The sequence below is a fragment of the Hydrogenophaga sp. genome (assembly GCF_026125825.1).
Lineage (GTDB): Bacteria > Pseudomonadota > Gammaproteobacteria > Burkholderiales > Burkholderiaceae_C > Hydrogenophaga.
The window spans coordinates 112,869-154,214 of sequence record NZ_JAHCKK010000003.1; the positions used below are offsets into that span (position 1 = coordinate 112,869).

Consider the following 41,346-nt stretch of genomic DNA (forward strand, 5'->3'; position numbering starts at 1 on the left):
GACTTCGCGATCCTGGCTTCGTGGAAGCGGCGAATGAGGGCGGGAATGACGTGGGAGTTCTCCGGGTGATAGTTGTCGCCCGGGCCATACAAGTTCGTGGGCATCACGCTGCGGTAGTCAATGCCGTGGCTTTGCCCGTACTGCCGGTTGTAGCTCTCGCACAGTTTGATGCCCGCGATCTTTGCGATCGCGTACGGTTCGTTGGTGGGTTCCAAAGGCCCTGTGAGCAAGGCTTCCTCCGCCATGGGCTGCGGCGCCATCCGGGGATAGATGCAGCTCGATCCGAGGAAAAGAAGCCTCTTGACGCCATGGCGGAAAGCTGCTTCGACAACGTTGACCTGCATCGTCAGGTTGTCGTAGATGAAATCGGCCGGGTAAGTGTTGTTGGCATGAATTCCCCCCACCCGGGCTGCCGCCAAGTACACCTGTTCGGGTTGTTCTTCGGCGAAGAAGCTGCGCACCGCCAGTTGGTCGGTCAGATCCAGATCGGCGTGGGTGCGCGTGACGATGTGGCTCTGCGGATGTCCCGCCGCCAACAACTGGCGCACGATGGCCGAGCCCACCATGCCGCGATGTCCCGCCACATAGATTTTTGTTGCCGGTGTGTTGCTCATGTCATTGGGAAAAATTCAGGAAGACCTCTGCGTCGGACAAGCGCTTGCCGGTCAGGTCTTTTGTCGACAGAAGGGGTTCGATGTCCAGCTTTGGCCAAGCGATCTGGATTTCCGGATCGTTCCAGGCGATGCATCGCTCGTGTTGGGGCGCGTAGTAGTCGGTGGTTTTATAGAGAAAATCGGCCGACTCGCTGAGCACCAGGAAACCATGGGCAAAGCCAGGTGGGACCCAGAGTTGGTGATGGTTGTCCTCACTGAGCACCGATCCCACCCACTGACCAAAGGTTGGCGAGGCTCTGCGGATGTCAACGGCCACATCAAAGACCGAGCCGCGCACGACGCGCACCAGTTTTCCTTGGGGCTGCTGCACTTGGTAGTGCAGCCCGCGCAGCACACCGTAAGCGCTGCGGCTGTGGTTGTCCTGGACGAAATTCAGGTCCAGGCCAGTGACATCGCGGAAAGCCTTCTGATTGAAGCTCTCGAAGAAGAAGCCGCGCGCGTCGCCGAACACCTTGGGTTCGATCAGCAGCACGTCGGGGATGGCGGTAGGTGTGACCTTCATTCGGGCCTCGGGTCATTGAGAAGACGCAGCAAGTATTGTCCATAGCCGTTCTTGCTCAGTGGTTGCGCCAGCGCTTCGAGGGCCGCGCTGTCGATCCAGCCATGCCGCCAGGCGATCTCTTCCGGGCAGGCGATCTTCAAGCCTTGCCGGTGCTCCAGCGTGGCAATGAATTGTCCGGCCTGCAGCAGGCTGTCGTGCGTGCCGGTGTCGAGCCAGGCATAGCCGCGTTGCATGATCTGCACGTTCAACTGGCCGCGCTCAAGGTACGCCTGATTGACGGCCGTGATCTCCAACTCCCCACGCGCACTGGGCTTCACGGCACGGGCGATGTCGATCACCTGCGCGTCATAGAAGTACAGCCCCGTCACGGCGTAGTTGCTCTTGGGTTGGGCCGGCTTCTCTTCGATGCTGCGGGCCGTTCCCTGGGCGTCGAAGGCGACCACGCCATAGCGTTGTGGATCGGTCACGTGGTAGGCAAAAACGGTAGCGCCGCTGGCCTGTTTGTCGGCGTTAGCGAGCAGGCTCGCGAAGTCGTGGCCGTAGTAAATGTTGTCGCCGAGCACCAGGGCGCTCGGGCTGTCGCCCACGAAGTCAGCTCCGATGACGAAGGCCTGCGCCAGGCCGTCCGGGCTGGGTTGCACCGCGTATTGCAGGTTCATGCCCCAGGCACTGCCGTCGCCCAGCAACTGCTGGAAGCGCGGCGTATCTTGCGGTGTGCTGATCACCAGCACCTCGCGGATGCCGGCGAGCATGAGCGTGGTCAGCGGGTAATAGATCATCGGCTTGTCGTACACCGGCAGCAATTGCTTGCTGATGGCGAGCGTGGCCGGGTGCAGGCGGGTGCCCGAGCCGCCTGCGAGGATGATGCCTTTGCGTTGCGTCATGCGGATGTGCCCCTTGGGTCAGAGGATTTCGGCAAGCATACGCCGCACGCCGACTTGCCACGAGGGCAAAGCCAGCCCGAATGTCTGGCGCAGGTGCTGGGTGTCCAGCCGCGAGTTCAGCGGACGCCGGGCGGGGGTGGGGTAGGCGCTGGTGGGCACGGGCGCTACTTCGTGTGCCTTGATGGCGAGGTCGGGTTTCAGCGCGCGCGCGGTGTCGAGGACGAAGCGGGCATAGCCGTTCCAGCTGGTTTCGCCGTCCGCGGCCAGGTGGTAGGTGCCAGCGCACGCGGGATCGTGCATCGTATGCCGTATGGCGTGGGCCGTGACGTCGGCGATGAGCTCGGCGCCGGTGGGTGCGCCCCATTGGTCGTCGATGACGGTGAGGCGCTCACGTTCCTGTGCCAGGCGCAGCATGGTGCGCGCGAAATTGCCGCCGCGCGCGGCATAGACCCAGCTGGTGCGCAGGATCAGGTGCCGCGCTCCGCTGGCACGCACCAAGTCCTCACCGTCGCGCTTGGTCATGCCATAAACACTCAGGGGCGCAGAGGGGGCATCCTCGCGCCAGGGAAGGTGGCCGCTGCCGTCGAACACGTAGTCGGTGGAGTAGTGCACCAGCATCGCGTCCACTTGGCGCGCGGCGTCGGCCAGCGCCCCGGGCGCCTCGGTGTTGACGGTGCGCGCCAGCGCGGGCTCGCTCTCGGCTCGGTCCACGGCCGTGTGGGCGGCGGCATTGACGATCACGTCGGGGCGCAGTCGGTGCACGGTCTCGTGCAACGCATCGGGCCGGGTAAGGTCGCCGCAGCCGCCATCGGCTGGGCTGCTATGTCGATCCAGGGCGACGAGTTCGCCCAGCGGCGCGAGACTGCGCTGCAGCTCCCAGCCGACTTGTCCATTTTTGCCGAGCAGCAGGATTTTCATGCGGCTGCCGCTGCTCCGTATTGCGCCTTGACCCATTGCCGGTATTCGCCGCTCTGCACGTGCGCGACCCATTCGGGGTGGTCCAGGTACCACAGCACGGTTTTGCGGATGCCAGTTTCAAAGGTCTCGACCGGCTTCCAACCGAGGTCTGCTTCGAGCTTGCGGGCATCGATGGCATAGCGGCGGTCGTGGCCGGGGCGGTCCTTCACATGGGTGATCTGGGTCGCGTACGACGCGCCGTCCGCGCGTGGGCGCAACTCGTCGAGCAGCGCGCAGATGGTGCGCACGATCTCGACGTTGGGTTTTTCGTTCCAGCCCCCCACGTTGTAGGTCTCTCCCACCGCGCCGGCTTCCAGCACACGGCGGATCGCGCTGCAATGGTCTTTCACATACAACCAATCGCGCACCTGCATGCCATCACCGTACACCGGCAGGGGCTTGCCCGCCAGCGCGTTGACGATCATGAGCGGGATCAATTTCTCGGGGAAATGGTAGGGGCCGTAGTTGTTGCTGCAGTTGGTGGTGACCACGGGCAGGCCGTGCGTGTGGTGCCAGGCACGCACCAGGTGGTCGCTCGCGGCTTTGCTGGCTGAGTACGGGCTGTTGGGTTCGTAGGCGTGCTTCTCTGTGAAGGCCGGCGCATCGGGCGCCAGGCTGCCATACACCTCGTCCGTGCTGACGTGCAGGAAGCGGAAGGCGGCCTTGTCGGTGTCGGGCAGTCTGCTCCAGTGAGTGCGCACTGCTTCAAGGAGGCGGAAGGTGCCGACCACATTGGTCTGGATGAAGTCCTCCGCGCCATGGATGGAGCGGTCCACATGGCTCTCAGCGGCGAAATGCACCACCGCGCGCGGCAGGTGTTCGGTGAGCAGGCCTGCTACCAGTGCGGTGTCGCCGATGTCCCCTTGGACGAACCTGTGGCGCGCGTCACCGCGCAGGCTGTCCAGGGTCTCCAGATTGCCGGCATAAGTGAGCTTATCGAGGTTGATGACCGGCTCGTCGTGCAGCGCGAGCCAGTCGAGCACAAAGTTGGCGCCGATGAAGCCGGCGCCACCAGTGACGAGAATCATCGGTTATCCCTTGGGTGTTGGTCTGTAGGCACCATTCAGGTGCACTCTGCCCACCGCATTATCTTCGGTCTGCCAGGGCTTCCGGGCGACCGACCTGTTCCATTAGTGACCGGGTGAAACGGTTTCGCCCGCTTTCAGGCGGTACACGGTGCCGCAGTACGGGCATTTCGCCTCGCCCGTGACGGCCACGTCCAGGTAGACCTTGGGGTGGCTGTTCCACAGCTTCATGTCGGCCAGGGGGCTGGGACAGAACACGCCACCATGGGCGTTGAGGTCGGAGGCCTTGAGTTCAACGGTTGCTTTGCTCATGGCGTGTTCCTCAGACCTTGGCCAGCCAGTGGGCGTACTTGGGGTTGCGGCCGTTGACGATGTCGAAGAACGCGCTTTGAATCTTCTCGGTGACCGGGCCGCGGCTGCCCACGTAGTCGCCTTTGCCCAGCTCGATGCGGTCGAGCTCGCGGATCGGGGTGACTTCAGCCGCCGTGCCGGTGAAGAAGGCCTCGTCGGCGATGTAGACCTCGTCGCGGGTGATGCGCTTCTGCACGATTTCCAGGCCCAGGTCCTTGGCGATGTGGAACACGGTGTTGCGGGTGATGCCGTTGAGCGCACCGGCCGAGAGATCGGGGGTGTAGATCACGCCGTTCTTGACCACGAAGATGTTCTCGCCCGCGCCTTCGCTCACGAAGCCGCTGGAATCCAGCAGCAGCGCCTCGTCGTAGCCATCGTCGGTGGCCTCCATGTTGGCCAGGATGGAGTTGCTGTAATTGCTCACCGCCTTGGCCTGCGTCATCGTGATGTTGACGTGGTGGCGGGTGTAGCTGCTGGTTTTCACCCGGATGCCGCGCTTGAGCCCCTCTTCGCCCAGGTAAGCGCCCCAGGCCCAGGCAGCGACCATCAGGTGGATGGTGTTCCCTTTGGGCGACACGCCCAGCTTCTTGTCGCCGATCCACGTCAGCGGGCGCAGGTAGCAGCTCTCGAGCTTGTTCTCTCGCACCACGGCTTTCTGCGCCTCATTCACCTCGTCCTGCGTGAAGGGAATCTTCATGCGCAGGATCTTCGCGCTGTTGAACAGGCGCTCGGTGTGTTCCTCGAGCCGGAAGATCGCCGTGCCGCCCTGGGTGTTGTAAGCGCGCACGCCCTCGAAGGCGCCGCAGCCATAGTGCAGGGTGTGGGTCAGCACGTGGATTTTGGCGTCGCGCCAATCCACCATCTGGCCGTCCATCCAGATCTTGCCGTCGCGGTCGGACATCGAGGGAACGATGGGGCTCATGTGGGGTCCTTGGGTTGTTCGTGGGGCAGTGCGGCTGCCAAACCCATGATTTTACGGTGTCGAACTGCCGGACCCCGCCGCCTCATCCGGGGAGGGGCGGTGCAGCTTCCAGCCCTGCAATTTGCCGTTCAGGAATTCTGCTGTCACGGTCGAGTCTCCGTTGTCGCGCCAGCGGTAGACCTCGGGTTGCACACTTTCTTCGGACAGCCGCTCGCCCAGCGAACGGGTCATGGCCATCACATGCATCAGCGTGACACCGGGCTTGAGCTTGGCGTTGAGCATCACCGCGCTGTCCACGTAGCCGATGGGTCGGTCGGACGCGCGCTTGAGCACGGTCATGAGGCGGGTGAAGTGCAGCAGCAGCCACATGGTCAGGCCGCCGCCGACGGCGGCCACGCCGGGCCAGCCGTAGGTGCGGTGGGACAGGTACAGGAGGCCCAGGCCGGCCGCGAGGTAAAGCAGTTTCTGGAATCGCATGGAAGGGATTGTCGTTGCTCCCCGGGGCGGGCCGTTTGCGGCAAGTACGGATGCCCCGGCTCAGGCCAGGCTGCGCGCCAGTTCCATGGCCTCTTCGATCCGGTCGACGCCGTGCACCGTGAGGCCCTCGAAGGCTTTGTCGTTTTTGCGCGGCAGGTTGGCCTTGGGCACCACGGCCACACTGAAACCGAGCTTCGCGGCTTCCTTGAGCCGGTCCTGACCGCGTGGCGCGGGGCGCACCTCGCCCGCCAGACCCACCTCGCCGAAGGCCAGAAAGCCCTTGGGCAGTGGCTTGCCGCGAAGGCTGGAGGTGATGGCCAGCATCACCGCCAGGTCGGCCGCCGGCTCACTGATGCGCACGCCGCCCACGGCGTTGACGAACACGTCCTGGTCCATGCATGCCACCCCCGCGTGGCGGTGCAGAACCGCCAACAGCATGGCCAGGCGGTCCCGGTCCAGGCCGACCGAGAGGCGTCGAGGGCTGGGGCCGCCGCTGTCCACCAGCGCCTGGATTTCCACCAGCATGGGCCGCGTGCCCTCCAGCGTCACCATCACGCAGCTACCGGGCACGGGCTCCGAATGCTGCGAAAGGAAGATCGCGCTCGGGTTGCTCACACCCTTGAGGCCCTTCTCCGTCATCGCGAACACGCCGATCTCGTTGACCGCGCCGAAGCGGTTCTTGATCGCGCGGATCAAGCGGAAGCTGCTGTGGGTGTCGCCTTCGAAATACAGCACCGTGTCCACCATGTGTTCCAGCACGCGCGGGCCGGCCAGAGCGCCTTCCTTGGTCACGTGTCCCACCAGCACGATGGCCGTGCCGCTGGCCTTGGCCGCGCGCGTGAGGTGTGCCGCGCACTCGCGCACCTGGGCCACCGAGCCCGGGGCTGAGGTGAGCTGCTCGGAGTAGACGGTCTGGATCGAGTCGATCACCGCGATCGCGGGCCGTGTGGCGTCCAGCGTGGCGAGGATCTTCTCGAGCTGGATTTCCGCCAGCACGCTGACCTGCGAGCCGTCCAGCCCGAGGCGGCGCGAACGCAGGGCCACCTGGGCGCCGCTTTCCTCGCCGGTCACGTAAAGCGTCTTCAGGCCAGCGCGCTGCAGCGAGTCCAGTGCCTGCAGCAACAGCGTGGACTTGCCGATGCCAGGGTCGCCGCCGATCAACACCACGCCGCCCTCCACAATGCCGCCGCCCAGCACGCGGTCCAACTCGTCGTGCCCGGTGGGCGTGCGTTGCACGTCGGTGGCCTCGATGTCGGCCAGGGTGGTGACCTCGGCCGTCTTGGCCAGCGAGGCAAAGCGGTTCCTGGCCGGTGCGGTTGATTCCGCGACCGATTCGACCAGGGTGTTCCAAGCATTGCAGTGAGGGCACTTGCCCAGCCATTTGGGGCTGGTGCCGCCGCATTCGTTGCAGATGTATTGTGTTTTGTCTTTGGCCATGCTGCTGGGCAATATAGTCGAGACACCATGTCCGCCCCCCGTCCCGCCGCCGCTCTTCAAGTCATGCCGCCTGGCGCGCAGGCGCTCTCGGCCGCCGCGCGCGCCTACAACCTGCAACTCACCCGCATCGACAAGCTCAAGAGCCAGCTGGCCGAGATGGAGACCCTCGCGCAGCAGCACCGCCAGGAACGGCACCGCGCGGTCGATCCACTGCGCCGGCAACTGGCCCAGGACCAGCGGGCGCTGGCCCTGGCGCTGGACGGACACCTGCAGGGCAAGTTGCTCAGCCGTGTGCAAGCCGACACGGCCCGCCTGCTGCTGTGCCGCTTGGCGCGGGGCCTGGCCGAAGCGGGCGACGCCGCGATGCGCGAACTGCATGACCGCCACAGCCCACGGACCCTGGCCCAACTCAAACAGGAATCGGCGGATGCGCTGCGCCAGCGGCTGGAAGCGGTGCTGGGCGAGGCGCTGGAAGACGAGGGCGAGCATCTCAGTGCCGAACAGCTCCTGCGCGCCGGCATGGAGCGGTTGCGCCGCGCGCAGGAAGACCTCCAGCAGGAGCGCCGCGACGCTGCGCACGCCCGGCGCGAGCGCAAAAAGCCCGGCGCCGCAGCCCGGCAGACCGGGCAGCACGATGCCGACACCTTGTTGCGCCGCCTGTTCCGCCAGCTCGCCAGCGCTTTGCACCCCGACCGCGAAACCGATGCACAGGCGCGGCTGCGCAAGACGGCTTTGATGAGCGAAGCGAACGCCGCCTACGAAAGGCGTGACCTCGTCGCGTTGCTGCAGATCCAGGTTCGCGCCGAGCTCGCCGACCCTGCCGCTGTGCAGCAACTGTCCGACGATCGCCTGGCGTCGCTCACACTCCTGCTCAAGGCCCAGGTGGCGGCGCTGGAACGCGAGCGCGCGGCAAGGCAGAGCGCGCTGGCCGATGAGTTCGATCTGCCCGAACGCGTGTCACTGAACGCCAACACCTTGCTGCAGAGCCGGATCAATGAAAGCCGTGCGCTGGAAAGCGCGCTTGCTCAACTGGCGCGCGACCTGGAGCAGGCGAGCGATCCGTCGCAGCTCAAGCGCTGGCTCAACGGGCAGCAGGTGCCCTCATGAATTGACAGCCTGAGTGAGGATGTCGATCACACGAGCCTGCTGCTCTGGGGTGATGCCTACCCAAAGTGGCAGACGCACGAGGCGGCTCGATTGCGAATCGGTGAATTCCATCGAGCCATGGACCCGACCATACCTTTGCCCCCCAGGCGAGGAATGGAGGGGCACATAGTGGAACACCGAAGAAATGCCTGCGCCTTTCAGTGCAGACAGTACCGATTGGCGATCGATCTCGGGCGAGAGCAGCACGTAGTACATGTGGGCGTTGTGCTGGCAGGTGTCCGGCACCACAGGGCGGCGAAGAATGCCCTGGGCTTCGAGCTGTGCCAGGCTGGCGTGATAGCGCTCCCAGCTGGCCATCCGGTTGTCGGTAATCGACTGCGCTTCTTCCAGTTGCGCCCATAGGAATGCCGCGATCAGTTCGCCCGGCAAGAAGGACGAGCCCACTTCCTGCCAAGTGTATTTGTCCACTTCACCGCGAAAGAAGCGGCTGCGATCGGTCCCTTTCTCTCGGATGATTTCAGCTCGCAGGGCCTGCGCGGGGTCGTTGACCAACAGGGCACCACCTTCGCCTGAGATCACGTTCTTGGTTTCGTGAAAACTGAATGCCCCGAAGTCGCCCAGGCTGCCCAGCGCACGACCCTTGTAGCTGGACATCACGCCCTGAGCGGCATCCTCGACCACCTTCAAGCCGTGACGGGAGGCGACCTCCAAAATGGCGTCCATCTCGCATGCGACGCCAGCGTAGTGGACCGGTGCGATGGCCCGGGTGCGCGGCGTGATCGCTGCCTCGATAAGACGTTCATCCAAGTTCAGTGTGTCTTCCCGAATGTCCACGAATACGGGCACGCCACCCCGCAACACAAAGGCGTTGGCCGTCGACACGAAGGTGAAGGAGGGCATGATCACCTCGTCACCCGGCTGGATGTCGAGCATCAGCGCCGCCATTTCCAGGGCGGCGGTGCAGGAATGCGTCAACAAGGCCTTGCTGCAGCCAGTGCGCGTCTCAATCCAGTTGTGACAGCGTTTGGTGAAAGGGCCATCGCCGGCCAGGCGCCCATTGAAATGTGACTCCGCGATGTAGTACAGCTCCTTGCCCGTCATGTGGGGCCAGTTGAAGGGAATCGTTGGGTTGGCAGTCTTGTTCATGCGGACGGGATTTTTTTCAGCACCACGAGCCGCGAGCCTCCGATGGGCAGTGAGACACCTGACTTGATGATCAGACGCTCCATGCGCATGACGGCGTCCAGCACGCGATCGACGATGGGGTTGAGTTGGAGCGCCTCGCTGCCGCCAGAGGTGCCCGAGCGGCGAGCCGCTAGCCGGGAGGCCAACATCAGCGGCAGCAGAAGCGTGACGAATGACGTGCTCCGAACGATCTGGAAACCGGCTGCCTGCACCTTCACATGCAGTTCCCGGGCTGAGTACCGGCGTTGGTGGCACGCGTCCTCGTCCACGGGGCTCCACAGCCATTGGTGTTGCGGGACCGTGATCAGGCAACTCCCGCCGGGCTTGATGGCTCGGTGGAAGTTTTGCAGCACCAGTTCGTCTTCCAGGATGTGCTCGATGACATCGAAGGCGGTCACGACGTCAAATTCCTCCACGTAGGGAAGCCTTCGTGCATCCATCTGAAGAAGTTCGACGCAGGGCAGGCGCTGAGCGGCAAATGCAAGTCCTGTTGTATAGATCTCGCTACCAGCAATCTTCGCCTGGGGAAACGCTTGCGAGATGCCAGAGAGCACGAAGCCCGTTCCACATCCCACTTCCAGCAAAGATTGGAAGTCAGGAAAATACTTGCGAAGCGCCCACACAATGATGGCGTTTCGCGCTCGGAACCAGAAGTTCCCCGCTTCGACGCGGGCTAAGCCTTCAAAACTCTCCTTGTGGAATCCGTCGTTCTGCTTTGCCAGTTCGGGCGCCCAGGCCAGGAAGCCGTCGACCCGCGCGGGCGTGAAGCCGCATTCGCCGCAGCCCTTTCCAGACTGGATGCTGTCAGAGTTGCAGGAGGGGCAAACAATCATACGAACGGAGACGGCGTGGTCGATTGACGAAGGTGAATTGGCTGAACAGCGGATGGTTGCTCTACATTGGATCGGGTCGCAATGACAGGAGGCGAGTTAGTATGGCTCGGATTGGCGCGATGCAAATACGAATATCCGTAACATGACAAAAAGAAAAATTGCGACAATGACCATTGCTGCTGCTTGAACGATCTGATGTGCGACGCCTAACCAATCAACAAAAATCAAAAGTAGAGTCAAATTTAGAAGATAGCCCAACAACTGCGCCAGAATGTAGCGGGCACCAGCCGTACCCATATGCCCTTTGTGACGGAAGCTAAAGTGTCGGTTGGCAAAGAAACCGAATGTCGCTCCTCCAACATACAGCAGGGTCATCGCTGTTTTTGGAGTGCCCCATAAATGAGCAAGGAATAGATAGATCGTGTATCCCGCAACATTGGTGAGTAAACCGATCAAAAGGTAGCTGAGCAATTGCCTCAAAGTCTTTCGATTCACTTTTGACGGAGGGTGCACTATTCTTCCCAGACATTCAAGCTAAAGTATATCTTTTTTCCTGATTCCTCGTCGACCACATAAGCATTGTTTGAGTTTTCAAAAAAAGTCAGTCCGCGAATCAGGGAGAAAAAATCAGCGCCACTGCGCTGTTGGGTCAAATCTATTCTGCGCACCGCCTCGAATTTGGCTCTGGAATAGTACTCGCTTTTCTCATTTGACGTCTTGGAGGGAGCTTTGGCGAGGGTTGTCAAATTTTGCGTTAGCAGTCTATTTATTAGCGCATCAAAATGAGTGCACACCTCATCATCGATTCGCAATTGCAGTGACCTGGCTGTGTCACTTGGGCGTATGGAAACTTCGGCTTGCATGAATATTTCACCGTCATCAATGTTGTCGTTGACAAAATGGTAGGTGAATCCAGTCACACGTTTGCCGTTGATGATGGCCCAGTTAACTGGATAAACTCCACGAAATTCGGGAAGCAGGCTGTAATGAAGATTCAGCACGCCATGCTTTGGGCGTTGAATTAAACGGAGTGGAATAATGTGCTTCCAGCTTAGGAGTAAAAACCAATCGGGCTGCTGATCTAAAAAGTCAGCCGAAAAGGAATTTTCATACAAATACAACGGGATGTTTGCCTGCCTGCAAAGTTCATCGACGCTTGGCCACCATGAATCCATATTCTCGGGTGTCGTGACGACGGCGGGGATTTCCAGGCGTCCCTTGGCGGCATGGGCAAGAAGTTGTTGCAAAAGTCGATAGCCAATCTCGTGATCGACGAAGGGGACAATTCGCTGCATCGTTCATTCCTTCGTTATTAGAATGGTAAATTCGTACAGTCCGTAATCATGAAGCAAGGCTACTTGTCGTGAATAGCGTCGCTTGCAAAGATCGAATAACTGGCACGGATCAGCGTAGTACAGGTAGCTTTGTTTCTTGTCTTCGTCGGAGTAGGATGTGAGACAGTTGAATGAGAATCCCAAGCGACTGGTGCGATCGAGTTGGTCTAACGTGCCTTGAATATATTCATGCCAGTCAGCATTGGTTCTGCCAAGTCGCACATTAAATATGCCACTTGCTACGCCATAGTCACTGATGATGTCAGGTTCTGACGAGGTAATAAATCGAGCATTGGGAGATGCTGCGTTGCGCAACTGAGCAGCCATGATCATTTCCGCTGAAACGTCGACTCCCAAATAAGAGCATTGCGGGTACTTGTCTGACAAGAAGTTGAAAAGAGCGCCGTAACCACACCCCAGGTCGTTGAGGGAAAAATCGGAAGATTTTGGGCGAATGACTTTGCACAACTGTGCAAACCGGATCGTCTGGCTTTCTTCTCCATTCCAGTCAACCCCACGCGGCGTGTCTCCATGTTTCGCGAGTTTTTCAGCATAGTAAGCTGCAACCTCGTCAAGCAGTTCATTCTTGCGATTGTCCATAGATTTGCCTCACAATGGTATATGGGCGCCGCTTGGTTTCCGAGAATATCTTAGACAAATATATTCCAACTACGCCGATAAAAGAGATGATCATTCCTCCAAGCAGCCAAATGGAGGCCATCACGGAGGTCCATCCGCTCAATGGCTTTGTGAAAAAAATCCATTGTGTGATCAAGTAAGCAAGATACGTTACTGCGAATAATGAGATAGAAACGCCTATATAGAAAATGCTCACCAACGGTGTGTTACTAAAAGACGTCACCGAATTGACGAGCAAGGACATTTTTCGACGAAAGGTGTATGTGGTTGCACTGGTACTGTGCTTCTTAATGACATGGGACCGTTGGTCAAACCCAGTGATGTGCCACAAGCCGGCCATGAATACCTCGCGCTCCTTGTGGCGCAACAACGCATCCACATATCGACGCGTCATAAGGCGTGCGGTAACAACGTTTTCTGGCAGTGCAAGGCCGGTAAGCGCCTTGAAGAGGCGATAGAACCACTGCCCACTCCAGCGCTCGAACCAGCTTCCTTTTCTGCGTTCCTGGATTCCATGCACTACGTCGCAGTTTTCCAGATCCATCTGCTGTGCAAACGCTTCAAGCCACTCCGGCTCCTCTTCGAGGTCGCTGTCGATCAAAAAGACTTGCCTGCCCTTGGCATGCGCTAACCCCGTCATCATTGCCTTGTGGTGACCGAAGTTGCGAGAGAGATCTACGACGGTGACGTGCCGATCAAGCCGTGTCAGTTCGATGGCGATGTCCAAGCTGTTGTCGGGTGAGCCGTCGTTCACCAGAACGATTTCATAGTCATCGCCTGCGAACGACCGTGCCGCTTGACTCGCGCGCGCGTGAAACTCCCGCAGATGTGGTGCGGATCTGTAGAGAGTGGCAACGACGGACAGCTTCATGGCTGGACGAATCTCATGTGGTGACGGGCCTCGCGACCGCAGTTGAAGAGCAGGTCCAGGATGGTCACGTGGTGGGTGAAGGGCCCCCACAACTGGGGATACTCGCCGTAGCCCGTGTAGTCGAACCACGACACACCCATGCCCATTTGCTGGAACACCGTTTCGTCCATGTATTCCCTGGCTGAAGGCCCAGAGACGTAGACCTGGGCACCGGCCTGCTGGCAAATACCTGCCAAACGCTCGGTTTTTCCTTCGTTCAGATAAAACTCGGATGAACTCCGGATCCGGGTGCCGATTTTGAGAAAGTGACAGATGGCTTCGATGAACTGCAGATTGAGCGCTGAAATGTGCGTCTGGTGGGTGTTCAGATAAAGAGGTTCAAGCCACGATGCGACTTCGTCGAAATGAGGCGCACGCCTGTAGTTCTGAGACAGCGTTTTCCAGTGGGCCTGCGCCCAAGACGTTCCATCAATTTCCGTTTCCCGAATTTTCTGGTGGTACTTGCCCTTCACCACGACTGGCACGGTCAACCACTGGACGCCTTGGGGCGTCTTGATCTGATTGCGGTTGCGCCAGTCGCGTCGCGTGTACTGCATGTCGTCATAGAGGACGAACTCATCCACCGAGGCGATGAGATCGAAGTATCCCTTCCACGGAATGTAGTTGGACTGGAGGATAGCGATCTTTTTCAATGGGTTTCTCCAGCCTGTCTCGCTCGCTCACAAGCTTCGGTGGCTTGGCCTCTGGTGCGCGTGGGTTTCAGGAGGGTTTGCACCTGGGAGCGATGGCCACCGGCGCCTTCGGAGGTGGTCCAGCGCCCTGCTTCCTGATAATCATGTGTCAAATCGCCTCCGAAGTGCACCATCAGATCCGGGGAGATTCGGCTGAGGCCTTGTTCTTCCTGTAGTACCCAGGCGATCGCGACCTTTTCACACGGCACCCGGCGCAGGGCCGCGATCGCCAGATTCAGGCTGCCTGGATACCCTCCCATGGTCCATGCCTGTCCAATGTTCTCCGCGTTCAGCAAGTACAGAATGCCGGGCGATCTGCCGGTCAGGTCGATCATTGGTGCGCCGGCTTCGAGGCCCGCGTTGCGAGCCAATGTCATCGCTTGCGAGAGGAAGCGGCCAGTGGGCTCGGCCAGAAGCACGCCCGAGCCAGGATGCCCAGCTTCAATCTTGAATGTATTGATCCTCAGCGGCTGTGTCTGTCGGTACGGCCGCTCGATGCCAGACTGCACAAGCACGACCGTGATCGCTTGTACGAACAGCAAAATGGGCGCGAGAACAAGCGCGCTGTTCTTTTGACGAACCAACGGACCCATGCAGGGCAGCGCGGCTGCAAGCCAGAAGATGCCGGCAAAACCTCCGACCCACCAGTAATTCCCATTGGATCCGAAGGCATAGATGTAGGGCATCGCAAGCAAGGCCATCGCCGTCAGTGGTTCCTGGAATCCGCGAAATCCGGACGCAGAGGACCAGACATGGATCACGTAAAACGCCAGGGCGGAAAAGAAGGCGGCCCACATCACCAAATTCTGGAAATAACCCAGGCCCCCATGCAGTTGCACTCTGCCGGATGTCACTGCAAGAAGCACCATGAAAGGGATCACGGCCGAAGTGACTCCCAGAATCTGCCAGAGGCGGCGGGGGGACAACAGCAGATAGGTCGAGAAAACAATGCAGAAGGGCAGGTAGCGCAGAAGCGCCTGTTCCATGGCGGTGAGACTGAATTCATCTACCCGAAAGATCTCTGCCAACGAATGCCCGCTGTCCAGATGACTGCCCAGTTCAAGGCCGTCGCGAATTCGCTGCGCGAAGCCGTTCAGGCTACCATCGATCAGCAAGGCGCTGAGCACGAGCATTGCGAGCGTGACGGGAAGGGCCTGCGTCAATAGCTTTGGCCCCAGCTTCCTTGTCAAAGCCAGGTAGAGCAGGACGCAGGCGGCGAGTGCCGCGGCACTGCTGGGCTTGGCCATGAAAGAGAGCCATCCGCCGACGCCGATCAAGACCCATCCAACGGTGCTGGCCACCGATGGGGTTCGGCTCGCATGGACTATTCCGATGGCCGTGATCAGCAGGGCCTGCAAGTTCAGGCTGTTGTAGCTGGGGGTGGTCAGCCATAGGCTGAATGCCATCATGGACGAAGTGGCAAAGCCCGCCGACAGGATCAGTCTGAAAGCCCTGGCCGTGGTGACTCCATGCAGCGTTTTCGCCAGCACCACATCGATCAATGCCCACGAAAGAAGAAACGTGATCAGGATGTTGGCTTGCCTCAAGCGAACCAAATTGCCACCCAGCATCTCATACAGCGGGTGGTAAATGAAGCCGAACTGTGTGACCGAAGCGTCGTAGATGAGCGGATTGGATATCCAGACCAAGTAAGAGCTTTCATCAGTCAAGTCCAGTCCAAAGTGGGCATAGCCCAGGACCCACCCCAGAATGCAGAGAGTGCCGATCAACGACAAACCTGAGAACACATGGTCCAGTCGAATCGCGGTTCTTGACGCGGTAGGGCTCAGCGGTGGGGGATGCACGGTGTGTTTTTGATGAAAGGCTGAGCGTGATCAAGCACTCACGACGGTGTGACGGTGTCCATGACTCATCACGAAGTCAGTGAAGCTTTTCTCTCCGTCGGGTGGCCGATTATGTCTTTAAGGCATGGGGCGCTGACGCGCGTTTGTGAGTCTCCTGCCACGGAGCCACAGAGCCACCGACCTGCCGCTGTCAGGAATGGGCGGCAAGTCCTCGAACCAGTTCGCCCACCAGTTCTGCCGCCGGGACCTCTCGGCAGCCACTGGCGTTCTGGCCTGACCACAGCGGTGAGAAGTCGCCGCTGCCCTTGGCCTCCCAATGGGCGCGCAGCGGCGCCATGGCCGCCGTGGCCAGCGGGAAGGCCGGCGCGACCGGGTTCATGGGGCCAAGCTCTCGCATCACGCGGTTAACGATGCCGCGCGCCGGGCGCCCTGTGAACAGATGGGTGAGGGCGGTGTGGTGCGCCGCCTCGCTCTGCAACGCCGCGCGGTGCAACGCGCTGGTGGTGGCTTCGGTGCAGCAGAGAAAGGCCGTGCCCACCTGCACGCCCGAGGCGCCCAGCGCCATGGCTGCGGCAACGCCCGCCGCATCGGCAATGCCGCCGGCTGCGATCACAGGCACGCCCACGGCCGCGACGATCTGCGGCAAGAGCGCGAAAGTGCCGGCCTGCGTGGTGAGGTCGTCCGTGAGGAACATGCCCCGGTGGCCACCGGCCTCGACGCCCTGGGCGATGATGGCGTCTGCGCCAAAGGCCTCCAGCCAGCGCGCCTCCTCCACTGTGGTGGCCGACGACAGCACCACGCTGCCCCAGCCCTTGACCCGGTCCAGCAGGTCCAGGTCGGGCAGGCCGAAGTGGAAGCTCACCACCTTCGGCCGGAAGCGCTCGAGGAGATCGGCCGCCGCTCGGTTGAACGGCACACGGCCCGGGCCAGTTGGCACGGCATCGATGTCCAGCCCCGCCTCCCGGTAGTACGTGCTCAGCCATGCACGCCACGCTGCTTCGCGCGCTTCGTCGGCCTCGGGCGGCGCATGGCAGAAGAAGTTGACGTTGAACGGCCGTTGGGTGCCCGCGGCCAGTGCCGCCAGCTCGCGGTCCATGACCTCGGGCGAAAGCATGGCGCAGGGCAAAGAGCCCAGCGCACCCGCGTTGCTCACCGCCACGGCCAGGGCCGCGCCTTGCACGCCGGCCATGGGCGCCTGGATCAAGGGGTATTGCGTACCGAGCAGGGTGGTGAGTGCGTTCATGCGCGCATTCTCACCGCGTCGCCGTTCCGGGTAAACCCTTGATTTGTTTCCAGAATAATCATTTAATATATTAAATAAATGGACGACACCACCCCTTTCACTCACCGCAACCTGCCGCGCCTGCTGCTCGAAGCGCGCGAGGCCGTGATGCTGCATACCCGGCCCAGCCTGCGCGAGCATGGCCTGTCCGATCAGCAGTGGCGCGTGCTGCGCGTGCTGGGCGAACACGCGCAACTGCCCGGTGGGGTGGAAACGGGCCGCGTGGCGCGCGAGGCGTTTCTGCTCGGCCCCAGCCTTACCGGCGTGCTTACCCGCATGGAGCGCGACGGCCTGATCGCGCGCAGCCGCTGCCCGCAGGACGCCCGGCGCACCGTGGTGCGTGCCACACCGGCCGGGCTCAAGCTGGTGAAGGGCCTGTCCAGCACCATCGAAGCGCACTACGCGTGGATGGAGCAGCGCCTGGGCAAGGCCCGGCTGGAGCAGCTGTACGCATTGCTCGACGAGGTGATCGCGCTCGAACAACCCCTGAATACCGATGAGGCCGACGGCCTGGAGGAAGACGCCGCATGAACCCCCTACCCTGGATGCCGGCCGGCACGGTCTACGGCACCCTGCTCAATTTTCAGCGCGAGCACGCGCTCTGGGCGCCGCGCATGAGCGAAGTCCCGTACAAGGCAGCGCCGAAAGCGCCGGTGCTCTACATCAAGACCGCCAACACCTTCACGCCCCATGGGCAGTCCATCGCGCTGCCTGCCGGCGCGGCGGTGCAGGTGTCGGCTTCGCTCGGCGTGGTGATGGGCGACGACGGCGTGCTCGGCGCGGTGCTGTTCAACGACGTGGCCATTGCGCACGAGAGCTACTACCGCCCGCCGGTCAAGGCGCGCTGCGTCGACGGCTTCCTTGGCGTAGGGGCCGAGTGCGTGCCGATTGCGCGTTTCGGCGGCCTTGCCGGGTTGGCGGATCTGCAGATCGAACTGCACATCAATGGCGTGCACCGCCAGACCACCGTTCTGACCGAGTTGCTGCGCGATGCCGCCACACTGCTGGCCGACGTGAGCGAATTCATGACCCTGCGCCCGGGCGACGTGCTGATGCTGGGCACCGACTGCCTGGCCGATGGCGCCCGCCCGCTGGTGCACCCCGGTGACACGGTGGAGATCACTGCCCCGGGCTTTGCGCCCACCCTGCACAGCTTCACACAGGAGGTGGCCGCATGAAGCGCGCCCGCATCGCCTGGGCCGGCGCGGTCCACGACGCCATCGAGGCCGACGGCCAACTCGAACTGCTCACGCCAGCCTTGCAAGGCCGCCGCGTGTCCTTTGACGACGTGGTCTGGCTGCCCCCGCTGCAGCCTCTGCCGCCGCAGCGCCCGCGCACCGTGCTCGCGCTGGGCCTCAATTACGCCGACCACGCCAAGGAGCTCGCCTTCAAGGCACCCGAGGAGCCGCTGGCCTTTGTGAAGGGAGAAGCGTCGCTCACCGGCCACCGCGGCTTCACGCGGCGCCCACCTGGCGTGGATTTCATGCACTACGAGTGCGAGCTCGCCGTGGTGATCGGGCGCACCGCCAAACGCGTGAAGAAGGCCGACGCGCTGGCTTTCGTGGGTGGCTACACGGTGGCGAACGACTATGTGATCCGCGACGTGCTGGAGAACTGGTACCGACCCAACCTGCGTGCCAAGAACCGCGACACCTGCACGCCCATCGGCCCCTGGCTTGTGGACGCGGCCGACGTGCCCGACCCCATGAACCTCTCGTTGCGCACCACGGTCAATGGCGAGGTGACGCAGCAGGGCAGCACGCGCGACATGATCTTCGACGTTCCCACGCTCATCGAGTACTTCAGCGCCTTCATGACGCTGCAGCCCGGCGACCTGATCCTCACCGGCACGCCCGACGGCGTGGTCGACTGCCGGCCGGGCGACGTGATCGTCACGTCCATCGAAGGCATCGGAGACCTTGTCAACACCATCACCCAACATCCCTGAACCGCAGCATGACGACGATCCAGCACCTCATCAACGGCAAGGCCGTGGCCAGCGCCGCGAGCTTTGAGACCATCAACCCCGCCACACAGGACGTGCTGGCCGAGGTCAGCGCCGGCGGCGTGGCAGACATCAACGCCGCGGTGCAGGCCGCGAAGGACGCGTTCCCGAAATGGGCCGGGCTGCCCGCGACCGAGCGCGCGAAGCTCATGCGCAAACTCGGCGAGCTGATCGCCGCCCACGTGCCCGAGATCGCCCAGACCGAGACCAACGACAGCGGCCAGGTGATTGCCCAGACCGGCAAGCAGCTGGTGCCGCGCGCGGCCGACAACTTCCACTATTTCGCCGAGATGTGCACGCGCGTGGACGGCCACACCTACCCCACGCCCACGCACCTGAACTACACGCTGTTCCACCCCGTGGGCGTGTGCGCGCTCATCAGCCCGTGGAACGTGCCCTTCATGACAGCGACCTGGAAGGTCGCGCCCTGCCTGGCGTTTGGCAACACGGCGGTGCTGAAGATGAGCGAGCTGTCGCCCTTGACGGCCGCGCGCCTGGGCGAGCTGGCGCTGGAGGCGGGCATCCCGGCGGGGGTGCTCAACCTCGTGCATGGCTACGGCAAAGACGCTGGCGAGCCGCTGTGCGCGCATCCGGACGTGCGCGCGATCTCTTTCACCGGCTCCACCGCCACGGGCAACCGCATCGTGCAAAGCGCCGGGCTGAAAAAGTTCAGCATGGAGTTGGGCGGCAAGAGCCCGTTCGTGATCTTCGACGACGCGGACCTGGATCGCGCGCTGGACGCGGCGGTGTTCATGATCTTCAGCAACAACGGCGAGCGCTGCACGGCGGGCAGCCGCATCCTGGTGCAACAGCGCATCTACGCCGACTTCGTGGCGAAGTTCGTGGAGCGCGCCAAGCGCATCACGGTGGGCGATCCGCTGGACGAGAAAACCATCATCGGCCCCATGATCAGCCAGGCGCATCTGGCCAAGGTGCGCGGCTACATCGAACTGGGTGCGAAGGAGGGTGCCACCATGCTGTGCGGCGGGCTGGACCGGCCGTCGTACGCCGCGGAACTGCCCTCGCGCGTGGCCAAGGGCAACTACGTGTGGCCGACGGTGTTCGCGGACGTGGACAACCGCATGCGCATCGCACAGGAGGAGATCTTCGGTCCGGTGGCGTGCCTGATTCCGTTTCGCGACGAGGCGCATGCGATCGAGCTGGCAAACGACATCCAGTACGGGCTCTCCAGCTATGTGTGGACGGAGAACCTGGGCCGCGCCCACCGCGTGGCGGCTGCCGTGGAGGCGGGCATGTGTTTCGTCAACTCGCAGAACGTGCGGGATCTGCGCCAGCCGTTCGGCGGCACCAAGGCGAGTGGCACGGGGCGCGAGGGTGGCACCTGGAGTTACGAGGCGTTCCTGGAGCCCAAGAACGTCGCTGTGTCCCTGGGTTCTCACCACATTCCTCACTGGGGTGTTTGAAGTGCTTTCACGCCAACAGGTCAGCGGGATCGCACCGCCCATCCACGGAGCGAACTCCACCATCACCAAGGGAAAGACCCCATGGGAAAACTAGCACTTGTCGCAAAGATCACCCACGTCCCGTCGATGTACCTGAGCGAACTCGACGGCCCGAGGAAGGGCACGAGGCAGGATGCCATTGACGGCCACCAGGAAATCAGCCGCCGCTGCCGCGAACTCGGTGTCGACACCATCGTCGTCTTCGACACCCACTGGCTTGTCAACGCCAGCTACCACCTCAACTGCGCCCCCCATTTCCAGGGCACTTACACCAGCAACGAGCTGCCCCATTTCATCAGCAACATGCCGTTCGAGATTCCGGGCAACCCCGAACTCGGCCAACTGCTTGCCAAGGTGTGCAACGAGTACGGTGTCGAAACCCTTTCCCACGACGCCACCACGCTGGGGCCTGAGTACGGCACGCTCGTGCCCATGCGCTACATGAACGCCGACCAGCACTTCAAGGCCATCTCGGTCTCGGCGCTCTGTCAGTCCCACTACCTCAATGACAGCGCGCGCCTGGGCTGGGCCATGCGCAAGGCCGTCGAGGACCACTACGACGGCACCGTCGCCTTCTTCGCCAGCGGATCGCTCAGCCACCGTTTCGCGCAAAACGGACTGGCCCCGGACTATGCCTTCAAGATCTGGAGCCCCTTCCTTGAAACCCTGGACCGCCGCGTGGTCGAGATGTGGGAGCAGGGCGAGTGGAAAGCCTTCTGCGAGATGCTCCCCGAGTACGCCGCCAAAGGCCACGGCGAAGGCTTCATGCACGACACCGCCATGATGCTCGGCGCCCTTGGCTGGAGCGACTACGACGGGCGGGCCGAAATCATCACCCCTTACTTCGGCGCTTCCGGCACCGGCCAGATCAACGCCGTCTTCCCCGTCACCCCGCAGACCGGCGCGGCCATTCCCGCCGCGCAGGCCTCGTCGGCCCGGGGCTACCAGGCCGTATCCCGCCTCTGACAAGGCCTCCCATGCCGCACCTCGTCATCCTCTACACCCCCAACCTCGACAAGCCCGCCAGCGAAGGCGGCGCCGACATGGGCGCGCTCTGTCGAGAGCTGTGCGACGCCATGCTCGCGGTGCGCGATGAGGCCGGCAAACAGGTCTTCCCCACCGGTGGCACCCGCGTGCTGGCTTACCCCGCGGCGCACAGCGCCATCTCGGACGGCGGCGCGGCAGGCATCGCCGCTGGCCTGGGCGGCGACTACGCCTTCGTCTACATGAATCTGCGCATGGCCACGGGCCGAAGCGCCGCCACGCACCAGCGCGTGGGCGAGGCGCTGCAGGCCGTGGTGAAGGCGCACTTTGCCGTGCAACTCGCCACGCGGGCCATCGGCATCACCATGCAGGTGGACGAGGGCCACGAAGTGTTCGATGCCAAGACGAGTTCCCTGCACCCGCTGTTCAACCGGAGCTGACCCCATGCTCGACGACACCCTCATCCATCAGCTCGCGGCCGAGCTCGACCTCTCCCAGCGCAGCCGCGTGCCGCTGGAGCACTTCTCCAAGCGCTTTCCCGGCATGACGATCGAGGACGGCTACCGCATCGGCCGGGCCTGGGTCGCCTTGCAGGTCGCCGCCGGCAGACAGGTGATCGGCCACAAGATCGGCCTGACCAGCCGCGCCATGCAGATCTCCAGCCAGATCGACGAGCCCGACTACGGCACCTTGCTCGACAGCATGCGCTTCACCGCCACGGCGGGCGAGGTGCTGCAGATCCCCACGGCACGCTTCATCGCGCCGCGCGTGGAGGTGGAGCTCGCCTTCGTGCTCAAGTCGCCCTTGCAAGGCGTGGACGTGACGGTGGAGGATGTGCTGGCCGCGACCGAGTACGTCACGCCTGCCATCGAGATCATCGACGCGCGCATCGAGCAGTTCGACCGCCATACCAAGGCAATGCGCAAGGTGTTCGACACCATCAGCGACAACGCAGCCAATGCCGGCATCGTGATCGGCGAGGGCGACCTGCGCTACCGCGCCGACCCCTTCGCCCTGGACCTGCCCTGGTGCGGCGCCATCCTGCGGCAGAACGGCGCTGTCGAGGAAACCGGGCTGGCCGCCGGTGTGCAGGGCCACCCTGCCGTCGGCATCGCCTGGCTCGCGCACAAGCTCGCGCCCTGGGGCGAGTCGCTCCAGCCCGGCCAGATCGTGCTGGCTGGCTCGTTCACGCGGCCGGTCGTGGCCCGCCAGGGCGACCAGTTCGAGGCCGACTACGGCCCGCTTGGCAGCCTTCGGTTCCAGTTCGTCTGACGACTTCCCCTATGCAAACCCCTGTCAACCCTTTCAAACAAGCGCTCGCCGAGCGCCGCGCGCAAATCGGCTTCTGGCTTGGCCTGGCCAACCCCTACAGCGCGGAAATCTGCGCCGGTGCCGGCTTCGACTGGCTGCTGATCGATGGCGAACACTCGCCCAACGGCCTGCAGGACCTGCTGGCCCAGGCCCAGGCCATCGCCGCCTACCCGGGTTCTCACGCCATCGCGCGCGTGCCCGTGGGCGACACCGCACTCATCAAGCAGTACCTCGACATTGGTCTGCAGACCCTGCTGGTCCCCATGGTGGACACGCCCGAGCAGGCTGCCCAGTGGGTGCGCGCCTGCCGCTACCCGCAGGACGACGGTCAGGGCGGCGTGCGCGGCATGGCCGGTGCCCGGGCCTCGCGCTGGGGCCGCTACCCCAACTACGCGAAAGAGGCCAACGCCCAGGTCTGCCTGCTGGTGCAGGCCGAGACGCGCGAGGCGCTGCAACAGCTCGATGCCATCGCGGCCACGCCCGGCGTCGACGGGGTCTTCATTGGCCCGGCCGACCTCTCCGCCTCGCTCGGCCACGTGGGCAACCCGGGCCACCCCGACGTGCAGGCCGCGATCGAGGACGCCATCGCGCGCATCCTGCGCGCCGGCAAGGCGCCCGGCATTCTGACCACCGACGAAGCCCAGGCGCGTCACTACCTCGCGCTGGGGGCCGTCTTCGTCGCCGTGGGGCTGGACACCCAGATCCTCGCGCGCCAGACCAGCGCCCTGGCCGCGCGCTTCAAGACCGATGCATCCCCTGTGCCCACCCAGGCCAAGGGCAGCGTGTACTAGGAGACCCCCATGAACGCCGCCATGCAAGCCACTGCCTCCACCCCTGCGGGCATGCACCCGGACGAATGGGCCGCGCGTGTCGAGCTCGCCGCCTGCTACCGCGTCTTCGCCATGCTGGGCTGGACCGAGATGATCTACAACCACATCACACTGCGCCTGCCTGCGAGCGTCTGCGGTGAGGACAAGCAGTTTCTGATCAACCCTTTCGGCCTGCACTACAGCGAGGTCACAGCGCGCAACCTGGTGAAGATCAACCTGCAGGGCGAGGTGCTCGACGGCTCGCCGCACCCGGTCAATCCGGCCGGCTTCACGGTGCACGCTGCCATTCACGACGGCATCGAAGGTGCGCACTGCGTGATGCACACCCACACCACCGCCGGGGTGGCCGTGGCCTGTCTCAAGGACGGCCTGCAGCAGACCAACTTCTACACCGCGCAGTTGCACGGCATGGTGGCCTACCACACCTTCGAGGGCATCACCATCCACGCCGACGAAGCGCCGCGCCTGCTCCAGAGCATTGGCGAGCGGCCGGCGGTGATCCTTCGCAACCATGGCCTGCTGGCCTGGGGTGCGACCCTGCCTCAGACCTTTGCCATTCTCTGGACGCTGCAGCGAGCTTGCGAAATCCAGATGGCCACGTTCTCGATGGGGGGCGCGCAGGCGGCCCTGCCGGTGCCCGAAGCCATCGCGCAAAGATGCACGCGCGACGCGCTGCAGTTCAACCCCCATCATGGCGCCGGCCGTGACGTGTTCGACGCGCTGGTCCGGCAGGTCAACCGCCTTGACCGCAGTTACCTGGAGTGAGCCTTGACCTCTTCCCCTGACTTTCAGCGCGTGGCCATCGTCGGCGCGGGCGCCATCGGCGGCTGGCTCGGGGTGCGACTCTCGCACACCGGTTGCATCGTGAGCGCGCTGGCGCGCGGCGAGACGCTGGCGGCCCTCCAGCGCGATGGGCTGCAACTGCACCAAGACGGCCAGTTGCAGGGCGCGCCCGTGCAGGCCGCCGCCAGCGCTGTGACCCTGGGTGTGCAGGACCTCGTCATCGTCGCCGTGAAAGCGCCCTCGCTGCCCGGCCTCGCGCGCGGCATCGCGCCGCTGATCGGTCGGCACACCGTGGTGCTCACGGCCATGAACGGCGTGCCGTGGTGGTTCTTCAACGGCTTTGGCGGCGAGCTCGCCGGCACGCGCCTGAAGGCGGTGGACCCGGACGGGGAGATCGAGCGCGGCATCCCGGCGCGCCATGTCATCGGTGGCGTGGTGCATGCCAGTTGTTCCGTGGACGCGCCCGGCGTGATCCGTCACCACTTCGGCAACGGATTCATCCTCGGTGAACCTTCTGGCGGCTCCAGTGAGCGCGTGACGGCCCTGGCCGAGCTGCTGCGGCGCGCCGGGCTTCATGCCACGGTGTCGCCGCAGATCCAGAAAGACGTCTGGTACAAGCTCTGGGGCAACATGACAGTGAACCCGGTGAGTGCGCTCACCGGCGCCACCACCGACCGCATCCTGGGCGATCCACTGGTGCGCGACTTCATCAGCCGCGTGATGCTCGAAGCCAAGGACATCGGCTCGCGCATCGGCCTTCCGATCGACCAGCAGCCTGAGGACCGCCATGCCGTCACGCTCAAACTCGGCGCGTTCAAGACCTCAATGCTGCAGGACGTGCAGGCCCACAAGCCCGTGGAGCTTGACGCCCTGGTGACCGCGGTGCGCGAACTCGGCCAGCTCACCGGCGTGCCCACGCCGTTCACCGACGCGCTGCTGGGCCTCTCGCGCCTGCAGGCACAGACGCTGGGGCTGTACTAAAGAGGGCGTGCCCCCTGGGCCACAGCGGGGGGCGCCTCAGCCCAGCAATGCCGGGAACAGCTTCACCAGACCCGTCGCCATCACCTCGACGGACAGCGCGGCCAGGATCAGGCCCATCAGCCGCGTCATCACGTTGATGCCGGTCTGGCCCAGGAAGCGCGCGATCGGCTCGGCCAGGGTGAAGCAGATGGCGGTGGCCAGAGCGATCACCACGCCATAGCCGATCAGCGCAGCGTGCTGGAAGAAGGTCTTGGCCTGGTCGGCATAGATCACCACGGTGGACATGGTCGCCGGCCCGGTGAGCAGCGGGATGGTGAGTGGCACCACCGCGATGGAGGTGCGCGCCGAGGTGTCGCTCAAGTCGTTGTCGGTGGCCTTGGCCTCGGCCGGGCGCGCGTTGAGCATGGACAGTGCCGAGGTCAGCAGCAGCATGCCGCCCCCCACCTGGAAGCTGGCCAGCGAGATGCTGAAGAACGCCAGGATCTGCAGGCCGACGAGGGCGCAGGTGGCGATAACTGCAAAGGCGCTGAAGGCCGAGATCATTACCGTGCGCCGCCGCTGCTGGCGTGAGAAGCCCTGCGTGTAGTGGATGAAGAACGGCACGATCGCCAGCGGGTTGACGATGGCCAGCAGGGTGATGAGCGGCTTGAAATCCATACCGGATTGTGACCCACCCCCGCCGCGCTGCGCGCGTGCCCTGGATGCGGCCCATCGCGCCGCAGAAGGTCGGGGGGGCTACGAGGCCTTGCCCGGCTCGCGCCGCCGGAACATCCCGTAGCCCTCCATGTAGAGCACCTTGTCGCCATGCTGGTTGAACATCTCCCAGGTGGTGCGCACCAGGCCCACGTCCAGGCGCTTGCTCATGGGCCGTTTTTCCAGGATGGTGTGCTGCAGCCGCAACGTGTCGTTCGGGAACACCGGTTTGAGCCACTTCACGCTCTCCAGGCCCGGCGAGCCCAGGCTGGAGCTCTCGCTGAGGAAGTTGATCACCATCAGCCGCATCGCCATGGCGCAGGTGTGCCAGCCGCTGGCGCTGAGCGCGCCGAAGACCGAGGCCTTGGCGGCCTCGGCATCGAGGTGGAACGGCTGCGGGTCGAACTGGCGCGCGAAAGCCACCGTTTCCTCTTCGGTCGGCGTGATCGTGCCCAGGTCGCGCGTCTCGCCCACCTGCAGGTCTTCCCACCAATACTTGATGTGGGTCGTGTTCGTGGGTGTCGTGGTCACGTCAGCGTCCTCCGGAAACGTCCATCAGGGTCATGGTGGTGTAGCTCGCCGCATCCGACAGCAGCCAGACGATGGCCTGTGCCACCTCGTCGGCCCGGCCGCCGCGCTGCATCGGCACCTGGTGCTTGAGGTCGCGCACCCGGTCGGGCAGGCCGCCCGAGGCGTGGATCTCGGTCTCGATCAGCCCTGGCCGCACGGCGTTGACGCGGACGCCTTCGCCGCCCACCTCCCGCGCCAGGCCGATGGTGAAGGCATCGATCGCCCCCTTGGCCGCCGCGTAGTCCACGTACTGGCCAGCCGAGCCCAGGCGCGAGGCCGCGCTGGAGAGGTTCACGATGGAGCCCCCCTCGCCACCGTGCTTCGTGCTCATGCGGCGCACCGCCTCGCGCGCGCACAGCATCGAGCCGATCACATTGATGTCGAACATACGACGCCAGCGCGCCACGCTCATCTCATCCACGCGGGCCGTCACGTCAACCACGCCTGCGTTGTTCACCAGGCCGTGCAGGCGGCCGAGCTTGGCGTCGATCTTCGCGAACATCGCGAGCACCTGGGCCTCGTCGGCCACGTCGGCCTGCGCGCTGATCGCCGTGCCCCCCTCGGCGCGAATCGCGCGCACCACCTCGTCGGCCGCGAGCGAGTTCGCCGTGTAGTTCACAGCCACCGCCCAGCCCTGCCGCGCGGCCAGTCTGGCGGTGGCCGCACCGATGCCGCGTCCGCCGCCGGTGACCAGCAGTGCTCGGCCTGTCATTTCAGCCATAACCCGTCTCCTGCAGAAAGTGGTGGCATCGCGTACAACAGGGGCCTGCCACCGAGCTTGCCATTACAACAGCGACAGGAGACCGCTATGCGTCGCACAGTCGACTACTACTTCGTTCCGCAAAGCCCCTGGACCTACCTGGGCCACGCGCGCTTCGCTGACTTGCTGCGCGAGACCGGCACCGCCGTGCGCGTGCGCCCCATGGATCTGGGCAAGATTTTCCCGATCTCCGGCGGGTTGCCCTTGCAGAAGCGCGCGCCGCAGCGCCAGGCCTACCGCCTGCTCGAACTGCGACGCTTCAGCCAGGCGCTGGACATCCCTCTCCATCCCGAGCCGCGCTTTTTCCCCGTGGCGGGCGATCCTGCCGCCAGGCTGATCACAGCCGTGGCCCAGCACGATGGCGACGAGGCAGCGATGCGCTTGACGGGGGCCGTTCTGGCCGCCGTCTGGGCCCAGGAGCGCGACATCGCCGACGATGGCACGCTGGCGGCCTTGTTGGCCGAGAGCGGCCTGGGTGCCGAGCGGCTGGCGCAGTCCCGGCAACCCGAGGTGCAGGCGCGCTACGACGAGCACACGCAGGCCGCCATCGACCTCAACGTGTTCGGCGCGCCCAGCTATGTCATTGATGGCGAACTGTTCTGGGGACAGGACCGCCTCGACTTCGTGGCGCGCCGGCTGCGCGCCTGATTTTTCAACCGACGACAGGAGAAACACCATGGGTCAGACGATCGAACTCACATCCGCCGACGGCTTCACCTTCCCGGCCTACGTGGCCCAGCCCAGCGCAAAGGCCAAGGGCGGCCTGGTGCTGCTGCAGGAGATTTTTGGCGTGAACTCGCACATCCGTGCGGTGGCCGACGGCTACGCGGCCGATGGCTACTTCGTGGTGGCACCCGCCACCTTCCACCGCGTCAAGCCTGGGGTGGAGCTGGGCTACACCGAAGCCGACATGAAGGCCGGCATGGAACTCAAGGCCGCTGTCGAAGGGCTGCCCGCGCCGGGCGTGATGCCCGACATCCAGGCCGCGATCGACCACGCGGCGCAGGCCGGCAAGGTGGGCATCGTCGGGTACTGCTGGGGTGGTCTGCTGACCTGGCGCGCTGCCTGCGCGCTCAAGGGTTTGGCCGCAGCAGCGCCTTACTACGGCGGCGGCATGACGGTGGGCGAGGACGCTCAGCGCCGCCCGACCGTGCCTGTGATGGTGCATTTCGGCGCGCAGGACCACTGGATCCCGCTGGAGTCGGTGGAGGCCTTCAAGAAAGCCCAGCCCGGCGTGACGGTGCATGTGTACGACGCCAACCACGGCTTCAACTGCGACCAGCGAGGCTCGTACAACGAGGCAGCGGCCAAGCTGGCGCGTGAGCGCACGCTGGCCTTTTTTGCGCAGCACCTGGGCTGAACCATGTGGCGCGCCGTGACGTCGCTGGGGCTGCTTGCCGGGGCTTTTGCCAGTGCGGCCGCGGCCGACTACACGGGCCCGCTGTTCGACGCGCACCTGCACTACAACAACGAGGCCTGCACGCACGACATGCCGGCCCCGGGTTGCCCGCACCCCATGACCGACGTGCTCGAGCGCATGCAGCGCAACGGCGTGCGCGCCATCGTGGCCAACTCGCGGCCCAACGATGGCACCAAGGCGCTGGCCAGCGCCCGCGAACAGACGCGCCAGGCGGGCGTCACGGTCGTGCCCTTCGTGCGCCTGTACCGCGACCGCGCCGACTACAACAATTGGTTCAGGGACCCGACCATTGTTGAGATGGTCAACGCCGAACTCCAGCGCGGCACGCCCGCCGGCCCGTACCGCGGCCTGGGCGAGTTCCACCTGTACGACAGCGCCAATGCCAATGGGCCGGTGGCCAAGCAACTGATGGCCCTGGCCGAAGAAAAGGGCCTTGCCATCCTCGCGCACGTGGACGATGCCGCGATCGACCTGCTGATGGCGAACACACCGTCCAAGGGGCGGAAGTCGCTTTTGATCTGGGCCCACACGGGTATCGGGGGTACGCCGGTCGCGCGCGTGGACGAACTCTTCGCCCGCTACCCGCTGCTGGTCGGCGAGCTGTCCTACCGCCCGGGCCTGACCTGTGCCGACGGCCAGCTTTGCCCCGAATGGCGCTCGCTGCTGCTCAAGTACCCCGACCGTTTTCTCATCGGCTCGGACACCTGGATCAACCAGCGCTGGCAGTACTACGACGATCTCATGAGAGGCTACCGCACCTGGCTCGGTGGCCTGCCAGGCGACGTGGCCAGGCGCATTGCCTGGGACAACGGCGCGAGGCTCTTTGGCGTCGCTTCACCCAACCCTTGAGCTCCATGATCCAGCTGTACTTCGCCCCCAGCACCGCGTCCATGGTGCCGCACATCCTGCTCGAGGAGATCGGCCTGCCCTACGAGCGCGTGCTGGTCGACAAACAGAACCGCGGGCACAAGGCGCCGGGCTACCTTGCGCTCAATCCGAACGGCCTGATCCCGGTGCTGGTCGATGGGGACCTGGTGCTGTACGAAACAGCCGCGATCTGCCTGCACCTGAGCGACACGCATCCGCAGGCCGCGCTGATGCCGCCGATGGACACGCGCGACCGGGCACATGCCTACAAGTGGCTCATGTGGCTGACCAACACCCTGCAGGCCACGCTCATCGTGTATTTCTATCCCGAGCGCTGGGCCGACACCGGGCACGCCGAGGTGGCCGCGGAGGTGCAGCGCAACGCGCAGGCCCGCGTGGGGCCGCTGCTCGACCAACTCGATACCGAGATCGAGCGCCGGTGCGGCCCGTGGTTCATGGGGACGCAGTTCACGCTGCTTGATGCCTACGTGTTCACGCTGTGCCGCTGGACGCGCCATTTCCCCAGCGCGCCAGCGCGGGACCGCAAGCACCTGGGCCCGTACCTGCGGCGGATGTTGGCTCGCCCTTCGGTGCAGCGGGTGCTGGCCAACGAAGGCCTGAGCGAACCCTACGTATAAGTTGATGCCGGTGCGCGATTCAGCACCGCAAGAGCTGTTTCTCGGCTATCTGCTCGTGCGCACCAGATAGCGCTTGCGCCAGAACAGCACGCCCAGGACCACGGCAATCGCGACCATCGAGCCGATGGCCCACCAGAAGCCGGTCTGCTGATGCAGGAGGGGGATGAACTGGAAGTTCATGCCGAAGATGCCAGCGATCAAGTTCAGTGGCAGGAAGATCGCGGTGAGCGCGGTGAGCGTGCGCATGATGTCGTTGGTGCGGTTGCTCTGCGCCGAGAAGTGCATCTGCACGGCGGTCTCCGCGTTTTGCTCCAGTCGACGCACGTGGTGCACCACGCGTTCAATGTGTTCGAGCACGTCGCGCGAGCGCACCTTGAGCAGTTCCAGGCCGCGTTGCCCCCCGATCGAGTCGTTGGGCTCCCAGGTCGCGAGGTTCTCATTCCAGTCCTGGATGGCCGAACGCTGGTCCTCGCAGATTTCGTCGAGCTGGTGCAGCGAGATGCGCGCATCCAGCAACGAGCCCCAATTGCTGAAGCGCGCCTTGGGCATGAGCAGTTCGGTCTGCCAATGGTCGAGCTGGCGGGTGAGCTCGCGGCGCAGCGCGAGGTACCCATCGACCATCTGGTTCACGATGCGCAGCATCAGGTCAGCCGGGCTGGGCGGCAGGTGCACACCGGCCGCGCGCGAGGCCGCGGTGGCCGCCGAGAGCAGCCGCGTGGCGTACTGCTCCAGCGCCTGGCAGCCGACGGGATGCACCGTCAGGAGCACGCGATCGAACACCGCGAAACCGACCGGGCTGGTGTCGATGCGCCGCAACACCGGTGGGCCACCACGTTTGACGGACTGGGTGAGCACCTCCCCCGGGTGGGCGAGGTCGGTTTCGCTGTGGCCGGCTGCCAGGCGGCGGAACACCAGGATGTCGTACTGCGATGTGTAGTCGTAGTGCGAGGGCAACTGGTTGTTGAGCAGGTCGGAAATGTGCAGGTCCACCAGGGTCATGCCACACAGCACCTGCAGGGTGGACTGCACCGCGCCCTGCTCCAGCTCGAACTCGCGCCGCCCACAGGCGATCCAGATGTACCCCTTCTGCGGCAGCACCATGGGCAGGGCGCCGGATTCGTTCACCGAGCCCGGCAGGATGTGGAAGATGCGCATGGTGGGTGGGTTGCCGGATTTCAGCCGCGCAGCAGGCGCGCCGCGTCCCGGGCGAAGTAGGTGAGCACGCCGTCGGCACCCGCGCGTTTGAAAGCCAGCAGGCTCTCCATCATCACCGCGTCATGGTCCAGCCAGCCGTTGAGGGCGGCGGCCTTGAGCATGGCGTACTCACCGCTGACCTGGTAGGCGAAGGTGGGCACACCGAATTCATCCTTGACCCGGCGCACGATGTCCAGGTAGGGCATGCCGGGCTTGACCATCACCATGTCGGCGCCTTCGGCCAGGTCCAGCGCGACCTCGCGCAAGGCCTCGTTGGAATTGCCCGGGTCCATCTGGTAGACCTTCTTGTCCGCCTTGCCCAGGTTGGCGGCCGAGCCCACCGCGTCGCGAAACGGGCCGTAGAACGCGCTGGCGTACTTGGCGCTGTAGGCCATGATGCGTGTGTGCACGAGGCCGTGGGTCTCCAGCGCAGTGCGGATGGCGCCGATGCGCCCGTCCATCATGTCGCTGGGTGCGACCATGTCCACGCCCGCCTGCGCCTGCGTCAGGGCCTGTTTGACCAGGATTTCCACCGTGGGGTCGTTCAGGATGTAGTTGTGCTCATCGAGCACGCCGTCCTGCCCGTGGCTGGTGTACGGGTCCAGCGCCACATCGGTCATCACGCCGAGCTGCGGGAAACGCTTCTTCAGTTCACGCACCACGCGCGGCACCAGCCCGTCGGGGTTGAGTGCCTCCTGGCCGTCCGGCGTCTTGAGCGACTGGTCGATCACCGGGAACAGCGCCATGGCAGGGATGCCCAGCGCCACGCAGTCCTCGGCCACCGGAAGCAACAGGTCCAGGCTCACGCGCTCCACGCCCGGCATCGACGCCACCGCCTCGCGCCGGTTTTGCCCATCGAGCACGAATACCGGGTAGATCAGGTCCGCCGCGCTCAGGCGATGCTCACGCACCAGGTCGCGGGAAAAGGCATCCCGGCGCAGGCGGCGGGGGCGGCTGTGAGGGTAGGGGGCAGGGACGTGCATGCGCGTATTGTGGCAAACGCCCCCTCGGGACGTGTGACGGTGGCTTCTGGCAATCCTTCGCAAGGCGCCACTGGCAAAGTTGACAGGGTGCGAGCGCCGGAAAAAGCGCTGCAGGTGTGGCGAACTCCACGGTAAGAAGAAAATACTGGTCTCTGGCAGGTCACCATCCGGCGTGTCAGCCGCTATTCTTCAGTCAACACATCTTGTTACTGATCCGCGGGAGCCCCTGCGCACCACGAGTCCGCCCATGTTGACCACCAAGAAGCCCTCCTCAAACAGCTTTGCCAACACCAAGCCCGGTGCCAGTGAGCCCGAGTCGTGGTCGTTGGACGAACATTGGCCCACCCTGTTGTCCGGCCTGGCTGATCAGGTCACGGAGGGAGTGAGCGCGCTGCAGAACACCATCGATCTGCTGCTGAGCAAGGGCACCATCAGCCGGCAGGAGCACCGGGCCTTGAGCATCCCCGCCGAACGCATCAAGCAGTCGGGTGTCAGTGCGCAGCAGATCCATCGTTTTTACGGCGGACGCATCCGGCAATCGCATGAAAAGGTGGGCATGGCCGACCTGGTGGAGGGCGTGCTGCAGGAGCGCAAGAAGGAATTCGCCGTGCTGGGTATCGAGATGCGGCGCAAGCTCAAGCCTGTCGAGGTGCTGGTGGACCCGACCGTGGCCCACACCTTCGTCAACGCCGTGCTGGACTGGGGCTTGCCGTTCGGCAGCCGCATGGACGTTCGCATGGACATCAATGCCTGGCCGCGGCACGCGCGGCTGCAGTTGCGTGTCTCCAACGATGGTGCGCCGCCATCCAGCCATGCGTCGACGGACAGCCTGAGTTGGCTGCTGGTGCGGCAGATCGCGTTGGCGGCCGGAGGCATCGAGATCGAGCGCCAGGTGACCGACGACGGCGTGAACTTCACCGCCTTGTTCAGCCGGACGGTGCAGGCGGTGGACGGCATTTCAGCCGTGGACCTCTCGGACGACCACTCCTCGATGTTCAAGTCGTTGTCAGGCGTCTATGTGTTGACCATCTCGCCCACGCTGCAGATCCGGGCCGATGTGCGCGATGCCTTGCGCGAGATCGGCATCGGTTCGGACAGCGTGGTCGACTTCCGGCAGGCGCGGGAGGCCATTCTTTCTCGCATGCCCAACCTGATCGTGGTGGACTCCGCGATCAAGGACGAGGGATTCGACTTGTTCCGCCGCGAGTTGCTGCGCGAAGTGTTCGAGTTTCCCTTCGTCGAGATCTCGCCGGACGACAGTTCGTTCGACATGTCTGGATTTGGCGAGTTCTCCATGGCCAAGGTGGGGCGGGGTAACATCCGCGAAGCCCTGGGCACGGCGGTGATGTTTGAGCTCGCCAAAATGATGTGATCTGTTCTTCCTACAACAAAAATTTGACTAGAACAATGTCAGAACTGACAGGTTTTCTTGGTTTTCGCCTCATCTTGGTGTAATATTTCTGTCGAGCTGCCGAAAGGCCGCTCCCCGCTTTTCCTCCCTGAGCGGGTGCCTTAGTGTGTGACAGCAAAAAGGCTTCCTGACCCGGCCCTCAAGGCCGGGTTTTTTTTGCCCTGTCACTTTTTGGCATTGGCCCTCTTCTTCGTGGGTCGCCGCAGCCCCGGGGCTACACTGCCCGGATGCTCTGGGTCAAGTCCTTCCACATCGTCTTCGTGGCCAGCTGGTTCGCCGGCTTGTTCTACCTGCCGCGCATCTTCGTGAACCTGGCCATGGTGCCGCCCGAGAGCGCCGCCGAGCGTGAGCGCCTGCTTCTGATGGCGCAAAAGCTGATGCGCTTCACCACCTTCCTGGCGGTGCCGGCCCTGGGCCTTGGGCTTTGGCTGTGGCTGGGCTATGGCATCGGCCGGGGAGCGGGCAATGGCTGGATGCACGCCAAGCTGGCCGCAGTCGTTCTCATCCTTGGCTATCACCACGCCTGTGCGCGGATGCTGCGCCGGTTTGTGCAAGGCCGTGAGCGCCGCCACCACGTCTGGTACCGCTGGTTCAACGAAGTGCCTGTCATTCTGCTGGTGGCCGTGGTGGTGCTGGTGGTCGTCAAGCCTTTCTGACGCCTTGAAAACCCGCTCTTCCGCCTGGCCGTTGGCGCTGCTGTTTGCCGCCATGGTGGTGTACGCCAGTCTGTACCCTTTCACCGGCTGGCGCGTGCAAGGGGTCTCTCCTTTGGCGTTTCTGTGGGCGCCGCTGCCCCAGTATTGGACCGGTTTCGATGTCGCGTCCAACCTGCTGGGCTATGCGCCTCTGGGCTTTCTGTTGAGCCTGGCCATGCTGCGATCGGACTGGGGGCGATGGTCCTCGTGGCTGGCGTTTGGGGTGCCCACCTTGTTGTCGCTCGGGGTGGAGACGCTGCAGAACTATCTGCCCATGCGGGTGCCGTCAAACGTTGACTTCGTTCTCAACAGCGCCGGCGCCGCCTTCGGCGCGGTGTGCGCCTGGGCGTTGGAGCGCATGGGGATGTTGCGCCACTGGAGCCAGTTTCGCGCCAACTGGTTTGAACCCTCCGCCCACGGCAGCCTCGTGCTGCTGGCGCTCTGGCCTTTTGCGCTTCTCTACCCGCTCTCGGTTCCATTTGGTCTGGGCCAGGTCTGGGACCGGCTGGAGGCCGGCCTGGTGCTGCTGCTGGAGGAAACCCCTTTCCTGACCTGGGTGCCTGTGCGCCTCGAGGTGCCCGACCCCCTCAGCCCGTTGGCCGAAGCGTTCTGCATCGCCCTGTGTCTGCTGTCGCCCCTGCTCATGGGCTTTGCCGAAATGCGTTCGCTGCTGCGCCGCGCCTTGTTCCTGCTGATGCTTTTCCTGGCCGCGGCCTGCGCGGCCGGCCTGTCCGCCGCGCTCACTTACGGGCCGTCCCATGCATGGGCGTGGGTCAGCCCGCAAGCCACCATGGGCCTGGTCATGGCAGTGCTGCTGGGCCTGGCGATGCTGGGGCTCCCGCGTCGGCTGTGCAATGTGGTGATGCTTCTGACGCTGGCGGTGTCGCTGACGCTCCTTAACCTCGCGCCCGACAGTCCCTATTTCGCGCAATCGCTGGAAGTCTGGGAGCAGGGGCGCTTTATCCGCTTTCACGGCATTTCGCAATGGCTGGGCTGGTTGTGGCCCTTTGCGGCGTTGATCTTCGGTCTGCGGGCGGTGGCGCGCGCACCGACGGTTCTGGAGCTGCCCACTAAAATTCCGCCATGACCGAAAACAAGTCCTATTACGAGCGGCACATCTTTTTCTGCCTCAATCAGCGGGAAGGTGGCGAAGCATCGTGCGCCCAGCACCGGGCGCAGGCGGCATTCGATCGGTGCAAGTCCCAGGCCAAGGCGCTGGGTCTTTCCGGAGTGGGCAAAGTGCGCGTCAACAAGGCGGGCTGCCTGGACCGCTGTGCGGGTGGTCCGATCGCCGTCGTGTACCCCGAAGCGGTCTGGTACAGCTATGTCGATGAGCACGATATCGATGAGATCGTTCAGTCACATCTGCGCGACGGTGTGGTGGTGCAGCGACTGCTGACGCCGCCGGATGTGGGGCGCTGAAGCCCGATGAATGCACAAACCGAGTTCCTTTCGATCGCCGGACCTGCCGGCCGGTTGGAGCTGGCCATCGACCGACCCGTGGCCGAAGCGCAGGGCGTGGCCGTGATTGCCCACCCCCATCCGTTGCATGGTGGGACCTTGACCAACAAGGTGGTGCAGACGCTGGCACGGGCCTGTGTGCAGAGCGGCTGGACCGCCGTGCGCTTCAACTTTCGCGGCGTCGGTCAGAGCGAGGGTGCTTACGACGAAGGGCGTGGTGAGCTTGACGATCTTCTGGCGGTGATCGAGACCCAGGCGCCAGGCGGGCCACTGTGCCTTGCCGGCTTTTCGTTCGGCTCCTTTGTGACCAGCCATGCCGCCGCGAGGCTGCATGGCGCGCGCGACATTCGGCATCTGGTGCTCATCGGCACGGCGGCCAGCCGTTTCGAGGTGGCGCCCGTGGCGACGGAACTTCACGAGCGCACGCTGGTCGTTCATGGCGAGCAGGACGACACGGTGCCCTTGTCGTCAGTCATGGACTGGGCGCGTCCCCAGTCGCTGCCGGTGCTGGTGGTGCCCGGTGGCGGCCATTTCTTCCACGGCCAGCTCCCGCTTTTGCGGACGCTGGTGCTGCGTCACCTGCGTGCCTGACGGCTCGCAGGTTCTCTTGTATTCCCTTTGAAGGACCGGATTTTGTTGCGTCGTCTCTTTTCCCGTTTTCTGCTGTGTCTGTCGCTTGGTGTGATGGGGCCCGCGCTGGCGCAGATGCCAGCCCCGCCGGAGGTGGCCGCGCGCGCCTACCTCCTCCTGGATGCCACCTCGGGCCAGGTGCTTGCGTCCAAGGACCCGGATCAGGCCGTTGAGCCCGCTTCGCTCACCAAGCTCATGACCGCTTATCTGGTCTTTGACGCGCTCAAAGCCGGCAAGATCAGCCTCACCCAGACCTTTGGCGTGAGCGAGCGCGCCTGGAAAATGCCTGGTTCACGCATGTTCATCGACCCCAAGATGCAGGTCCCGGTGGAGGATCTGATCAAGGGCATGATCGTGCAGTCGGGCAACGATGCCACGGTGGCGCTGGCCGAGGGCGTGGCCGGCTCGGTCGAGCGCTTCGTGCAGCTCATGAACGAACAGGCCAAGGTGCTGGGCATGGCCTCCACCAGCTACCGCAATGTGGAAGGTCTCACCGAGGCTGGGCACACCACCACCGCGCGCGACCTGGCCACGCTGGCCACCCGCCTGATGGCCGACTTCCCCCAGTACGTGCCGTACTACGCCATCCAGCGCTACCGCTACCCGGGCACGCCCGCCGCCAACGACACCAACCGAAACTTGCTGCTGTTCCGCGACCCAAGTGTGGACGGTCTGAAGACCGGCCACACCAGCGCAGCCGGCTATTGCCTGGTCGCCACGGCGCGCCGGCAGGTGCCTGGCCTGGGTGAAGGCGCCCAAGGTCAGCGGCGCCTGATCAGCGTGTTGCTCGGCGCGACCAGTGAAAACGCCCGCGCAGCCGAAAGCCAGAAGCTGCTCAACTGGGGCTATACCGCTTTTGACGCCGTGCGCCTGATCCCTGTCGGCCAGCCCGTGGCGACACCGCGAATCTGGAAGGGCAAGGCCGATCAGGTCCGCCTGGGCCGGGCCGAAGGCGTGGTGGTGTCGGTGCCCGCTGGCGAGGGTGCCAAGCTCAAGTCCGAGGTGGTCCGCCCCGATCCGCTGGTGGCGCCCCTGTTGAAGGGGCAGTCGGTCGGCACCCTTCGTGTGACCACTGCCAGCGGCGCTGCGGTGGCCGAAATCCCGTTGACCGTGTTGGAGACGGTCGAGGAAAGCGGCATTTTCGGCCGCGCCTGGGACGCGATCCGTCTCTGGATCCAGTGAGGCCGCCCGCCCCGTGAGGGCCCGGCATTGTCAGGAAATTGACCGCGTGCTACAGTAGAGGGCTTTTCGGAATCTTCCGAGGAGTTTTCGTTTTCGCTTTTTTCAAACGTTTAGGGACGTTTTAATGCCAACCATCAATCAACTCGTGCGCCACGGCCGGGAGGTCGAAAAGACCAAATCCAAGAGCCCGGCCATGGAAAACTCTCCGCAGCGTCGCGGTGTGTGCACCCGTGTGTACACCACGACCCCCAAGAAGCCCAACTCCGCTCTGCGCAAGGTTGCCAAGGTGCGCCTGACCAACGGTTTTGAGGTCATCTCCTACATCGGTGGTGAAGGTCACAACCTCCAGGAGCACAGCGTCGTGCTGGTCCGCGGTGGTCGTGTCAAGGACTTGCCCGGTGTGCGTTACCACATCGTGCGCGGTTCGCTCGATTTGCAAGGCGTGAAAGATCGCAAGCAGTCGCGCTCCAAGTACGGTGCCAAGCGCCCCAAGAAGGCCTGATCGTTTGAATTTTCCGGTGTTTGTTCCGCCTGGCAGGTGGTTCAAGCGCAGTGGCCCACAACACGGAATGGTCCGTGCGGGTCGAGTAAGTGAGAGTTTTTGCATGGCTCTCGCGGCCCCTGAATAGGTGCCAACTGAAGCAATATGAGGTGAAAAAATGCCACGTCGTCGCGAAGTCCCTAAACGTGAAATCCTGCCGGATCCCAAGTTCGGCAATGTCGAGCTTTCCAAGTTCATGAACGTGATCATGGAAGGTGGCAAGAAAGCTGTTGCCGAGCGCATCATCTACGGTGCGCTGGAGCAGATCGAGAAGAAGAGCGGCAAAGACCCGGTCGAAATCTTCTCGGTCGCCATCAACAACGTCAAGCCCATGGTGGAAGTGAAGTCCCGCCGCGTGGGTGGTGCCAACTACCAGGTGCCGGTTGAAGTCCGGCCCGTGCGTCGTCTGGCCCTGTCCATGCGCTGGATCAAAGAGGCTGCCCGCAAGCGCAGCGAGAAGTCCATGGCCCTTCGCCTGGCCAACGAGTTGATCGAGGCCACCGAAGGCCGTGGCGGCGCCATGAAGCGGCGCGATGAAGTGCACCGCATGGCCGAAGCCAACAAGGCTTTCAGTCACTTCCGCTTCTGATCCGGGCTACCGCCCAGTAGAGCATCCAGAACCGAGAGCCCGCATTCCCTAAATCAGGGGAGCGGGCTCGTCCCCTTTTCGGAGTATTTCCATGTCCCGCACCACGCCCCTTGAGCGTTATCGCAACATCGGTATTTCCGCGCACATTGATGCCGGCAAGACCACCACCACCGAACGCATCCTGTTCTACACCGGTGTGAACCACAAGATCGGCGAAGTTCACGATGGCGCTGCCACCATGGACTGGATGGAGCAGGAGCAAGAGCGTGGCATCACGATCACCTCAGCTGCCACCACCTGCTTCTGGAAGGGCATGGACCTGTCCTACCCCGAGCACCGCTTCAACATCATCGATACCCCCGGCCACGTGGACTTCACCATCGAGGTGGAGCGTTCGATGCGCGTGCTTGACGGCGCCTGCATGGTGTATTGCGCCGTGGGTGGCGTGCAGCCGCAGTCCGAGACCGTCTGGCGTCAGGCCAACAAGTACAAGGTGCCGCGCCTGGCGTTCGTCAACAAGATGGACCGCACTGGCGCCAACTTCTTCAAGGTGTACGACCAGATGAGGTTGCGCCTGAAGGCCAACCCGGTGCCGATCGTGATCCCGATTGGCGCTGAAGACAACTTCAAGGGCGTGGTCGACCTCATCAAGATGAAGGCGATCATCTGGGACGAAGCTTCCCAGGGCATGAAGTTCGAGTTCCAGGACATCCCGGCCGAGCTGCAAGCTCAAGCCGAAGAATGGCGCGAGAAGATGATCGAGGCTGCCGCTGAATCCAGCGAAGAGCTGATGAACAAGTACCTTGAGGAAGGCAACCTGACGGAAGCCGAAATCAAGCAAGGCATCCGTGCGCGCACGCTGGCCACCGAGATCCAGCCGATGCTGTGCGGCACCGCCTTCAAGAACAAGGGCGTGCAGCGCATGCTCGACGCGGTGATCGACTTCCTGCCCTCGCCGGTGGACATTCCTCCCGTGGGCGGCACCGACGACAACGAGGAGCCCACCTCGCGCAAGGCGTCCGACGACGAGAAGCTGTCCGCCCTGGCGTTCAAGCTGATGACCGACCCCTATGTGGGCCAGCTCACGTTCGTGCGTGTGTATTCCGGCGTGCTCAAGAAGGGCGACTCGGTCTACAACCCGGTCAAGGGCAAGAAGGAGCGCATCGGCCGCATCGTGCAGATGCACGCCAACAACCGGCTGGAAGTGGAAGAAATCCGCGCAGGCGACATCGCTGCCTGCGTGGGCCTCAAGGATGTGACCACCGGCGAGACGCTGTGCGATCCGGATGCCATCATCATGCTCGAGCGCATGGTCTTCCCCGAGCCTGTGATTGCTCAGGCCGTGGAACCCAAGACCAAGGCCGACCAGGAAAAGATGGGCATTGCATTGCAACGCCTGGCCTCTGAAGATCCTTCGTTCCGCGTCAAGACCGACGAAGAGTCCGGCCAGACCATCATCTCCGGCATGGGCGAGCTGCACCTGGAAATCATCGTCGACCGCATGAAGCGCGAATTCGGCGTTGAAGCCAACGTCGGCAAGCCCCAGGTGGCCTACCGCGAAACCATCCGCAAGAGCGTGGACGAAGCCGAAGGCAAGTTTGTGCGCCAGTCGGGCGGTAAGGGCCAGTATGGCCACGTGGTGTTCAAGATCGAACCCAACGAAGCCGGCAAGGGCTTCGAGTTCGTTGACGCCATCAAGGGCGGCGTGGTGCCGCGCGAGTACATCCCGGCCGTGGAGAAGGGCGTGATCGAAGCCCTCAACGCCGGCGTGCTGGCAGGCTTCCCTGTCGTGGACGTCAAGGTCACGCTGCACTTCGGTTCGTACCACGACGTGGACTCGTCCGAAATGGCGTTCAAGATGGCCGCCATCTTCGGCTTCAAGGAAGGTTGCAAGAAGGCCAGCCCGGTCATTCTGGAACCCATGATGGCCGTGGAAGTGGAAACGCCTGAAGACTACGCCGGCAACGTGATGGGCGACCTGTCCAGCCGTCGCGGCATGGTGCAGGGCATGGAAGACATGGTGGGTGGCGGCAAGGCCATCAAGGCCGAAGTGCCCCTGTCTGAAATGTTCGGCTACTCGACCACGTTGCGCTCGATGTCGCAAGGCCGTGCCACGTACACGATGGAGTTCAAGCACTACTCCGAAGCGCCGCGCAACGTGTCCGAAGCCATCGTGGCTGCACGCGCGAAATAATGATTCTGGAGGCGGGTCGCCCTGGTGGCCTGTCTCCAAAGGATCCAAGCCGGTCTGCGACCATGCGCCGCCCTGTTCCCGTGCGGGGCGATCCAGCAGTGTGGTGCAGACCTTAAACCGTGACACGGGTTTGTTCTTTAGGAAT

The 41,346-nt window shown here is 63.7% G+C and carries 47 protein-coding genes (1 of these 47 cut by a window edge); 24 read left to right on the top strand and 23 right to left on the bottom strand.

The window, feature by feature from the left end; translation table 11 throughout:
• The 9 genes from KIT86_RS02885 to radA all read right to left on the bottom strand — a co-directional run.
• Nucleotides 1–614, bottom strand: the 5' portion of a protein-coding gene (locus KIT86_RS02885) for a GDP-L-fucose synthase (RefSeq protein WP_297394902.1). It extends 376 nt beyond the left edge of the window; only the first 614 of its 990 coding nucleotides appear in the window; the start codon lies at nt 612–614; its stop codon lies off the left edge, out of view.
• A gap of 1 nt (nt 615) precedes the next feature.
• Complete coding sequence (rfbC, locus tag KIT86_RS02890; RefSeq protein ID WP_297394904.1) at nt 616–1,176, bottom strand: dTDP-4-dehydrorhamnose 3,5-epimerase; 561 nt, start codon at nt 1,174–1,176, stop codon at nt 616–618.
• A complete protein-coding gene (gene rfbA / locus KIT86_RS02895) occupies nt 1,173–2,060 on the bottom strand; it encodes a glucose-1-phosphate thymidylyltransferase RfbA (RefSeq protein ID WP_297394906.1) in 888 nt (295 codons plus the stop codon). The genes rfbC and rfbA overlap by 4 nt, the downstream gene beginning before the upstream one ends.
• 18 nt (nt 2,061–2,078) lie before the next feature.
• Nucleotides 2,079–2,978: a dTDP-4-dehydrorhamnose reductase gene (gene rfbD / locus KIT86_RS02900; protein ID WP_297394908.1), complete on the bottom strand. Its 900-nt coding sequence runs from the start codon at nt 2,976–2,978 to the stop codon at nt 2,079–2,081.
• The gene (gene rfbB / locus KIT86_RS02905; RefSeq protein ID WP_297394910.1) at nt 2,975–4,045 is read right to left on the bottom strand and encodes a dTDP-glucose 4,6-dehydratase; all 1,071 of its coding nucleotides are present in this window, start codon (nt 4,043–4,045) and stop codon (nt 2,975–2,977) included. The genes rfbD and rfbB overlap by 4 nt, the downstream gene beginning before the upstream one ends.
• Before the next feature lie 102 nt (nt 4,046–4,147).
• Nucleotides 4,148–4,354 carry a zinc-finger domain-containing protein gene (locus tag KIT86_RS02910; protein ID WP_297394911.1) on the bottom strand — a complete coding sequence of 69 codons (207 nt, stop codon included), beginning with the start codon at nt 4,352–4,354 and terminating at the stop codon, nt 4,148–4,150.
• A 10-nt stretch (nt 4,355–4,364) separates the two neighbouring features.
• Complete coding sequence (locus tag KIT86_RS02915) at nt 4,365–5,315, bottom strand: branched-chain amino acid transaminase (RefSeq protein WP_297394912.1); 951 nt, start codon at nt 5,313–5,315, stop codon at nt 4,365–4,367.
• A 51-nt stretch (nt 5,316–5,366) separates the two neighbouring features.
• A complete protein-coding gene (locus KIT86_RS02920; protein ID WP_297394914.1) occupies nt 5,367–5,792 on the bottom strand; it encodes a glycerate kinase in 426 nt (141 codons plus the stop codon).
• A gap of 60 nt (nt 5,793–5,852) precedes the next feature.
• Nucleotides 5,853–7,229, bottom strand: a complete 1,377-nt coding sequence (radA, locus tag KIT86_RS02925) for a DNA repair protein RadA (protein WP_297394915.1) — start codon at nt 7,227–7,229, stop codon at nt 5,853–5,855.
• Between the two features lie 27 nt (nt 7,230–7,256).
• On the opposite strand from radA, the gene KIT86_RS02930 reads away from it, so the two are divergent.
• On the top strand, nt 7,257–8,336 hold the full coding sequence (locus KIT86_RS02930; protein ID WP_297394917.1) for a hypothetical protein: 1,080 nt from the start codon (nt 7,257–7,259) through the stop codon (nt 8,334–8,336).
• Here KIT86_RS02930 and rffA read toward each other — a convergent pair.
• From rffA to KIT86_RS02975, 9 genes are all read right to left on the bottom strand, one after another.
• On the bottom strand, nt 8,331–9,482 hold the full coding sequence (gene rffA, locus KIT86_RS02935) for a dTDP-4-amino-4,6-dideoxygalactose transaminase (protein WP_297394919.1): 1,152 nt from the start codon (nt 9,480–9,482) through the stop codon (nt 8,331–8,333). The two genes, KIT86_RS02930 and rffA, sit on opposite strands and share 6 nt — an antisense overlap.
• Complete coding sequence (locus KIT86_RS02940; RefSeq protein ID WP_297394922.1) at nt 9,479–10,354, bottom strand: bifunctional 2-polyprenyl-6-hydroxyphenol methylase/3-demethylubiquinol 3-O-methyltransferase UbiG; 876 nt, start codon at nt 10,352–10,354, stop codon at nt 9,479–9,481. The genes rffA and KIT86_RS02940 overlap by 4 nt, the downstream gene beginning before the upstream one ends.
• 96 nt (nt 10,355–10,450) lie before the next feature.
• Nucleotides 10,451–10,825 carry a GtrA family protein gene (locus KIT86_RS02945; protein ID WP_297394924.1) on the bottom strand — a complete coding sequence of 125 codons (375 nt, stop codon included), beginning with the start codon at nt 10,823–10,825 and terminating at the stop codon, nt 10,451–10,453.
• A gap of 41 nt (nt 10,826–10,866) precedes the next feature.
• Nucleotides 10,867–11,649 carry a formyltransferase family protein gene (locus tag KIT86_RS02950; RefSeq protein WP_297394926.1) on the bottom strand — a complete coding sequence of 261 codons (783 nt, stop codon included), beginning with the start codon at nt 11,647–11,649 and terminating at the stop codon, nt 10,867–10,869.
• Nucleotides 11,650–11,652: 3 nt separating this feature from the next.
• Nucleotides 11,653–12,288 (bottom strand): class I SAM-dependent methyltransferase, encoded by a 636-nt coding sequence (locus KIT86_RS02955; RefSeq protein ID WP_297394927.1) that lies wholly within the window; start codon nt 12,286–12,288, stop codon nt 11,653–11,655.
• Nucleotides 12,269–13,198, bottom strand: coding sequence for a glycosyltransferase family 2 protein (locus KIT86_RS02960; protein ID WP_297394928.1), 930 nt, complete (start codon nt 13,196–13,198; stop codon nt 12,269–12,271). The genes KIT86_RS02955 and KIT86_RS02960 overlap by 20 nt, the downstream gene beginning before the upstream one ends.
• Nucleotides 13,195–13,890, bottom strand: a complete 696-nt coding sequence (locus KIT86_RS02965; RefSeq protein WP_297394930.1) for a WbqC family protein — start codon at nt 13,888–13,890, stop codon at nt 13,195–13,197. The genes KIT86_RS02960 and KIT86_RS02965 overlap by 4 nt, the downstream gene beginning before the upstream one ends.
• A complete protein-coding gene (locus KIT86_RS02970; protein ID WP_297394932.1) occupies nt 13,887–15,599 on the bottom strand; it encodes a hypothetical protein in 1,713 nt (570 codons plus the stop codon). The genes KIT86_RS02965 and KIT86_RS02970 overlap by 4 nt, the downstream gene beginning before the upstream one ends.
• 325 nt (nt 15,600–15,924) lie before the next feature.
• Nucleotides 15,925–16,977, bottom strand: a complete 1,053-nt coding sequence (locus KIT86_RS02975; RefSeq protein ID WP_297394934.1) for a nitronate monooxygenase — start codon at nt 16,975–16,977, stop codon at nt 15,925–15,927.
• Nucleotides 16,978–17,055: 78 nt separating this feature from the next.
• Here KIT86_RS02975 and hpaR point away from each other — a divergent pair, with 78 nt between their 5' ends.
• The 10 genes from hpaR (at nt 17,056) to KIT86_RS03025 (ending at nt 25,373) form a co-directional block, all read left to right on the top strand.
• Nucleotides 17,056–17,547, top strand: a complete 492-nt coding sequence (hpaR, locus tag KIT86_RS02980) for a homoprotocatechuate degradation operon regulator HpaR (RefSeq protein ID WP_297394936.1) — start codon at nt 17,056–17,058, stop codon at nt 17,545–17,547.
• The gene (locus tag KIT86_RS02985) at nt 17,544–18,194 is read left to right on the top strand and encodes a fumarylacetoacetate hydrolase family protein (RefSeq protein ID WP_297394937.1); all 651 of its coding nucleotides are present in this window, start codon (nt 17,544–17,546) and stop codon (nt 18,192–18,194) included. The genes hpaR and KIT86_RS02985 overlap by 4 nt, the downstream gene beginning before the upstream one ends.
• Nucleotides 18,191–18,964, top strand: coding sequence for a fumarylacetoacetate hydrolase family protein (locus KIT86_RS02990; protein WP_297394938.1), 774 nt, complete (start codon nt 18,191–18,193; stop codon nt 18,962–18,964). The genes KIT86_RS02985 and KIT86_RS02990 overlap by 4 nt, the downstream gene beginning before the upstream one ends.
• A gap of 8 nt (nt 18,965–18,972) precedes the next feature.
• The gene (gene hpaE, locus KIT86_RS02995; RefSeq protein WP_297394939.1) at nt 18,973–20,445 is read left to right on the top strand and encodes a 5-carboxymethyl-2-hydroxymuconate semialdehyde dehydrogenase; all 1,473 of its coding nucleotides are present in this window, start codon (nt 18,973–18,975) and stop codon (nt 20,443–20,445) included.
• Nucleotides 20,446–20,526: 81 nt separating this feature from the next.
• On the top strand, nt 20,527–21,450 hold the full coding sequence (gene hpaD, locus KIT86_RS03000) for a 3,4-dihydroxyphenylacetate 2,3-dioxygenase (protein ID WP_297394941.1): 924 nt from the start codon (nt 20,527–20,529) through the stop codon (nt 21,448–21,450).
• 11 nt (nt 21,451–21,461) lie between these two features.
• Nucleotides 21,462–21,908: a 5-carboxymethyl-2-hydroxymuconate isomerase gene (locus KIT86_RS03005; RefSeq protein ID WP_297394943.1), complete on the top strand. Its 447-nt coding sequence runs from the start codon at nt 21,462–21,464 to the stop codon at nt 21,906–21,908.
• A gap of 4 nt (nt 21,909–21,912) precedes the next feature.
• Nucleotides 21,913–22,740, top strand: a complete 828-nt coding sequence (hpaH, locus tag KIT86_RS03010; protein ID WP_297394945.1) for a 2-oxo-hept-4-ene-1,7-dioate hydratase — start codon at nt 21,913–21,915, stop codon at nt 22,738–22,740.
• Between the two features lie 11 nt (nt 22,741–22,751).
• Nucleotides 22,752–23,570, top strand: coding sequence for an aldolase/citrate lyase family protein (locus KIT86_RS03015; RefSeq protein ID WP_297394946.1), 819 nt, complete (start codon nt 22,752–22,754; stop codon nt 23,568–23,570).
• A gap of 9 nt (nt 23,571–23,579) precedes the next feature.
• Complete coding sequence (locus KIT86_RS03020; protein WP_297394948.1) at nt 23,580–24,374, top strand: class II aldolase/adducin family protein; 795 nt, start codon at nt 23,580–23,582, stop codon at nt 24,372–24,374.
• A gap of 3 nt (nt 24,375–24,377) precedes the next feature.
• Nucleotides 24,378–25,373 (top strand): 2-dehydropantoate 2-reductase, encoded by a 996-nt coding sequence (locus tag KIT86_RS03025; RefSeq protein WP_297394949.1) that lies wholly within the window; start codon nt 24,378–24,380, stop codon nt 25,371–25,373.
• 36 nt (nt 25,374–25,409) lie between these two features.
• On the opposite strand, the gene KIT86_RS03030 is transcribed toward KIT86_RS03025, so the two are convergent.
• The 3 genes from KIT86_RS03030 to KIT86_RS03040 form a co-directional block, all read right to left on the bottom strand.
• The gene (locus KIT86_RS03030; protein WP_297394950.1) at nt 25,410–26,030 is read right to left on the bottom strand and encodes a MarC family protein; all 621 of its coding nucleotides are present in this window, start codon (nt 26,028–26,030) and stop codon (nt 25,410–25,412) included.
• A gap of 78 nt (nt 26,031–26,108) precedes the next feature.
• Nucleotides 26,109–26,597 carry a MaoC family dehydratase gene (locus tag KIT86_RS03035; protein WP_297394951.1) on the bottom strand — a complete coding sequence of 163 codons (489 nt, stop codon included), beginning with the start codon at nt 26,595–26,597 and terminating at the stop codon, nt 26,109–26,111.
• A 1-nt stretch (nt 26,598) separates the two neighbouring features.
• Nucleotides 26,599–27,348, bottom strand: coding sequence for an SDR family oxidoreductase (locus KIT86_RS03040; RefSeq protein ID WP_297394972.1), 750 nt, complete (start codon nt 27,346–27,348; stop codon nt 26,599–26,601).
• Between the two features lie 96 nt (nt 27,349–27,444).
• Between KIT86_RS03040 and KIT86_RS03045 the strand changes: the two genes are divergently transcribed.
• From KIT86_RS03045 to KIT86_RS03060, 4 genes are read left to right on the top strand one after another with little or no spacing between them, the layout of a single operon-like run.
• The gene (locus tag KIT86_RS03045) at nt 27,445–28,044 is read left to right on the top strand and encodes a 2-hydroxychromene-2-carboxylate isomerase (protein ID WP_297394952.1); all 600 of its coding nucleotides are present in this window, start codon (nt 27,445–27,447) and stop codon (nt 28,042–28,044) included.
• Nucleotides 28,045–28,072: 28 nt separating this feature from the next.
• Complete coding sequence (locus KIT86_RS03050; RefSeq protein ID WP_297394954.1) at nt 28,073–28,756, top strand: dienelactone hydrolase family protein; 684 nt, start codon at nt 28,073–28,075, stop codon at nt 28,754–28,756.
• A gap of 3 nt (nt 28,757–28,759) precedes the next feature.
• Nucleotides 28,760–29,665 (top strand): amidohydrolase, encoded by a 906-nt coding sequence (locus tag KIT86_RS03055; protein WP_297394955.1) that lies wholly within the window; start codon nt 28,760–28,762, stop codon nt 29,663–29,665.
• Nucleotides 29,666–29,670: 5 nt separating this feature from the next.
• Nucleotides 29,671–30,321, top strand: coding sequence for a glutathione S-transferase family protein (locus KIT86_RS03060; RefSeq protein ID WP_297394956.1), 651 nt, complete (start codon nt 29,671–29,673; stop codon nt 30,319–30,321).
• Between the two features lie 45 nt (nt 30,322–30,366).
• Here KIT86_RS03060 and KIT86_RS03065 read toward each other — a convergent pair whose 3' ends face one another.
• Nucleotides 30,367–31,476 (bottom strand): magnesium transporter CorA family protein, encoded by a 1,110-nt coding sequence (locus KIT86_RS03065; RefSeq protein ID WP_297394958.1) that lies wholly within the window; start codon nt 31,474–31,476, stop codon nt 30,367–30,369.
• A 20-nt stretch (nt 31,477–31,496) separates the two neighbouring features.
• Entirely contained in the window at nt 31,497–32,498 is a 1,002-nt protein-coding gene (gene hemB / locus KIT86_RS03070) for a porphobilinogen synthase (RefSeq protein WP_297394960.1), read from the bottom strand.
• A 247-nt stretch (nt 32,499–32,745) separates the two neighbouring features.
• On the opposite strand from hemB, the gene KIT86_RS03075 reads away from it, so the two are divergent.
• The 9 genes from KIT86_RS03075 (at nt 32,746) to fusA (ending at nt 41,201) form a co-directional block, all read left to right on the top strand.
• Nucleotides 32,746–33,870, top strand: coding sequence for a hypothetical protein (locus tag KIT86_RS03075; protein ID WP_297394961.1), 1,125 nt, complete (start codon nt 32,746–32,748; stop codon nt 33,868–33,870).
• A gap of 266 nt (nt 33,871–34,136) precedes the next feature.
• Nucleotides 34,137–34,565, top strand: coding sequence for a CopD family protein (locus KIT86_RS03080; protein ID WP_297394962.1), 429 nt, complete (start codon nt 34,137–34,139; stop codon nt 34,563–34,565).
• A gap of 4 nt (nt 34,566–34,569) precedes the next feature.
• On the top strand, nt 34,570–35,691 hold the full coding sequence (locus tag KIT86_RS03085) for a VanZ family protein (protein WP_297394964.1): 1,122 nt from the start codon (nt 34,570–34,572) through the stop codon (nt 35,689–35,691).
• Nucleotides 35,688–36,026: a (2Fe-2S) ferredoxin domain-containing protein gene (locus KIT86_RS03090; protein WP_297394966.1), complete on the top strand. Its 339-nt coding sequence runs from the start codon at nt 35,688–35,690 to the stop codon at nt 36,024–36,026. The genes KIT86_RS03085 and KIT86_RS03090 overlap by 4 nt, the downstream gene beginning before the upstream one ends.
• A 6-nt stretch (nt 36,027–36,032) precedes the next feature.
• Nucleotides 36,033–36,656, top strand: a complete 624-nt coding sequence (locus KIT86_RS03095) for an alpha/beta fold hydrolase (RefSeq protein WP_297394968.1) — start codon at nt 36,033–36,035, stop codon at nt 36,654–36,656.
• Nucleotides 36,657–36,749: 93 nt separating this feature from the next.
• Nucleotides 36,750–37,877, top strand: coding sequence for a D-alanyl-D-alanine carboxypeptidase family protein (locus KIT86_RS03100; RefSeq protein ID WP_297394973.1), 1,128 nt, complete (start codon nt 36,750–36,752; stop codon nt 37,875–37,877).
• 124 nt (nt 37,878–38,001) lie between these two features.
• Nucleotides 38,002–38,379, top strand: coding sequence for a 30S ribosomal protein S12 (rpsL, locus tag KIT86_RS03105; RefSeq protein WP_068169701.1), 378 nt, complete (start codon nt 38,002–38,004; stop codon nt 38,377–38,379).
• A gap of 157 nt (nt 38,380–38,536) precedes the next feature.
• The gene (gene rpsG, locus KIT86_RS03110; protein ID WP_137918320.1) at nt 38,537–39,007 is read left to right on the top strand and encodes a 30S ribosomal protein S7; all 471 of its coding nucleotides are present in this window, start codon (nt 38,537–38,539) and stop codon (nt 39,005–39,007) included.
• A gap of 91 nt (nt 39,008–39,098) precedes the next feature.
• On the top strand, nt 39,099–41,201 hold the full coding sequence (gene fusA / locus KIT86_RS03115) for an elongation factor G (protein WP_291116159.1): 2,103 nt from the start codon (nt 39,099–39,101) through the stop codon (nt 41,199–41,201).
• The last annotated feature ends 145 nt before the right edge of the window (nt 41,202–41,346 follow it).

Bases quoted from the DNA above. Each gene is read 5' to 3' on its own strand.
- KIT86_RS02930 (WP_297394917.1), top strand. From the start codon at position 7,257: ATGTCCGCCCCCCGTCCCGCCGCCGCTCTTCAAGTCATGCCGCCTGGC.
- KIT86_RS03075 (WP_297394961.1), top strand. From the start codon at position 32,746: ATGTTGACCACCAAGAAGCCCTCCTCAAACAGCTTTGCCAACACCAAG.
- KIT86_RS03090 (WP_297394966.1), top strand. From the start codon at position 35,688: ATGACCGAAAACAAGTCCTATTACGAGCGGCACATCTTTTTCTGCCTC.
- KIT86_RS03020 (WP_297394948.1), top strand. From the start codon at position 23,580: ATGAACGCCGCCATGCAAGCCACTGCCTCCACCCCTGCGGGCATGCAC.
- KIT86_RS03100 (WP_297394973.1), top strand. From the start codon at position 36,750: ATGGGGCCCGCGCTGGCGCAGATGCCAGCCCCGCCGGAGGTGGCCGCG.
- KIT86_RS03040 (WP_297394972.1), bottom strand. From the start codon at position 27,348: ATGACAGGCCGAGCACTGCTGGTCACCGGCGGCGGACGCGGCATCGGT.
- KIT86_RS03060 (WP_297394956.1), top strand. From the start codon at position 29,671: ATGATCCAGCTGTACTTCGCCCCCAGCACCGCGTCCATGGTGCCGCAC.
- KIT86_RS03095 (WP_297394968.1), top strand. From the start codon at position 36,033: ATGAATGCACAAACCGAGTTCCTTTCGATCGCCGGACCTGCCGGCCGG.
- KIT86_RS03080 (WP_297394962.1), top strand. From the start codon at position 34,137: ATGCTCTGGGTCAAGTCCTTCCACATCGTCTTCGTGGCCAGCTGGTTC.
- KIT86_RS03055 (WP_297394955.1), top strand. From the start codon at position 28,760: ATGTGGCGCGCCGTGACGTCGCTGGGGCTGCTTGCCGGGGCTTTTGCC.
- hemB (WP_297394960.1), bottom strand. From the start codon at position 32,498: ATGCACGTCCCTGCCCCCTACCCTCACAGCCGCCCCCGCCGCCTGCGC.
- KIT86_RS02990 (WP_297394938.1), top strand. From the start codon at position 18,191: ATGAAGCGCGCCCGCATCGCCTGGGCCGGCGCGGTCCACGACGCCATC.
- rffA (WP_297394919.1), bottom strand. From the start codon at position 9,482: ATGAACAAGACTGCCAACCCAACGATTCCCTTCAACTGGCCCCACATG.
- KIT86_RS03015 (WP_297394946.1), top strand. From the start codon at position 22,752: ATGCAAACCCCTGTCAACCCTTTCAAACAAGCGCTCGCCGAGCGCCGC.
- KIT86_RS02910 (WP_297394911.1), bottom strand. From the start codon at position 4,354: ATGAGCAAAGCAACCGTTGAACTCAAGGCCTCCGACCTCAACGCCCAT.
- rfbA (WP_297394906.1), bottom strand. From the start codon at position 2,060: ATGACGCAACGCAAAGGCATCATCCTCGCAGGCGGCTCGGGCACCCGC.
- KIT86_RS03045 (WP_297394952.1), top strand. From the start codon at position 27,445: ATGCGTCGCACAGTCGACTACTACTTCGTTCCGCAAAGCCCCTGGACC.
- KIT86_RS02975 (WP_297394934.1), bottom strand. From the start codon at position 16,977: ATGAACGCACTCACCACCCTGCTCGGTACGCAATACCCCTTGATCCAG.
- hpaD (WP_297394941.1), top strand. From the start codon at position 20,527: ATGGGAAAACTAGCACTTGTCGCAAAGATCACCCACGTCCCGTCGATG.
- KIT86_RS02985 (WP_297394937.1), top strand. From the start codon at position 17,544: ATGAACCCCCTACCCTGGATGCCGGCCGGCACGGTCTACGGCACCCTG.
- radA (WP_297394915.1), bottom strand. From the start codon at position 7,229: ATGGCCAAAGACAAAACACAATACATCTGCAACGAATGCGGCGGCACC.
- KIT86_RS03050 (WP_297394954.1), top strand. From the start codon at position 28,073: ATGGGTCAGACGATCGAACTCACATCCGCCGACGGCTTCACCTTCCCG.
- KIT86_RS02920 (WP_297394914.1), bottom strand. From the start codon at position 5,792: ATGCGATTCCAGAAACTGCTTTACCTCGCGGCCGGCCTGGGCCTCCTG.
- KIT86_RS03065 (WP_297394958.1), bottom strand. From the start codon at position 31,476: ATGCGCATCTTCCACATCCTGCCGGGCTCGGTGAACGAATCCGGCGCC.
- KIT86_RS03005 (WP_297394943.1), top strand. From the start codon at position 21,462: ATGCCGCACCTCGTCATCCTCTACACCCCCAACCTCGACAAGCCCGCC.
- fusA (WP_291116159.1), top strand. From the start codon at position 39,099: ATGTCCCGCACCACGCCCCTTGAGCGTTATCGCAACATCGGTATTTCC.
- hpaE (WP_297394939.1), top strand. From the start codon at position 18,973: ATGACGACGATCCAGCACCTCATCAACGGCAAGGCCGTGGCCAGCGCC.
- KIT86_RS02960 (WP_297394928.1), bottom strand. From the start codon at position 13,198: ATGAAGCTGTCCGTCGTTGCCACTCTCTACAGATCCGCACCACATCTG.
- KIT86_RS02950 (WP_297394926.1), bottom strand. From the start codon at position 11,649: ATGCAGCGAATTGTCCCCTTCGTCGATCACGAGATTGGCTATCGACTT.
- KIT86_RS02915 (WP_297394912.1), bottom strand. From the start codon at position 5,315: ATGAGCCCCATCGTTCCCTCGATGTCCGACCGCGACGGCAAGATCTGG.
- hpaH (WP_297394945.1), top strand. From the start codon at position 21,913: ATGCTCGACGACACCCTCATCCATCAGCTCGCGGCCGAGCTCGACCTC.
- rfbD (WP_297394908.1), bottom strand. From the start codon at position 2,978: ATGAAAATCCTGCTGCTCGGCAAAAATGGACAAGTCGGCTGGGAGCTG.
- KIT86_RS02955 (WP_297394927.1), bottom strand. From the start codon at position 12,288: ATGGACAATCGCAAGAATGAACTGCTTGACGAGGTTGCAGCTTACTAT.
- rfbC (WP_297394904.1), bottom strand. From the start codon at position 1,176: ATGAAGGTCACACCTACCGCCATCCCCGACGTGCTGCTGATCGAACCC.
- KIT86_RS02940 (WP_297394922.1), bottom strand. From the start codon at position 10,354: ATGATTGTTTGCCCCTCCTGCAACTCTGACAGCATCCAGTCTGGAAAG.
- rfbB (WP_297394910.1), bottom strand. From the start codon at position 4,045: ATGATTCTCGTCACTGGTGGCGCCGGCTTCATCGGCGCCAACTTTGTG.
- rpsL (WP_068169701.1), top strand. From the start codon at position 38,002: ATGCCAACCATCAATCAACTCGTGCGCCACGGCCGGGAGGTCGAAAAG.
- KIT86_RS03030 (WP_297394950.1), bottom strand. From the start codon at position 26,030: ATGGATTTCAAGCCGCTCATCACCCTGCTGGCCATCGTCAACCCGCTG.
- rpsG (WP_137918320.1), top strand. From the start codon at position 38,537: ATGCCACGTCGTCGCGAAGTCCCTAAACGTGAAATCCTGCCGGATCCC.
- hpaR (WP_297394936.1), top strand. From the start codon at position 17,056: ATGGACGACACCACCCCTTTCACTCACCGCAACCTGCCGCGCCTGCTG.